Source organism: Kribbella sp. NPDC054772 (assembly GCF_053611945.1).
In genome coordinates this window covers 17,693-71,757 of the sequence record NZ_JBSHBJ010000005.1, presented here as the reverse complement: position 1 = coordinate 71,757, position 54,065 = coordinate 17,693, and the positions used below count along the sequence as shown (strand labels likewise).

Sequence of the window (54,065 nt, the reverse complement as noted above, 5' to 3'; positions counted from 1 at the left end):
GTCAAGCTGCGGTGACGGTCAGGCCTTCGGTGGAGATGCAGGACGTCAGGCAGCGTTCCTTCGCGTCCCCGAGCAGGTCCGCGGTCCAGGTCGTGAAGCCGCCGTCGCCCAGGCCGGCGCCGCCGCGGTCGATGCCGAGTCCCAGGCCCGCGTAGTAGTTCGCGCTCTTGGTCCGCTCCGCGTCCTCCGTGAACGCGACCCCGAGCGCCGGACGGACGGTGTCCTCGATCCGGTCGCGTAGCCCGTTCTCCCGGAAGGCGGTGAAGGTCAGCTCGGCCTTCTCCCCGAGTACGGCGTGCCAGAAGTTCAGGTGGTCGATCAGCAGCTCCGCCTCGGTCCGGAACGATCCGGAGTCCCGAGCGCTCGACACCAGCACGAACAACTCGAAGTGCGCCGTCATCCCGGGCCCGTCGAACGTTTGCGCCCGGACGACGCGCTGACAGGCCGCCAGGTGCACACGGTCCTGCCCAGCACGACGCCGTACGGCGGCCTCGATCGCCAGCTCGTTGGTCGGGTCGCTGGCGACCTCGGTGCCGCGCACCGTGCTGACCACCTGGTTCTGGTTGATCGTCGCGACCGTCGAGCAGGTGCCGAGCGGGGTGATCGGGGAGAGCTGCACGCCGTCGAACTTCTCCGGCAGCAGCTCCCACAGCCGCTGCTGGGTCTTCACCAGTTCCCGCGGATCGATGCCCGACGGCCGCACGAACCGATCCTGCTGCCAGCGCTGCAGGAGTCGCGCCGGCGTCACCTTGGCGGCGCGCTCACGCGTCACGTCCAGCAGGACGGACTGCAGTTCGGACTGGCTCAGCCCGTCGACGAGTGCGTCCCGGCTGCCGTCCGGGAGCTTCGCCCAGAACCGTTCGCTGACTTGTCCCATCGCCCTACTCTGACCGAAATTCCGGCTGATCCGCGCCTCATTTATGCCGTATCGTCGAGGACATGAGACTTCCGAGCCCGCACCTTTGACGCTCTGACCGAGGGCTGTCGGTCCGGCTGATCGCCTTCGAGGCGCTGCAGGACTTCATCCCGCTCTACCCGCTGTACCAGCTGCTCTTCACCGACCACGGGCTGTCGGCTGCCCAGATCTCGACGCTGTTCGTCATCTGGTCGGCGACCGGTTTCGTGCTCGAGGTGCCGTCCGGTGCCTGGGCGGACACGTATTCGCGCCGCAAGCTGCTGACGTTCGGCGCCCTGCTCAGCGGCCTCGGGTACGCCGCCTGGATCACGCTCCCGACGTTCGCCGGATTCGCCCTCGGGTTCGTCCTCTGGGGTACGTCGTCCGCGCTGATCTCTGGCACCTACGAAGCGTTCGCGTACGACGAGCTCGCCGCGCGGAACCGCACCGGCCACTTCGCGACCCTGCTCGGTCGCGCGAGGTCCGCGTCGTTCGTGGCGAACCTGACCGCGACGGCGCTCGCGACCCCGCTCTTCGCCCTCGGCGGTTACACGCTGGCGGGTGTGGTGAGCGTGCTGAGCTGCCTGACGCAGGCGCTGGTCGCGTGGTCGCTGCCCGAACCGCGCCCGGTCGAGGCCGCTCGGGAGTCCGAGGAGCCTGGCGCGCGCGCCGCGTTCGGGAACTATCTCCACATGCTCCGCGCCGGTGTGTCGGAGGTGCTGACAAGTGGCGTCGTACGACGTGCCGTTTTCCTGGTCGCGATCCTCGGTGGCTTCCTCGCCTTCGACGAGTACTTCCCGTTGCTCGCTCGCGAGACCGGTGCCGCGACCGGCGTGATCCCGTTGCTGATCGCGGGCACCGTGGCGGCCCAGGCGATCGGCGGTGCGCTCGCCGGACCGGCGTACAAGTTGCCAGCAGCAACCTTCGGGGTCGGGCTGGCGGCGACCGCGGTACTGATCGCGACCGGCGCGCTGAGCGGCTCGGCCTGGGGCTTCCTGCCGATCGCGATCGGGTACGGTGTCATGCAGCTGGTGATCGTGGTGTCGGAGTCGCGACTGCAGGACGCCATCACCGGTCCGGCCCGAGCGACCGTGACGTCGGTGTCCGGGCTGTTCTCCGAGGTGTCCGCGATCGCGGTGTACGCCGGGTTCGCGGTCGGGTCGGTGTGGTTCACAATGGCGATCCTCGTCGCGGCCCTGACGATCCCGGTGCTGCTGACCGCGTTCGTCGTACCGTTCGCGCTGCCGGCGCCGCGTGATTCGGCGGCGGCCGAAGTGTCCGAGACCTAGCCTCACATCATGAACAGCGAACGCGTTCCATCAGCATGAGGAAACCGGGTATGGCGGCCGCGGGTGCGGCGGCGGTGACTGTGGTGTTGTGGGCGTCGGCGTTCGTCGCGATCCGCCACGTCGGGCAGGACATCTCGGCCGGGGCGTTGTCGCTCGGCAGGTTGCTGGTCGGCAGCGTGCTGCTCGGGGTCTTCGTATTCACCCGGCCGCGGCGCTGGCCGGCGAAGCGGGACTGGAAGTTCCTGCTGCTCTGCGGCCTGCTCTGGTTCGGTGTCTACAACCTCGCGCTGAACGAGGCGGAGCGGCACCTCGACGCCGGGACGACGGCGATGCTGGTCAACATCGGCCCGCTGCTGATCGCGCTGCTCGCGGGCGTGCTGCTGCACGAGGGCTTCCCGCGTCAGTTGGTGCTCGGGAGTGTCGTCGCGTTCGGTGGCGTCGTACTCATCGGACTATCGTCGTCGAACGGCAGCGCCGAGACGTGGGGCGTGGCGCTCTGCCTGATCGCCGCGGCGGCGTACGCGATCGGCGTGGTCTCCCAGAAGCCGTTGCTCGCCCGGCTGCCCGCGCTCGAGGTGACGTGGCTGTCGTGTGTGATCGGAGCGGTCGCGTGTCTGCCGTTCGGTCCGACGCTGGTACGCGAGGCGGGGCAAGCGCGGGCGTCGACGATCTGGTGGGTGGTGTTCCTCGGCGCGTTCCCGACCGCGATCGCGTTCACAACCTGGGCGTACGCGTTGGCCCGGACGACCGCCGGCAGGATGGGCGCCACGACGTACCTCGTCCCGCCGATCGCGATCCTGCTCGGCTGGCTGCTGCTCGGCGAGAGCCCGGCACCCCTCGCGTACGGCGGCGGCGCGCTGTGTCTCGTCGGCGTGGCGATCTCGCGTTATCGCGCGAGGCCGGCGACGAAGGTGCCGAGCCCGGACTCGAAACCGCTGTCGAAGTCGTAGGCGAGACCTTCCGCGCCGAGTTCGTTGACGATGCGGCTCAGGGTCGGCGCCTTGCCCTCCGGCAGCGCGCGCACCCGGGTCAGCAGGTCGGGCGCGAGTTCGAAGGTCTCCGCGCGGACGGACGCCTCGCCGAGGCTGAAGCCGTGGATGAAGTCGATCAGGGTGTTCGCGGCCTCGAAGATCTGCCGCGGAGTGAGCCCGGCGCGATCGAGGGCCCGGTAGAACGGCTCCATCGTCACCACGACCACGTCCGACACGGTGGACGCGTCCGACAGCACCTGGAGCGCCAGATTCGGGTGCTGGCGGAGGCCGTCGCGATAGGCGCGCGCGGCCTGTTTGAGCTGCTCGTCCCACGGCACGGTGTCGCCCGGGTCGGGGAGCTCCAGGCCGGCGAACACCAACTCCGCGAGACCTGCCAGCACGGCCGCCTTGTTCGGCAGGTGGTGGTACAGCGACATCGGGTTGACCTGCAGTGTCGCCGCGAGCCGGCGCATCGTGAGCGCGTCGATGCCCTCGTCGTCGACGATCCGCAGCGCCGTCGCCAGGATCGCCTGCCGGCTCAGTCGTTCCTCCCCGGCGCGGGGCCGTCCGGCCCGCTTGCCGACATTAACCATACGCCGTATGGTACATAATCGTACAACGTATGAATCAGGAGGATGGATGAAACCGTTGGCGGGGAAGGTGGCGCTGGTCGCGGGAGCGACCCGGGCGGCCGGCCGGGGAATCGCGGTCGAGCTCGGCGCGGCCGGCGCGACCGTGTACGTGACCGGGCGGAGCACGCGGGCCCGGCGGTCCGAGATGGGCCGGCCCGAGACGATCGAGGACACGGCCGAGCTGGTCGACAAGGCGGGCGGACACGGCATCGCCGTACCGGTGGATCATCTGGATCCCGAGCAGGTGCGGGATCTGGTCGCGCGGATCGAGCGTGAGCAGGGCGCGCTGCACATCCTGGTGAACGACATCTGGGGGCAGCACGGCGAGCCCGAGTGGGAGAAGACCGTGTGGGAGAGCGATCTCGACGCCGGTCTGCGGTTGCTGCAGTTGGGCGTGAACACGCACATCATCACCGCGCACCACGCGCTGCCGTTGCTGCTGAAGTCGCCGGGTGGTCTGGTGATCGAGATGACCGACGGGACGCGTGAGTACAACGCCGAGACGTACCGCGTCTCGTTCTTCTACGACGTCGCGAAGGGTGCGGTCGGGCGGGTCGCGTTCGCGCTGGCGCACGAGCTGGAGAAGCGCGACGCGACCGCTGTCCTGCTGACGCCGGGGTGGTTGCGGTCCGAGGCGATGCTCGAGGGATTCGGGGTCCGCGAGGAGAACTGGCGGGACGCGACCGAGCAGGTCCCGCACTTCGCGATCTCCGAGAGCCCGTCGTACGTCGGCCGCGCGGTGGCGGCGCTCGCGGCGGATCCCGACGTACGGCGGTGGCACGGCAAGTCGACGTCGAGTGGGGAGCTCGCGCAGGTCTACGGTTTCACCGACGTCGACGGCAGCCGGCCGGACGCGTGGCGGTACATCGCCGAGGTCGAAGGCCCAGGCAAACCCGCCGACACCACTGGCTATCGCTAAAGCCTGTACGGCGGGCAGACCGCGTCGCCGGCGCCCGGGGTCGAAGCGGCCCCGGTGGCGTCGGCTGCCAGTGCGCCGTGGGGATGCGCCGCCGCGATCGGGACTCCCGACGCGGCGGCCATCGCCAGTACCTCGCGTCGCGAAGTCACCGCGATCGCCGGGTCCCGCTCGTATACGTAGGTCAGCTCTGGCCACCGGGCCTGTGCCGGATGCACCAGCACATCGCCACCCAGGACCGCCCGCTCGGTCACCACGGACTGATGCCCAGGCGTGTGCCCCGGAGTGGGCACCAACCGCATTCCGCGCAGCGCCACATCACCCTCGACCACACGCAACTGCCCGGCCTCTTCGATCGGCCGGATCCGCTGCGAGTACGTCGTACCGCCGCGCACATGCTCCAGCTCAGCCCGCTGTACGACGTACTCCGCCCGCGGAAACGCCGGTCGGGAACCGTCGGACGCCCACCCCACATGGTCCAGATGGACATGCGTCAACACGACCGCGTCCACCTCGGACGCGGCCACACCCACCTGGCTCAGCAACTGCGGCAACCGCCCGGCAACGCCCAGCCACTCGGCGGCCTCGCCGCCAGCCGGCCCGACGCCCGCATCCACCAGCACCACGCCGGATTCCGACGTGACCAGATAACTGTGGAAATGCAGCAGCCACCCGTCACCACGCACGTTCCCCGGCATCACCCGTGCGGTCCACGCCGACTGCTCAGAACCCCAACCAGGCAAGGCATCCCCGACCGCCTCCGGAAACACCGCCACGGCATCACACAACACCGTCACGTCCACAGGCTCACCCCCGCATCACACTCCACGGCCAGCATCCGTCCCACTCCGGCGGAAACCCCATCTCCGAAAGACTCCGCCCACACGCCGGCACCTCACCCGCAACCAGCACCCGGAGCTCCGAGGCCCACGGACCCCGACCAACACGCTGCATCAAGAACGCCAGGACACACAGCGTCGAGTAGATCCGGTCGTGCGAGACCATCGGATCGCTCAGGTGCTGCAACTCCGGAATGCTCGCCAACTGTCGCGCCGCGATCTTGTTGACAATGTGTCGGTTCCAGAGCCGGGAGTGGTGTGCGCAGATGTTGCGGACGTAGTTCAGGACTCGGAGCCAGTTGCTCAACGTGTGTCCGTTGCCCTGTCCGTGGTGGTCAACGATGTCGAGTTCCTGCGCGATGACGCTGCGATCGGCGGATTTGAGACCGGCGTACAGGTGCGCGGTGGAACCGAAGTCCAGGATCTCGGTCACGACCCACACCGGCAGCCGGCCGTCGTACGTGGTCTGGAAGTGCACGACGAAGTCCTCGGAGGACCGGCGCTGGGCGTCACGGACCTTGGCGATCCAGCCGTCGTACTTGCTCCGTCGTGTGCCGTCCAGGCGGGTGAACTGTCCGTCGAGGTTCGCCCGGTCGAGGTGTGCGTAGGCACCGCGCTTCCCCAGCGTGAACCCGATCATCACCCGCAACGCGATCTCGACGCGCTCGATCGCGTCGAGGACATGAAGCTTGAGCCGTCGGTCGGCATCGTAGAGCCGAACGACGGTGGTGAAGTCGGTGCCGGCGACGAACTGATCGTCGCGTTGTCTCGGAGCGACTTGGCGCCGGTAGGGATACCAGTAGCCGCTCAGGCGGTAGTAGCCGACCGCACCCAGGAGTTCGGCTGCGGCGGCGGGATCGTCGATGACCATGCCTCTGCTTTGCAGCAGTTCGACTTGGGCATCGAAGGACAGGTGTGGTTTGGCGTAGGAAAGCACGCGAAAGCCCCCAGAAAAGACGACCAGCCCGTGCCCGAGCGGGCAGAGGGGCTGGTCTTGCTACTCACAGTGTATCCGGAAGCGCGGGTCGCGACCAACGGGGAATCAGGCCTGTTGATATCAGGGGAGGAGCATCCAGGTGGCGAGGGTGGTCATCAGGGTGGCGATGGTGGCGTCGAGGATCTGCCAGGCTCGGGGGCGGGCGAAGAGGCGGGCGAGTTTGCCGGAGCAGAAGCCGAGTGCGGAGAACCAGGTGAAGCTGGCGGTGACGGCGCCCAGGCCGTAGAGCCAGCGGCCGTCGGTGCCGCGTTGGTTGGCGAGGGAGCCGAGCAGGACGACCGTGTCCAGGTAGACGTGCGGGTTGAGATAGGTGAAGGCCAGGCAGGTCAGGACGACACTGCGCAGAGCGATGGGTGTGTGGTCGGTGGGAGTGATCCGGCGGCCGGGGCTGAGCGCTCGCTTGGCGGCGAGGAACGCGTACGTGTAGAGGAACGCGGCACCGCCGAGCTTGGCGATGTCCAGGGCGAGTTGGCTGCGGGTGATCAGTGCGCCGAGGCCGAGGATGCCGCTGGAGATCAGCAGGGCGTCGGACAGCGCGCAGGTGAGGACGACCGAGAGGACGTGTTCGCGGCGCAGCCCCTGGCGGAGGACGAACGCGTTCTGGGCGCCGATCGCGACGATCAGGGACATCGACGTGGCGAATCCGGCGAGTAGGGGCATGTCTTCGACGGTAGGGAGTTGACCATCGTCAAACCAGCTAAAGATTCTGAAGCACCCTTAGGATTGCTTCATCATGCAGTTCGACTCCGTGCAGCTCGAGACCTTCGTGGCCGTCGTCGACGAAGGCAGTTTCGACGCGGCCGCACGGCGGTTGCGGGTGACGCCGTCCGCGGTCAGTCAACGGATCAAGGCGCTGGAGAGCCGGCTCGGTCAGGTCGTGGTGATGCGCGGCAAGCCTGCGCGGGCGACCGCCGCGGGTGAGGCGTTGCTCCGGCTGGCCCGTCAGGTGTCGCTGCTCGAGCTCGACGCGATCGCCGCCGTCCGGGGGACGATCGACGCGCAGCGGATCCCGATCGCGGTCAACGCGGACTCGCTGAACAACTGGTTCCTGCCGGCGATGCTCGATCTGTCCCGGACCCACAACGCCCGGTTCCTGGTGCATCAGGAGGACGAGGAGCACTCGGCGGAGTACCTGCGGAACGGGACGGTGCTCGCCGCGGTGACCGCTGATCCGCGACCGGTCCAGGGGTGTCGCGTCGTACCGCTGGGGAAGATGCGGTACCTGCCGCTGGCGACTCCGGAGTACGCCGAGCGGTGGCTGGCCGGGAAGTCGTTGCCGGAGGCACTCGCCGAGGCACCGCTGGTGCTGTTCAACGAGAAGGACGTTCTGCAGCATCGCCTGATCCGCAAGGTCACCAGGCGGAAGCTCGACCCACCGGCGCACGCGATCCCGGCATCCGCGCCGTTCCACGAAGCGGTCCGGATCGGTCTCGGCTGGGGGATGATCGAGGACCAGGTGGCCGGACCCGAGCTGGCCGCCGGCCGTCTCGTGGAAGTTGCTCCAGGCAAATACATCGACGTGCCGTTGTACTGGCAGCACTGGAAGCTCGGGTCCGAGGTCCTCGACGCGCTCACGGCCGCGGTACTGCGGGCCGCCGAGGAAGGTCTGCGTACTCCGGGAGTTCGATCGCGTTCCCGACCTTGAGCGACATGTCGCGGATCATGTTCCGCCACGGCAGGTACGGCATCAGCCGGAAGGTCAGGTTCCGCAGCTTCATGAACCACCTGCTCGCCGGGATGAACCACATCGCCCCGTCGACCGCCTGCTTCTGACACGCCGCCACGAACCCGCGCATCCGGTCGTCGTACGCCGCGAACGCCCGCGCATGGTCGCCGCCGGCCGCGTGCAGCTCGCCCGCGAGGACGTACGCACCGACGATCGCGAGACTGGTCCCCATCCCGGACAGCGGAGAGGCGCAGTACCCGGCGTCTCCGCAGAGCGCGACACGGCCGCAGGAGTAGCTGTCCAGCTTGATCTGGCTGATCGAGTCGAAGTAGAAGTCCGGCGCGGTCCGCATCCCGTCCAGCAGCGTCGGCACCTCCCATCCGAGACCCGCGAACTGCTGCTCGACGATCGCCTGCTGCGCCGGTACGTCGCGGCGGTCGTACGTCAGCGGATCGGACGCGAAGTAGAACAGTGCCTTCGCCTCGGTGTTGCTACGCGCACTGTAGGTCCCGACCGTCTTGCCGGGCACGTTGTAGATCTGCCCGCTGTGATCGAGCCCGAGGTGGTTCTCGACGGTGCACACCGACGCGTAGTACCCGAGGTCGTGCCGGTACGACGACTCCGCGCCGAACGCCAGCCGTCGTACGTTCGAGTGCAACCCGTCCGCGCCGATCACCAGATCGAACCGCCGGGTCACGCCGCACTCGAACGCCACGTCGACCCCTGACTCGTCCTGCGTCAGCGCAGCGATCGAGTCGTCGAAGAGGTACTCCGTCGTACTCGCGGTCCGCTCGTACAGGATGTCGACCAGGTCGCCCCGGAGGATCTCCAGCTCACCGCTGAACGCCTCGGTCGAGGTCTTCGCGGCCACCTTGCCGGACCCCTTCACGTACGTCATTGCGCCCATCTGGGTGGCGCGTTCCTCGACCGCGGACAGGATGCCCATCCGCTCGAGCACCGTCATCGACGCGCCGCGGAAGTCGACCGCGTAGCCACCCGACCGCGACGCGGGGGCACGACCGCGGCCGGGGTCAGCCTGTCCGCGATCGGCTACCACTTCGGCTCGAAGGAGACCCTCCTGAACGAGGCGCTCCGGGAGCTGCTGATCAACGAGTGGGCATCGGCGGTCGGCGGCGCGGAAGCCGCCGACGTGCAGGCTGTGCGGGCGGTCGTACGCCAGCCGCGTGAGCAGTTCGTGGCGACGTGGGAGCAGATCGCCGGGAGTCTGGAGAATCCGCGGCTCCGGGCACTCTGGGCCGCTCAGTTCGAGGTGCTCAGCCTCGGTGCGAGCATGCCTGATCTGGTCGCCGAGCTGGCGAAGATGCAGGGTGAGGCCCGCGAAGGGCTGGCGCACCTGTTCGGTGGCGTCGCCCCCGACGCGGACGCCGACGAGACCCAGGCGATCGGCTCACTCCTGCAGGCGATGCTCCTCGGCGTCGTCGCGCAGCGCATGTCCGACCCCGATGGAGCGCCGACCGGCGAGCAGCTCGCGCAGTCGCTCCGCGCACTCGCGGACCGGATCAGTCCCAGCGCATAGCCATCGGGTTGTCCGCCGGGATCAACTCTTCAGCCATCAGTACGGCGCTCAGCGGCCGCACGAGATCGTGCAACTCGGTGGTGAGTTCGTCACCCAGCGCCTGCCATCCCTGATCTGCGAGCGTGTCCGTCATGTCCTCCACCTGCTGCCGCAGCGCCTGGCCCGCAGGGGTGAGAGCGCCATCCACATCGAGCAGCCCGCGACTCCGGAGGTCGTCGGACGCGGCCGCCCACTCCTCGTCGCTCCACCGCCGGTTGAGCTGGAAGACCTCCTTCGCCGGCCCACCGGCCGCGGAGATCGTCACCAACGCCTGGCACGGACTCAGACCGGCGGCAACGAGCGCCGCGACATGGCCGTCGCCTCGGGACTCGCGCAGGATGGTCGTCGCCTGCCAGAGCACGAGATGCGGCTCGGTCGGCCACTCCAGGGCTGAGTTCGCCGCCGCCAGCGGCCGGCCGGCGACCGGCGCGAGTTCCGCCGCGCGGCGCCCGAGCTCAGCCGCCCGGTCGAACCCGCCACCAGACCATGCGGTGTCGTTCGGCGATGCGTCGCGCACCAAACGGCGTACGGCGTCGTCGACAGCGGTGAGGCGGGCGTCGAGGAGCTGTTCCGGAGTCGCGTAAGTCCAGGCGTCCGGGAGGGATCGAGCAACCATCGCCGGGTGGAAGTTGTAGAACACGGCGGCGACGAGCTCCGGGCCGGCCGCGCCGAGGGACGCCGCGCGGCAGCCGAAGTAGCTCATCCAGCCGCCTTTGAGGCCGAGCACGTCGGTCGCCTGCCTGGTCTCCGGGGCGAAGTAGGTGATCGCGTGGAAGGGTTCGAGAGTTTTCCACAGTTGGCGCGCTCGGCTGTCCCTCATGGCAGCGGACGGTACATGACGTGCAGACCGACGTACCCGAGCGTCGGATGGTCGAAGGCCTCGGGAACAGTGCCGGCGATCCGGAAGCCGAGCGCCTGCCAGAGGTGCACGGCGGGTTCGTTGGTCTCGACCACGGCGTTGAACTGGATCGACCGGAAACCCGTCCGCCGCGCCCAGTCGATCATGTCCTCGCAGAGCGCCCGGCCGACGCCCTTCCCGCGGGCCTTGCCGTCGACCATGAAGCTCGCGCTGGCAACGTGCGCGCCGGGACCGGGGCGGTTCGGGTACATGTTCGCGCTGCCGAGAACGGTGCCGTCGGCATCGACCGCGACTGTGGTCCGCGCCAACGGTGAGCTCGACGGCCGCATCCATCCGGCCCGCGCGTCCTCCTCCGTCACGTTCGGATCGTAGGTGTACGTCTCCCGTGCGACGACGATGTCACGGTAGAACGGCCAGATCGCCGGCCAGTCGGAGTCGGTCGCGTCACGGATCTCAAGAGTCATAGTGGGAGAAGCATCACCCGCGCTTCACGGGAAGCCAAGGGGATTGCCGATAGGCTTGCTGGGGATGAACAGATCCGTGTTCCAAGGGCTGCCGCGCTGGACCCTCGTCGTGCCCGCACTCGCCTTCCTGGACCTCGTGCTGTCCTGGCACCGGCACCTGGGAACGGTGTTGCTGATCCTGGTCTGTGCCGGTCTGGGCGCTGCCGTGTTCGCGGCCGTCCACCACGCCGAGGTCGTCGCGCACAAGGTCGGTGAGCCGTTCGGCACGCTGATCCTCGCGCTGGCGGTGACGATCATCGAGGTCGCACTGATCGTGACGCTGATGTCGTCCGGCGGTGACAAGGCCGCGACATTGGCCCGGGACACAGTGTTCGCCGCGGTGATGATCACCTGCAACGGCATCCTCGGTCTGTCTCTCGTTGTCGGCTCGCTGAGGCATCGCGTGCAGGGTTTCCGCGTGCAGGCGTCGTACTCCGCTCTCTCGGTGATGACTGCTCTGGTCACGCTGAGTTTGGTGCTGCCGACGTTCACGACCAGTGCGCCGGGGCCGCAGTTCAGTTCGGCGCAGCTCGCGTTCGCCGGCGTTACGTCGCTGGTGATGTACGGCGTGTTCGTCTTCATCCAGACGATCCGGCACCGTGACTACTTCCTCCCGCACAGCCCGAGCGGCGACGTGGACGAGGACGAGGAGCACCACGCGGCCGCCCCGCGCACGGCGACCGCGATGATCAGCCTCGGGCTGCTGTTCGTCTGCCTGGTGTCGGTGGTCGGACTCGCCAAGACCGTCTCGCCGAACCTCGAGCACGCCGTGGAGTCGGCCGGCCTGCCGCTGCCCGTCGTCGGCGTCGTGATCGCGCTGCTGGTGCTGCTGCCGGAGACGATTGCCGCAGTCCGCGCGGCACTGCGGAACCGTCTCCAGACCAGCGTCAACCTGGCGCTCGGCTCGGCCCTGGCGAGTATCGGCCTGACCATCCCCGCGATCGCCGTCGCCTCGATCTGGCTGACCGGGCCGCTCGTCCTCGGGCTCGGCGGCAAGGAGATGGTGCTGTTCGCGCTGACCGTCGTGACCGCCACCATCACCTTCGCGACCGGCAAGGCCACCTTGCTGCAGGGCGCCGTCCACCTCGCGGTGTTCAGCGCGTTCCTGTTCCTCGCCGTCAGCCCCTGAGGTAGTCCGCCACGGCCTGTTGGTGATTGTGCTCGGCCCAGCTCAGAGCGTTCCCGTTGTACGACGGATCGCGCAGCTCCGGGTCGGCGCCCAGCTCGATCAGTCTCCGCACCGTGTCTAAGTGACCGTTGATCGCGGCCCGGTGGATCGGCGCCGAGCCGTACATCACGTTGAGGTCGAAGCCGAGGTTTCGTAGGGGTTCCATCGCCTCGGTCCGGCCGATCTCGGCGGCCCGGATCGGCAGGTACGGGTTGCGGGCGACGGTCCGGGCGGCGAGTTCCGGTGTGACGACGGGCGTCTCGCCCCGGAAGGCCGCGGCGAGGACCTCGTGGACGTCGTCAAGAGGAGCGGCACCGTGAGCTCGCAGTAGCTCGGCGATCTCGGTGTGTCCCTGGACGGCCGCGAGTTCGTACGCGCGATGCCCGCCGAAGCCCGGGTGCTTCGTCCCGCGCTCGTCCGGATCGATGCCCTGGGCAAGGACCAGCTCGACGCGGTGCAGCAGCCCGGCCGAGGACGCGAACACGAGTTCGTCCTCGAGGAGCTGGCGTGGTGTCGGGTGCGCGGTCGTCATCCGCTCGTGCCACGGCCCACCGTCACCACGACCCAGTCCGTACTCCAGCAACAGTTCCAGATGCACGTCGTCGTACGGCGGGGGACAGCCGGGACCGCAGTTGTACATGGTCTGGCTGTCGTTCGGATCGGCGCCGGCGGCGAGCAGGAGCCGGGCGAGCTCGACCCGGTTCGGGTGCGGTGGTTGGTCGCCTTCGCCGCGGCCGAAGACGCCGGTGATCGCGGTGAACGGTGACGGCATGCCCTGCCAGAGATAGCCGGCGTTCGGGTCGGCGCCGTTCGCGAGTAGCAGGCGCGCGATCTCCACCTGGTTGGGCGCGGCGAGGCGGTTGTAGGTGAGGTAAAGCAGCGGCTCCCAGCGGTACGGTCCGCCTTCGGCGCTCGCCTGGGCGAGGTTCGCGCGGACGCCGTCGAGGTCGCCGGTCACGACCTGGGTGCAAATGTTGCTCTGGGCAATCTCCGGGAAACGCTCGAGCAGGTCGGCGGCCGACTGCTGCCGGGCCGGATCGTCCTCGCCGTAGTGCAGCGTCGCCAGCCGGAGGAACTCGTCGGCGCGTTGCTCGGGGGTGTCGAGCGGGCCGCCGATCGGCTGCCGGTGCGGCGAGCGGCTGTACCGGTCGACCAGTTCGAGATGCCGCACGAGCCGCGGCCAGCTCGGGAAGCCGTAGCTGCGGGCGATCACCAACTGCGCGTCCGCCAGCGTCGTCACCGGATGGAACTCAGCGGCCAGCGCGAGTGCCTCGCGATTGCCGGCGTGGACGTCCTTGAGCAGGGTCTTGGCCTGCTTGCGCAGGTGGTCCAGGTGCGGGTCGTTCGGAAGGTTCCGGGTCGGCATCGCCGACCTCCTCTCTACGAGCCTGCTGTCCGCATCGTCAGGCGAGAAAGGAGGTGAACTGGTGCCACATCTCAAAGATCCATCAGGTGGGCTGAGCCCTTCCCGCGGACCGGTGGCACCCTGAGCGCCTACCGGCACCGTACCTCAGCTCGGCTTCACCATCCACCACTCGGTGAACTCGTACGCGCGGTCCTTGTCCATCCGGATCACCCAGAGATTGCTGAAGTCGCTCGGCGGATTCGTCAGGTACGTCGTCCAGCCGCGGACGAACGCCACGCCGTCACCGAACCCGAGCACCTCGTACTCGAACGTCGTCTCGCCCGGCGCGTCCTTGACCTCCAGCCAGGCGTCGACGATCGCGTCCTGGCCGACCACCGGGTCTTCGTCCGGCCGCCGGTACCAGGCGGCGTCCGTGGTCCAGAGCGCGGCGATGTCCTCGCGGTCGTTCGACTCCCACGCCTTCCGGTACTGCGCGACCCAGCGGTCCAGGTCCTTCTCCTTCATGCGATCCTCCGGTTGTTCAGGACCACCGCGGCCGGCGTCGCCAGGACCGCGGGGTCCTCGCGCGGATCCGCGTCGTACGTGACCAGGTTGCCCGCGCCGGTCAGACCGAGGAACTCCTGAGCGCCGATCGACGCCGCGGTGAGCGCCTGCTCCACGGAAAGTCCGTGCTGCACCAGCAGGTCGATCTCGCGGGCGACGGTGCCGACGACATCCGATCCGGTCAGCACGCGGACGCCGTACCGCTCGGCGAGCGGGAGGATCGAGGCGAGGTACTCCGACTGCACCTGCCGCCGGGCCGCTCGTTCGGGGGTCTCGTTCGGGCTGGGGGAGATCGAGGCGCAGAGCGTTGGCGTCCAGGCGCCGCCGCGGGCGCCGAGCGCGCGCAGGTCGTCCTCGGTGAGCGCCGTACCGTGCTCGACCGAGTCGATGCCGGCGTGGATCAGGCCGGAGACGTGGTCGGTGTTGACGTGCGCGGCGACCCGGACGTCGCGCGAGTGGGCGAGCTCGACCATCGCCGCGACCAGGTCGAGCTCGTACGTCGGGCTGATCTTGCTGCCCCGGATCGGGCTGTCCGGACCCACCTCGGGGAAGTCGCCGACCAGCTTCAGCCAGGTTGCGCCGTCGGCGATCTCGGCCTCGACCGCGGCCAGCAGATCCTCCGGGGCGACCGGCTCGTACGCCTGCGGGAAGTAGCGGCCGCTCGGGGCGAGGAAGCGGCCGGCGGCGAGGACGTGCGGGCGGCTGTCGTCGGTGGTGCGGGCGAGCTTCAGGGTGACTTCGCGGTTGCCGCCGACGTCCCGGACCGCGCTGACACCGGCGCTCGCCAGTTCGTCGAGGCGGTCTGCCGCGAACTCGGCGCCCTGCGGATCGGGCCCGTTCGGCCCGGCGGCGAGCGTCAGATGACAGTGCGAGTCGACCAGCCCGGGTACGGCGTACCGGCCGGGAAGGTGCTGTCCAGCGTCCCCGCCGAAGGTCAGGCGGGCGGCGTCGCCGGTCGGGAGGACGGTTCCCTCGAAGACCCAGGAAGTCATGGCGCCATCCTGCCTCAGCCGAGACCCAGATCACTCGACCACTGACTTGAACATGTTCAAAAAATCGCCGTACTCTCAGATCGACAAGGATTTGAACGTGTTCAAGAAGGTGGGGACGAGATGGACATGACGGTCACTACGTACCTGGTCTACCTGGCGATCGCGGTGCCGCTGACGATCTGGGTGGCGCGGACGCTGAGCCGCAACGGGCGGATCTTCCTGGTGGACGTGTTCCACGGCAACGAGTTCTTCGCCGACGCCGTGAACCGGCTGTTGGTGGTCGGGTTCTACCTGATCAACCTCGGGTTCGTGACGCTGTTCCTGCGCGGCGACCGCCCGGTGCTGGACGCCAGCGGGGTCTTCGAGCAGCTGAGCGTGAAGCTCGGTGTCGTGATGCTGGTGCTCGGCGTGGTGCACCTGGCGAACGTCTGGATCTTCAACAAGATCCGCACCCGCAGCCGGCTCGACATGATGAGCAACCCGCCGGTGCCGCCGAACGACACCGTCCCGCCGGCGCCGCTCACGGTGACCGAGCAGAACGCCCAGTACGGGTATTGAAGGCCGCCGGGCCGTGCGTGAGTTGACGGTGCTGTACGACGCCGGGTGTGGCCTGTGCCGCCGGTTCAAGGACTGGCTGGCCGCGCAGCGCCCGGCACCGGACGGGCGAGGTGGGGTGGTGCGGTTGCGGTTCGTCGCGGCGGGGTCGGCGGACGCGCGGGCGCTCTACCCCTCGCTGGACCATGCGGCCACGCTCCGGGAGGTGACGGTGGTGGCCGACGACGGCTCCGTGTACGTCGGGGATCGCGCGTGGATCGTGTGCCTGTGGGCCACGGGGGAACACAGACACACCGCCGTACGGCTGGCGAGTCCGGCGATGCGGCCGGTGGCGAGGGCCGTCGTACAGGCGGCGGCCGGGCTGCGGAGCCTGGCTCGGACGGGAGGTGACTACGCTGACGGATGTGACGGACAGTGCGACCGCGAAGGGTGAACAGACCCGCGAGCTGATCCTGTCGACCGCGCTCCGGCTCTTCCGGGAGCAGGGCTACGGCAAGACCACGATGCGCGCGATCGCCACCGAGGCCGGAGTCTCGGTGGGGAACGCGTACTACTACTACGGCTCCAAGGACCACCTGATGCAGGCGTACTACGACCTGCTCCAGGACCAGCACCGCGAGGCCGTCGAGCCGATCCTGACTATCGAGAAGGCGTTCGTACCGCGACTGGCCGGCGTACTGCGGGTGTGGCTCGAGGTGGCCGCGCCGTACCACGAGTTCGCCGGCACGTTCTTCAAGACGGCGGCCGATCCGCAGAGCCCACTGTCGCCGTTCAGCGACGAGTCGCGGCCGGCGCGGGACGCGAGCGTGGAGATCTTCCGGCGGGTGGTCGACGGCTCCGACCTCAAGCTCCCCGCCGACCTGCGAGCCGAACTCCCGGAACTCCTCTGGCTCCTTCAGATGGGCATCGTCCTGTTCTGGGTGCACGACCAGAGCGCCGATGTTCGCCGGACCAAGACCCTGATCGACCGGTCGGTTCCGCTCGTCGACCGGCTGCTCCGGCTCACCCGGATCCCCGGCGTCAAGGGCGTGGTGAACGACCTCGTCGGCCTGATCCGCAGCATCAAGCCGTAGGTCTCACTCGCCGGTGGTGCCGTCCACGCGTTCGCGGAGGAAGTCCGCGTGGCCGTTGTGGCGCGCGTACTCCTCGATCATGTGGATGTAGAGATAGCGGACGGAGTACGGCGCTTCGTGGCCCGGGCGGACGAACGTGGCGTCAAGGGAGTAGTCCGCGGCCAGCTCGTCTGAAGTCTTGACGATCTCGCGGAACTCCTCGACGTCCTGCTCGGCCAGCGCGGGGTCGGCTAGGTCGAAGTCGCCGTCTGGGTGCTTCTCGGTCCAGTACTTCGGCGGCGACGGGTGACCGGCGAGCGCGCGGTGGAACCAGTACTTCTCGACCTCGCTCAGGTGCCGGACCAGCCCGATCAGCGAGAGACTCGACGGTTCGACGGCGCGCTGGACCAGTTGCTCGCCGGTCAGCTCGGAGACCTTCCACAGCAGCGTCTCGCGGTGGAAGTCGAGAAAACTCTGCAGCAATACGCGCTCGTCGGCCGCCGTGGGTGGATCCACCCGAGGGTCTGTCGTCACGAGCCGAACCTACCGGTGTGACGAGGATCCGGTGAATATCCGTCGGCTGGTGGCCTCCGGCACAGTAGAATGCAAGAGACGGCCCGCCCAGTTCTGCCTCGGGCCGGTGTGCGCACTTACGCTGCGCCAGCAGTCGACCACCACGCGCCGCGGCCACACTCGGCCGCGCCGGGCAGGACGACCCCCCGACTTTTGGAGTACTTCTATGGCGGCCCGCCGCCCCACGTCTACAAGCACGAACAACCAGCCTTCCACCCAGACGCGCAAGCCCACCGGCAATCCGCGTCGTCCCGCCGCGAACGCGGCGCCCGCCGAGGGTGACCCCCGCGGCGGATCCACCCGCCCGCGTCGCCGGCGCCGTTCCGGTGCCGGACGCAACCAGCAGGGTCCGGCCAAGACGGCCATCTTCACCGCACCGGAGCCGGGAGTTGCTGTCAGCAACTTCGAGGAGCCGGCCGAGACCGTTGCCCCCGACAACCGCTCGTTCGCGGAGCTCGGCGTACCCGAGCGGCTGGTGACGGCGCTGGCCGCGACCGGCGTGTCGTCGCCGTTCCCGATCCAGGCGGCGACGCTGCCGGATTCCCTGGCCGGCAAGGACGTTCTCGGTCGCGGCCGGACCGGCTCCGGCAAGACGTATGCGTTCGTCCTGCCCGTCCTGGCGCGGCTCGCGACCGGCAACGGTAAGCGCCGGGCGAATCAGCCGCGCGCTCTGATCCTCGCCCCGACCCGCGAGCTCGCGACCCAGATCCAGGCGTCGATCACGCCGCTCGCCGACGCGCTCGGCCTGCGGTCGATGACGATCTTCGGCGGCGTCGGTCACGGCCCGCAGATCAACGGCCTGCGCAAGGGCACCGACATCGTCGTCGCCTGCCCAGGACGGCTCGAGGACCACGTCAAGGCGGGTCACGCGAAGCTCGGCGCGGTGGAGATCACCGTGCTCGACGAGGCCGACCACATGGCCGACCTCGGCTTCCTGCCCGCCGTCCGCCGGCTCCTCGAGGCGACCCCGGCCACCGCGCAGCGGCTGCTGTTCTCCGCCACGCTCGACGCCGGCGTCGACGTCCTGGTCCGGCGCTTCATGAACGACCCGGTGACGCACAGCGTCGACTCGGCCCGCTCGCCGGTCGCCAAGATGACCCACCACGTCCTGCACGTGAAGTCCGACGCCCGGCTCCCGGTGCTCACGGACCTGACCGCGGCGCCCGGACGGACGCTCGTGTTCACCAGGACGAAGTACGGCGCGAAGGCGCTGACGAAGAAGCTGATCGCCCAGGGTGTTCCCGCGGTCGAGTTGCACGGGAACCTGTCCCAAGGCGCCCGTACGCGGAACCTGGAAGCCTTCGCCGACGGTACGGCGCGGACGCTGGTCGCGACCGACATCGCGGCCCGGGGCATTCACGTCGACGGGGTCACGCTGGTGATCCACGCCGACCCGCCGATCGAGCACAAGGCCTACCTGCACCGCTCCGGCAGGACTGCTCGGGCCGGCGCCGAAGGCACCGTCGTCACGCTGATGACCGACGACCAGGTCCGGGACGTCCGCGACCTGACCCGCAAGGCCGGTATCGCGCCGAAGATCACCAAGCTCACCGCCGGCGACCCGCTGCTGTCCGAGCTGGCCCCGGGCGAGCGGACGTACGTCGCCCCGCCGGCCCCGGCGGCCAAGCAGCCGGCGGCACCTCGGTCGACGACGCCGAAGGCCGGCGGTCGCCGGTCCTCGGGTCCGTCCCGCCGCTCGGCCGGTCGCGGCCGGCGCCGCCGGGCGCCGGGCAAGCAGGCGGCCTGAGCCAGATCTCGAGGTTGGGTTACGGTGCCACTGGCGGTGCCGTGACCTGACCTTGGGATGCTGATGCGGATTCGAACGGTCCTGAACGACCTCGCGCCGGAAGCGCTCGGGGTGTGCGATGCGCACGACCACCTGTTCTTCCGTTCCGCGCTCTTACCAGGTCAGGAGCTCGACGACGAGGCGGCCGCGGTCGCCGAGGTGCGGGCGTTCGCGCGGGCCGGCGGCCAGGCGATCGTGCAATGGACCCCGCACGGTCTGCACCAAGGCGCCGAGGCGCTTCCCGGGATCTCCACCGGCACCGGGGTGTCGATCGTCGCGGCGACCGGACTGCACCGGCGCGAGCACTACCCCGAGGGGTACGTCGACGAGATCCGTGACCAGCTGGCCGAGATCTTCGTCCGTGAGTTGACGACCGGTATCGGCGAGACGCCGGTCCGGGCCGGGCTGATCAAGGTCGCGGGCGGATTCCACGTGCTCGACGCGCACGCGGAGCTCGTGATGCGCGCCGCGGCCGAGGCGCACCACGCGACGAACGCGCCGATCGCTGTCCATCACGAGCTCGGATCCGCGGCGGACGCCGTACTCGATCTGCTCGTCGACGAGCTCGAGGTGCATCCGGCGGCGGTCATCCTCGGGCACCTCAACCGGTTCCCGGATCATCGGGTGCATCTCGAACTGGCGCAGCGTGGCGCGTGGCTGGCGTTCGACGGGCCGTCGCGGGCGAACAACGCGACCGATCCGCGACTGACCGACTGCCTGGCCGCGCTCATCGACGCCGGGTACACCGACCGGCTGCTGCTCGGCGGCGACACCACGAGCGCCCGCGCCCGGGCGTCGACCGGGGAAGGGCCCGGGATGCCGTACCTGCTCACCCACCTCCGACCACGGATCACGCGGTACTTCGGTGCGGACGTCGCGGACGCGGTGTTCCGGGACAACCCAGCGCGTGCCTTCGCCACGGATTGGCGGGCTTGACGGTACGTTCCCGCCATGAATGAGCGAAGCGAATTCATCATCAAGCACAGTGCGTCTCGTGCCTCAGCCGCGCCCGCAGCGAAGCGAGGACGCGGATGAGTTTGATCGCACAGATCTTCGTGGCAGTGGCCGGGCTGTTCCATGTCGTGGTGTTCGCGCTGGAGAGCCTGCTGTTCCGCAAGCCGAGCACGTACCGGCGGTTCCTGGTGAAGGACGACACCGAGATGGCGGCCGCGCGGCCGTGGGCGTTCAACCAGGGGTTCTACAACCTGTTCCTCGCGATCGGTGCGCTCGGCGGGCTGATCTGGGGCGGCGACAAGGGCCATGCGATCGCCTTGTTCGCCTGTGCGTGCATGGCCGGCGCGGGCGTCGTACTGCTCGCCTCCGACCGCCGGATGCTGCGCGCCGCGGCCACCCAGGCCGTCCCGCCGATCCTCGCGCTGGTGTTCGCCGCGATTCTCTAGTTGACTTGAAGCGCACTTGAGGTCCGAAGCTTCTCGGCATGACGACCGTTGCCGAGCCCGCGACCGGGCCTGCCGCCGACACCGGTGGCGTTCTCTCCCCGCAGTACCGCGCCTTGACCGTTGGCATGGTCGCGCTGATCACCCTGGTCGCGTTCGAGTCGCTCGCGGTCGCGACGGCGATGCCGACCGTCGCCCAGGCGCTCGACGGCCTCAGTCTGTACGCGCTCGCGTTCGGCGGACCACTCGCCTCCGGTGTCGTCGCGATGGTCATCTCCGGTACCTGGAGCGACCTGAAAGGCCCGACCCGCCCGCTCTGGCACGGTACGGCGTGGTTCCTGGCCGGCCTGCTGATCGCGGGATTCGCGCCGACGATGGAGGTCCTGGTCATCGGCCGGATCATCCAGGGCTTCGGCTCCGGTCTGCTGACGGTCGCCCTGTACGTCGTGGTCGGGCAGCTGTACCCGGCCCGGCTACGGCCGCGGATCTTCGCCGCCTTCGCTACCGGTTGGGTGGTGCCGTCACTCGTCGGTCCCGCGATCGCCGGACTGATCGTCGAGCACGCCAGCTGGCGCATCGTGTTCCTCGCCGTTCCCGCGCTCGCGATCCCGGCCGCGCTGGTGATGCGGCCCGGACTGGCTCGCGGCGACACGCACGAGCCGCGTCCCGGGAAACTCTGGGACAAGCGCGCGCTGTGGGCGGTCGCGGCGGCCGTCGGGGTTGGACTGCTGCATTACGGCGGGCAGCAGCACGGCGTACTCCAGATTGCGCTGCTCGTGATCGGCCTGGCCGGGGTGATCGCGTTCGGGCCGCGGCTGCTGCCGCGCGGGACGTTCACCTTCGGTCGCGGACTGCCTTCGGTGATCGCGCTCCGTGGCCTGGTCGCCGCGGCCGGATTCGGCGCCGAGGTGTTCCTTCCGCTGATGCTGACCCGCGAGCGCGGGCTGTCCCCTTCGTTGGCCGGGCTGGTCCTGACCGTCAGCGCGCTCAGTTGGACCGCGGCGTCGTGGTACCGCGGGCGCCCGAAGCAGCCGTTCTCGCACGAGGTGTTCCTGCAGGCCGGCATGATCCTGATCGTGCTTGGCATCGTCACCGCCACGCTCACGCTGAACCCGCACGTACCGGTCGTCGTCGGCATCCTCGGATGGAGCCTGACCGGGCTCGGGATGGGTACGGTCTTCCCCACGCTTTCCGTGCTGGTGCTGGAGTACTCGGAGCCTGACGAGCAGGGTGTGAACAGTTCCGCGCTGCAGCTGAGCGATTCGTTGTCCACGGCAACGGTGCTGGCGATCGGTGGGTCGTTGTTCGCCGCGATGGAGCCGCATTCCGCGGTCATGGCGTACGTCGTCGCGTTCGGTGTCCCGGCGTTGCTGGCGCTGCTCGGTGTCGCGGCGGGACGACGTACCGCTGCTGTTTGAGCTATTCCTTGGAACCGGTGACGGCGATGCTGGCGCCGAGACCGATGATCATCAGACCACCGGTGCCACCGACCAGCTCGAGCCGGCGCGGCGAGCGGGCGAACCATTCGCGCGCCGTACCGGCCACCACCGCCCAGACGCTGTCCGAGCAGAGCGCGATCAGGATGAAGATCAACCCGAGGACCAGGATCTGCGCCCACGCCGGGCTGCTCGCACCCTTGTCCACGAACTGCGGCAGCGCGGCCGCGAAGAACACCGCGGTCTTCGCGTTCGTCACCCCGACCAGGAACCCCTGCCGCACGGTCTTCCGGCTGCTCCCCGGCTTCACCCCCCTGGCAAGCGCCTCCGCGAGCGACTTCCGCGACCGGAAAGCGTGCACCCCCAGATAGATCAGGTACGCCGCCCCGCCCAGCTTCACGATCGTCAACGCGACCGCACTCGCGGCGATCAACGTCCCGAGCCCGAGCGCGATCAACACCAGCATCGTCGCGGCACCCAACGTGTTCCCCACCATCGTCAACACGGCTTCCCGCCGCCCCACCGCCAACGCCCGCCCCACGATGAACAACACGCTGGGCCCCGGAACCACGATGATGATGAACGCAGTAATCGCAAACGCAACCAAATGATGAGCGGACGGCATCCACCCAGAGTAAACGCTCCCCTCACTCACCGCTCGGCTCGCGGCGCCTTCGAGCTGAGCGTGATGCCCACCCAGCAGAAGCCGATGCTCGGGCCGGCGTCCCGCCTCGGCTCCTACCCGCGGCGATCCCGCCGAGTCGTGGGTCCTGGTTGCAAATCGACAGCCGGAACTCACGACTCGCGTTGGGGGTCACATGCCAATTGCCACGACTCGGCAGTAGTTGAGGACGCCGAGGGTGGTGGTCGCGTGGGGATGGGGGTGCGCGGAGTGGACGTGGTGGGGGAGCGGCGGAGTGCCGTACGTCGGGGTTGGGTTGGGGGGCGTCGTGAGGCGAGCGGCACGACGGTGTACGTCGGAAGTGGGCTGCCGGCGTGGTGGAGCGAGGGGCTGGGCAGGTGGGCGGTCATGCCGCACGCCGGGCGGCTGGTGGGTGGGGGTGGGATTGGTCACCGGCGCGCCGTGGCGCGTTGACCGGGGTTCGGTGTGGGCTCTACCGTTCCAGGGTCAACCTGCGGTGCCATGAGGGAAGCCGGTGAGAGTCCGGCACGGCCGCGCCACTGTGAGCGAGCTTCGGTTCGTGAGTCAGGACGCTCGGGCACAGCAGCCTTTCCAAGGGGACGCGCACTTCCCCAGGAGGTTCAGTTCAATGGCAGCTCCTGCCCGCACGATCGCCGTACCGGCTCTCTCGCCCAAGCTTCTCGCTGCTGCTCTTACCAGCGTCGGCCTGATGTTGCTGCTCGCCTACCTGGTCGGGTTCGACCAGGGCGCGGTCTCCCAGTCGGGGATGTACCTGCACGAGCTGATGCACGACGGTCGCCACCTGCTCGGCGTGCCCTGCCACTAGATCAGATGCGCACCTTCGGATCGCTCCTGGTGCGCGGACTGATCGTCGGACTCTTCGCCGGCCTGCTGGCCGGAACGTTCGCCTACGTGATGGGCGAGCCGCGTGTCGACGCGGCGATCGCGATCGAAGAGGCCGGTGCCGCGCACACTCACGACCACAACCACGCTGACCAGGCGGAGGACGAACAGCCATTGGTCAGCCGCGACGGCCAGCGGGCCGGCCTGTTTCTCGCGACCAGCCTGTACGGCGTCGCGCTCGGCGGCCTGTTCGCGGTCGCGTTCACGCTGCTCCGCCGCAAGCTCCGGACCGGCAACGACGCGTACGCCGCGCTCGGACTCGCCGCCGCGGGTTTCATCGGCATCGTGCTCGTCCCGTTCTTCAAGTACCCACCCAATCCGCCGGCGGTCGGTGACCCCGACACCATCACCCGGCGGACCGTCACCTACCTCTTGACCCTGGTCATCGGCCTGCTCGCGGTGTGGGCAGGGGTCGCCCTGTCCCGCTGGGCCGCGCGGTACGGCGATGTCGCCCGCCTCGCCGGTGGTGTCGTCGGACTGCTCGCGACCGTCGTGGCGGCGTACCTGATCCTGCCGCGGATCAACGAGGTTCCGGAGACGTTCCCCGCTACGCTGCTGTGGCAGTTCCGGTTCGCCTCGCTCGGTACGCAGGCGACGCTGTGGCTCCTGCTCGGGTTCGGGTACGCGGCCGCGGTGGACCGCCGGCCGATCCGATCGAAGGTGGCTGCGGCTTGACCACGCTGACCCTGGTCGCGCACGCCCTGACACCCGCACTGCGCGGACTCGTGCTCGGCGGCGACGCCGAGCCGGACGCGGCGAGTGTCGAGGCGGCGCGCGACCTGAAGCTCTCGGCAGACGCCGTGTACTCCGGACCTGAGCAGGCCGCCGTACGGACAGCCGCTGCGCTCGGGTACGACGCGATCGTCGCGCCCGAGCTGCGGGACCGCGAGTACGGCGACTGGGCCGGCCGCGAGCTGGAGGATCTGCTCACGGCCGACCCGACGCGGGTCTCGGCGTGGCTCGAACGGCCGCACACCGCAACGCCGGGCGGCGAGACCGAGAACGACGTCCTCGCCCGGGTCGCCGACTGGCTCGGGGACGTGGCCGGGCAGCACGACGAACCCAGCGCGATCCTCGCCGTCGTCCACCCGGCGGTGGTCCGCGCGATCGTCCTGTACGTCGTGGACGCGCCCGCCGAGTCGCTGCGGCATGTCGACGTCCGGCCGCTCGCCACGGTCAGCCTGTCCCACCACAGCGGGAACTGGTCTCTGGCCTTCGTGCCCTCCGCCTGACAAACTGCCGGTGGCCCGGTCTCACGCCCAGGTGACCGGCTGTCACGGGGAGTCATCATGGCTGAGGCTGATCAACTGGCCGAACGGTTCCGCGCCAATCTGGCGGTGCTCGAGGCTGCTCGCGAGCGGTTGCAGACGGCGGCCGACGACGGCACCGCGGACGACGAGCAACTCAAGCGCCTGAAGACCGTCGAGGAGCTGCTGGCCCCGGTCACCGTGAGCGAGACGGATGCCGACGGCAACGTCGTTCACGTCCAGCGGCAGCGGCAGTTCCTGAAGGTCGACCCGAAGGGACAAGGGCGGGCGATCGAGGTGCTCGGCGAGCTCCCGAAGGCGAAGCACGTCGCCGTACTGGTTCCCGGGATGGGGAACAGCCTCGACACGTTCTCCGGACAGTCGGACCGCGGCGACCTGATCAAGCAGGAGGCCGGGCCGGAGACCGCGGTGATCGTCTGGCTCGACTACAGCTCGCCGCAGGGCCTGCTCAAGGCCGCGGAGGACGACGCGGCGGCCGAGGGCGGGCCGCGGCTCAAGGTGTTCCTGGACGAGGTCGACGAGCTCAAGGCGGAGAAGGCGGACGTCACGGTCGTCGCGCACTCGTACGGCACGAAAGTGGTCGGGAAAGCGCTCGAGGTCGGCGCCCGTCCGCCGCAGGTGGTGATGACCGGGTCGCCGGGCATCGACAAGCGCGTCGACGAGGCGTCGGACTTCGTGACACCGGCGACGACGCTGTACGTCGAGCGCGCGCCCGGCGACTATGTCGCGCTCTCGGAGTGGCACGGGCCGGACCCCGCGACGTTCGTCGACGCGATCCGGATGGAGACCAACGACCCGCTCGCCCGCGACGAGGCGGTGTCGGTGCGCTGGCACAACGAGTACTACCGCCCGAACAGCGAGGCGCTCCGCAACATCGGCCGGGTGGTCTCGGGCAAGCTGAAGGACATCACCCGCACGAACACCAGCCGGGGCGCCGAGACCAAGCTGCTCCTCGGCGCGTCGTGGGGCGACGCCTTCAACGCGGCCGCGAAGACGGCGTCGCGGGTGTTCGACGGACTTGCAGCACTCACCAAACACTCCCGGCACGCCCGCGATACTTCACCCGCACCGTCCGGACGCGAAGAAGCCCCCGCGAACGCCGCCAAACTGAGTGCCAGCGGTCCGGCTGGCGCTGGTCCGACTGTCGGGGAGCGGGCGCCGGGGTGGAGTTCCGCGGAGCAGGTGGCTGGGGAGCGTGGCGTTGTGGGGCGTGGGGTCACTGGGCGTGGGGCTGGTGGACGGGGCAGTATCGGAGGATCGCGGGCGGCGGGTACAGGGCGGTCGCGGCCGTCGGGAGGTGGACGGGGATGAGCGAGCAGCGGGAGTTCCTGCGGGATGAGTTGCTGGCGGTGGCGGCAGCCGTCGTACCCGGTCAGCGGCCGGTGGTGACGCGTGACCCGGGGCCGGTGAATCCCGGCGTACTGTTCGACGGCCGGGGGACGGCGACCGTGTGCCGGATCTCCGTCGAGACCGGGAACCCGTCGGCGCCGGATCCCGAGGCGGAGGTCGCAGCCGCAGCCGAGGCACTGCGCGCCCGGGGGTGGACCGCGGAGGTCGCGGCCCCGGAGGACGGGCATTTTCGGGTCGCGGCCGTCCGGAATGGGTACGAGATCGCGGTCCACGCGTGGACCACTGACTGGCGGATAACGTTCACCGGCGAGACACCGCTGGTTTCATGAATTCGAAACGCGGCGTGGCCTCGCGAGCCTTGGCCGCACGGTGTATCACGGAAGCGTGACGCTGACCGAAGCTCGTAACTTCCTCCGCTCGGAACTCCTCGCGGTGGCGGCAATCGTCGTACCGGACCAGACCCCGGCGGTGACGCAGGACGTCGGCCCGGTGGACGAGTCCGCGCTCGCCGACCCGCACGGCCCCGAGTCCGTGTGCACCATCACCGTCGAGACCGGAGACCCCACCATCACGCCCGACCCCGAGGCACAGATCAGCTTCGCCGCCGAAACCCTCGAGGCTCGCGACTGGAAAGTCACCATCTCCGAGGTCGTCGACGGTCACCACCAACTCACCGCGCGCCGCCAGGGCTACGACCTCACCGTCGACGCTCTGAACACCGACTGGCGCCTGACCTTCACCGGCCAGACCCCGTACGTCGACGACCTGTAGTCCGCCGCTAGCGCCAGGGGGTGAGGTCCAGGCGCGGGTAGCGCTCGGCGGTGCCGGCGAGGGTTTGCGGGGTCCAGTAGGGATGCCCCGGCGGCGGGAAGCCGAAGAGCGCCAGCTGGCGGGGCGTGGCTCGGTGGACGAAGTCGTACCAGGCGGGCTCGTGGCTGCGGGCGGCCCAGGCGACGCGCTGGCCCCAGTCGGCCTCGGCCGGGCGGTAGACGAGTTGCATCGAGTACCGCGCGCCGTGGGGCCTGCGGAGTCCCGTGCCGCGGTGGAACGTGCGGGTGTTGAACGCGATCACCGTCCCGGCCGGACCGGCGCCTGACTGCTCGGCGTCGTACAGGCGGGTGTTGTCGTCAGGTGACACGAAGTCGCCCTTGCCGCCCGAGCGTGGAAAGAAGTTCGGGTTCATCGGCAGCTCGGCGGTGTGCTCGTACTGCACCAGGTGCGGCGGGCCGAGCTCCTCCGGTACGTCGACCAGGAACACGAACAGCTCCAGATGCTGGAAGCGGTCCTCGGCCGACGGTACGACGATCGTCTGGTTCAGGTAGTCGCGGTGCAACTCCTGGTCGTACGACGTCGCACCCGTGTACTTCGCCCACGCCTCAGCCGACGACAACCGCAGATCGGACTGCCCGAGCAACGTCTCCGCGAGCTCCACGATCCTCGGGTGAACGGCCAGCAAACTGAACTCCGGGCTGCTGAACGGGAACACGTCGATCCCGTCGAACTCGTCCTCGACGTACCGCGATCGCCGCTCATCGGTCCCGTCGTGGAAGCCCTCCGGTGTCGGGAACATCGTCGGCAGCTCGCCGGCCACCGGCGCCAGGTCAGCCGCCGACAGAAACCCCGGCAGCACCACGAACCCGCGCGTTCGCCACTGTTCCGCGGCCTCGGTCGCTGTCATGCGCCGAGGCTATCTGTGGAAGATCAGCCGGTCACCGGGAATTTCCCCGTCGAGGTACGGCGTGAAGCCTGCCTCGACCGCGATCTCGGACAGGGCCGCGGCCGTCCACCGATGGACGTGGATGTTCATCGCGTGACCGCCGTACCCGGAGGTCTTGTGGGTCGACTCGGCACCGACGTGGAAACCCATCAGCAGGACTCCGCCGGGGGCGAGCACCCGGTGGAACTCGGCGAACGCCTGCGGGACGACGTCGCGTGGGAGGTGAATAACCGACCACCAGGACACCACGCCGGACATCGAGCCGTCCGGTAGGTCCAGCGCGGTCATCGAGCCGACGCGGAAGTCGAGGTCCGGGTGGTCCCGGCGGGCGACCTCGATCATCCCGGGGGACAGATCGATCCCGAGAACCCGCAGGTCGCGCGCGGCCAGCAGGCCGGTCGTCCGCCCCGGTCCGCAGCCGACGTCGAGCACCGGCCCGTCCGGGATCAGCCTCGCGAGCAGGTCGAACGCCTCGCCCTCCCAGTCGGCGGCGTCCACCACGAGCTCGGCGTACGAGACCGCGACGTTGTCGTAGGAGCTGCTGATATCGGCGAGGTAGTCCGTCACCCGGCCGACCCTAAGACCGGCCGGGGACAGTTCTTTCAGGCCTTGCCGAGGGTCTGCTTCTGCTTGCCGAGGCCCTCGATCTCCATCTCCATGGTGTCGCCGGGCGACAGGTACGGGAAACGGCCGGACAGGGCGACGCCCTCCGGGGTTCCGGTGTTCACGATGTCACCGGGGCTGAGAACCATGTACTGCGAGAGGTCCCGGATCAGCGCGGCGACGCCGAAGATCATGTCCTGGGTGTTCGAGTCCTGCCGCGGCTCACCGTTCACCCACGAGCGCAGGTTGAGGCTCGTCGGGTCGACCTCGTCGGCCGGGACGAGGGCCGGGCCGAACGGGTTGAAGGTCTCGCAGCACTTGCCCTTGGACCACTGGCCGCCGGACACCTCGATCTGGAAGGCGCGCTCCGAGACGTCGTTCGACACGGCGTACCCGGCGATGCAGGCCAGCGCGTCCTCGTCGGTCTCGACGTAGCGGGCCTGCTTGCCGATGACGACGGCGAGCTCGACCTCCCAGTCGGTCTTGGCCGAGCCGCGCGGGACGAGCACCTCGTCGTACGGGCCGACGACGGTGTTCGGGTGCTTGAAGAAGACGATCGGCTGCTTCGGCGGCTCGGCGCCGGACTCGGCCGCGTGTGCGGCGTAGTTCTGCCCGATACAGACGACCGCGCCGGGGCGGGCGATCGGGGCGCCGACGCGCAGGCCCTCGGTGTCGGCGACCGGCAGTTCGCCGGCGTCGAGCGCGGCGCGGGTACGGGCGATGCCGTCGGCGGCGAGGAAGGCCCCGTCGATGTCGGCGGTCAGCGGGCTCAGGTCGTGAACGGTGCCGTCGGCGGCGCGCACGTACGGGCGCTCCTCGCCGACCGCGCCGAGGCGCAGCAGTTCCACAGAGGACTCCTCAGGACGGATTCAGTCTTGGTCGAAGATCGGCCGCAGGCGGGCGCGTGAGGCTTCGATGTGCGCCCGCATCGCCGCGGCCGCCTCCTCCGGATCACCCTTGCGGACCGCGGTCACCACGGTCTTGTGCTCTCGCAACGCCTTCGTCGCGATGCCGCCACCGTAGTACAGCCGGAACAGGTGCAGGTGGCAGTGTGTCCGCTGGAAGGACAGCCGGGCCGTCTCGTTCCCGGACAGCTCCAGCACCAGGTCGTGGAAGCGCTGGTCGTGCGCGGCCATCGCCCGGTAGCTCTCGTACGCCGGCCGGTCGGGGACGTCGGTGTAGCTCAGCATCTCCGCCTTGAGCCGGGCCAGGTCCTCGGTGCCGGACCGCTCGGCGGCGCGGCCGGCCGCCCACGGCTCGATGTGCAGCCGGTACTCGAACAGGTCCTCGAACTCCGCGCGGGTCAGCCGGGAGGACACGCGGTACCCGCGCAGCGGCTCCTTGATCACCAGGCCGTCGGACTCCAGCCGGGCCAGCGACTCCCGGATCGGGGTCTGCGAGATGCCCAGCTCACGGGTGAGCGCGTCGATGTTCAGGCGGGTGCCGGGCTCGACCACGCTGTCCATGATCAGGCCCTTGACCGTCTCGTAGACGTCGTCGCTCAGCACCTGTCGCTGGGGCAGGCGGCTGAGCTGCCCGGCCAGGCCTACATGTGCATCAGTCACGTGTCGCTCCTCCCGGAAACATTCTGCCCGACGCGCAGTCCGCCTTGACGCGTCCAGTGTGAAGCGGGAGCATCAGGATGCGCAATATCCTATAGGATCGTGGAGGCAATGTGAGTACGGCGATCGTCCGGGCCGAGGCCTACCTGGTCGACCTCGAGGTCGAGACCGTCCGGACCGACGCCGTGCAGGCGTTCCTCAAACAGGAGACGATCTTCGTCTCGCTGGCCACCGCGGACGGGCTGACGGGTCTTGGGTACTCGTACACGATCGGTACCGGCGGCACCGCCGTACTGGCGTTGCTGCGGGACCACCTGTTGCCGCGACTCGTCGGAACGGACGCACGGAACGTCGAGGCGCTCTGGTCGGACCTGTTCTGGTCGACGCACGCCACCACGGTCGGTGCGATCACATCCCTCGCACTGGCCGCAGTGGACACCGCACTCTGGGATCTACGCTGCCTGCGAGCCGGTGAGCCGCTGTGGCGTCTTGCAGGTGGCTATCGCCAGCAGGTGCCGTTGTACGACACCGAGGGCGGTTGGTTGCATCTGACAACCGATGAGCTCGTCGCCGGTGCGCTGGCGTCGCAGAAGGCGGGTTGGCCGGGCGTGAAGCTCAAGGTCGGCAAACCCCGTGTTCACGAGGATGTGGAGCGGCTGCGCGCCGTACGTGACGCGGTCGGTCCTTCGATGGACATCATGGTCGACGCGAACCAGTCGATGACATACGCCGAGGCGAAGCGCCGGGCCGCCGCGTTCGAGTCCGTCGACCTGTCCTGGTTCGAAGAACCGTTGCCCGCTGACGATGTGACGGGTCATGTCCGGTTGGCCGAGTCCACGTCGATCCCGATCGCGGTCGGCGAATCGCTGTACTCCGTCTCGCAGTTCCGGGAGTACCTCGCCGCGGGTGGCGCCGGGATCGTCCAGGTGGACGTGGCGCGCATCGGCGGTATCACCCCGTGGCTGAAGGTCGCGCACCTCGCCGAGACGTTCAACCTCGAGGTGTGTCCACATTTCCTGATGGAGCTCCACGTGAGCCTGACGGCCGCCGTACCGAACGGGCGGTACGTCGAGCACATCCCGCAACTGCGGGCGATCACGTCGACCGAGATGGATATCGTCGACGGGCACGCGGTCGCCCCGGACGCGCCGGGTCTGGGGATCGACTGGAACCAGGACGCGATCGACGACCGTCGGGTCGGCTGAGGAAGGGTTGCGGATGAGCAGAGTCGATGCGCATCACCACGTCTGGGATCTGAGTGTCCGGGAGCAGAGCTGGATGGTGGGTCCGGAGCTGGACCCCATCCGGCGCAGCTTCTCGATCGAGGATCTCGCACCGCTCACCGCTGCCGCCGGCGTGACGTCGACGGTCGTCGTGCAGACCGTCGGGCTGGTCGAGGAGACCTGCGAGTTCCTGGAGATTGCTGCGAGCAACGATCTGGTGGCCGGCGTGGTCGGCTGGGTGGATCTCGCCGCGGACGATGTTCGCGCCACGCTGGAGTCGCTGATCGCGCGGTCGGACGGCTCGTACCTGAAGGCGATCCGGCATCAGGTGCACGACGAACCGGACGTCGACTGGCTCCTCCGGCCCGACGTCCAGCGCGGCCTCGCGGCGGTCGCCGACGCGGGCCTTGCGTACGACCTCCTCACCAAGACGCCGCATCTTCCGGCCGCGATCCAGACCGCTCGTAACCTGCCGCAGTTGACCTTCGTCGTCGACCACATCTCCAAGCCCGTCATCGGCGAGCCGCTGGGGCCCTGGGCGGGGCAGATCCGCGAGCTGGCCGCGCTCCCCAATGTGACGTGCAAACTCTCCGGCATGGTCACCGAGGCTCCGTGGTCGTCGTGGACGGTGGCCGACCTGCAGCCGTACGCCGACGTGGTCCTGGACGCCTTCGGCCCGGACCGAGTCATGTTCGGCTCCGACTGGCCCGTCTGCCTGCTCGCCGCGTCGTACGCCGACGTCGTCGAAACCGCCGACTCCCTGACCTCGAACCTCACGCCCGCGGAACGCGAGTCCGTCTTCGCCACCACGGCCACGCGCACCTACAACCTCTGACATCGCCAGCTGAGCCGCCCGCCCCTCCGCCGCCCGGCTGGTCCCGTTTGAGGGGCCGGCCCCTCAAAGTGCGGGATGCCTGCTGAAATTCTGGCTACGCACCCCACCGTTTGAGGGGCCGGCCCCTCAAACGCCTGCGCCGGGCTTGGACGGGCAGGCGCGCGGCGTGCCCGGCGGGTGTCAGCTCTTGGTCGGTGCGTGGACGTCCAGGTGTTCCTGCAGTTTGTCCGCGAAACCGATCGCGACGTCCAGTTGCTCCCGAAGGGCAACGATCCGGTTGGCCGCTGCCTCGTGGTACATCGTCAGGCGGTCGAGGAGGGCGGCTCGGGACTCCGGAGCGGTGTCCGTGGACAGCTTGTCCAGGAGGTCCAGGACGTCCGCCATTTCCTCGAGGGTGAAGCCCAGCGGCTTCATCCGCCTGATGAGGAGCAGTCGCTCGACGTCGGACTCGGAGTACAGGCGGAAGCCGCCCTTGCTGCGGGCCGACGGCGGGACCAGGCCGACCTCTTCGTAGTGGCGGATCGTGCGCAGGCTGAGCTTGACGCGGTCGGCGACCTCGCCGATCTGCATGTGCTCGCCCATCGTGTGCGCTCTCCTGACGCCTTCGTCCGCCGCCGGCACGGCTCGTGGTCCGGGAAGGATAACGCTCCGGCGTCGTCCGGCCGGCAGGACGAGTTCAACTCTACTCTTACGTTCGGGTAGGGTTGCGGCGTTCTGGTGCTCCTCGCCCGCCTCGCTCCTTCCTCGACCTGGAGTTCGCATGACGTCGCTGACGCCTGAGTCAGCCATGCCCGAAAATCCCGACATCACCTCGGTCCGTGCGGCGTTGCGGTCGCCCGGGCGGCTGCGGACCGAAGTACTCGGCGGCCTCGTCGTCGGGCTCGCGCTGATTCCGGAGGCGATCAGCTTCTCGATCATCGCGGGCGTTGATCCGCGCGTCGGCCTGTTCGCCTCGTTCACGATGGCGGTGTCGATCGCGTTCCTCGGCGGTCGGCCGGCGATGATCTCGGCGGCGACCGGCGCGGTCGCGCTGGTGATCGCACCGGTGATGCGTGATCACGGCTTCGACTACTTCGTCGCAACCGTACTGCTGGCCGGCGTACTCCAGATCGGGCTCGGTCTGCTCGGCGTTGCGCGGCTGATGCGGTTCATCCCGCGGTCGGTGATGGTCGGCTTCGTCAACGCGCTGGCGATCCTGATCTTCCTCGCGCAGCTCCCGCACCTGGTCCACGTGCCGTGGCTGGTGTACCCGCTCGTCGCGGTCGGTGTCGCGATCATCGTGTTGCTCCCGCGCTTCACCAGGGCGGTGCCCGCGCCGCTCGTCGCGATCCTCGCTGTCACGGCGATCGTCGTACTGACGTCGACCTCCGTGCCGACCGTCGGCGACGAGGGCAAGCTCCCCGACAGTCTGCCGTCGCTGTTCTGGCCGAACGTCCCGCTCAATCTCGAGACGCTGCGCATCATCGCGCCGTACGCCGTGGGCATGGCGCTCGTCGGACTGCTCGAGTCCCTGATGACCGCGAAACTCGTCGACGACGTCACCGACACACACTCGGACAAGACCCGTGAGGCCTGGGGCCAGGGCGCCGCGAACGTGATCACCGGCCTCTTCGGCGGTATGGGCGGGTGCGCCATGATCGGCCAGACGATGATCAACGTGAAGGGCTCCGGTTCACGGACGCGGATCTCGACGTTCCTGGCCGGCGTGTTCCTGCTGATCCTGGTGGTCGGGCTCGGCGATCTGGTCGGCGACATCCCGATGGCGGCGCTGGTCGCGGTGATGGTGATGGTCTCGGTCGGTACGTTCGACTGGCACAGCATCCGCCCGAAGACGCTCCGCCGGATGCCGCGCAGCGAGACCCTGGTGATGCTCGCGACCGTCGTGGTCGTCGTCATCACCCACAATCTGGCGATCGGCGTCGTCGTCGGCGTGGTCGTCGCGATGGTGCTGTTCGCCCGCCGGGTCGCACACTTCACCACAGTCACCGGCGTACAGGACGGTGATCGCAAGGTCTACACCGTGACCGGCGAGCTGTTCTTTGCCTCCAGCAACGACCTGGTGTACCAGTTCGACTACCGCAACGACCCGTCCACGGTCGTCCTCGACCTCAGCGACTCCCACATCTGGGACGCCTCAACGGTCGCCACCCTCGACGCCATCACGACCAAGTACGCCCGCTACGGCAAAACCGTCGAGATCACCGGCCTGAACCCCGCCAGCGCCGAACGCCACACCCGCCTGGCCGGCACCCTCAGCACCACCTGAGGAGCCTGCCGCGCTCGTCCAGGTCGGGGTCAGCCGCGGCGGCCGGAGCGGGCTGCGAAATCGTCGAGCGCTGCGATCACATCGCGCGCGATCCAGGCGCGATTCCGCTTTCCGGTGGAGATCTGTCTGAGGACTCCGGTCGCGACGAGCTGGTCGACGGCACGCTGGGCGGCCGGCTGGGAGACCCCTAGGTGCTGCTGGACGTGTTTGACGGTGATGGCCGGCTGACTGAGCAAGTGCGGCAGGAGTCTTCGGGCGGCTGAGCCTTTCCGGGACCGGACCACGTCCTCCCAGACGGCGAAGGTTGCGGTGAGGTCGTCGACCAGTTGCCGACCGCTGCTGACGGCGGCGAACGAGGCGCGGGTGAACTGCCTGACGATCGGTGTGGGGTCGCCTTCGCGGTACGAGCCGAGCGCGTCGAAGTACTCCTCGGTGAAGATCAGCAGACCGGCCGAGACCGGGACCGTGAGACGCCTGGTCACGCCGGACCGGCGCAGCATCGCGTGCACCAGAGTCCGGCCGGTCCGTCCGTTCCCGTCGTTGAACGGGTGAATCGTCTCGAACTGGGCGTGCGCGATGGAGACCTGGGGGAGCACCGGGACATCCGTACGCCGGCAGAAGGAGACGAGATCGTCCAGCAACGCCGGGACCCGTTCGTGCCGGGGTGGGACGAACGTCGCGGTGTGCGGGGTCGGGCCGCCCCCGATCCAGACCTGGCCGTCCCGAGTTCGTCCGGGAAGCGCGTAGGCCTGATCGTGCATCAGCGCGCGGTGAGCGGCGAGGATCGAATCGGTGCTGAGGTCGTCGGCCAGGTCGATCGCCTTCTGCATCGCCTCGACGTTGGCGGCGACCATCCGGGCATTCTGGCCGGCGGACTCGTTCAGGGTCGCGATCGCCAGTGCCTTCGCGCCCGCGGTGACACCTTCGATCTGGGACGAGGAGGCCGACTCGGTGCGGAGCAGGACGACGGCGAGCGGTGCGAGCTCGCCATCTGCTTGCGGGAGAGCGGCGGACAGTTCGGCATCGAAGCGCGAGATCTCGACGAGGGCGTCCTCTGCCTCGGCCGCGACGTCGGGCGGTACGGCGAAGTCCAGGCCCGAGATCGCCGGTGGGATCGACGCCAGGTAGAAGCCCCGGGTGGCGGCGCGTTCGCGACGGGACATCGGCCCGTCGGTGCCCTCCCACGCGCAACGCTCCCAGCCGACTGCCAGCGGGGTCCTTCCGGGTTGGTTCACCTCGACCACTATATAACTTTAGCTGAACAAAGTTATATAAGGCGCTCAGTCGGACTGTTGGGGTGGGAGGAATTCGACGCGGACGCCGAGGAGGCGGATGGGGCGGGTGAAGGTGAATTTGTCGAGGAGGGCGAGGGCCGTGGTGGCGATGATCTCGGGGTCCTGGGTGGGGGACTTGAGTTTGCGGCTCTTGATGGGGGTGTAGAAGCTGATGAACCGGACCTTGACCGCGATGCGTTGAATGGTGCGGCCTTCGGCGACCACTTCCTCGGTGACCTCGACGGCGATGCGGCGGAGTTCGCGTTCGACGGCGGCGCGGTCGGCGAGGTCCTCGGGGAAGGTTTCCTCGTGGCTGCGGGAGACCGGCTCCCGCGGTACGTCGGTGACCTGGGTGTCGCCGAGGCCGCGGCCCAGGGCGGCGTACCAGGCGCCCATCTTCGGGCCGAAGCGTTTCTTCAGACCCTCGACGTCGGCGGTGGCGAGGTCGGCGACCGTGGTGAGGCCGAGTTCGTTGAGGTTGCGTTCCATCCGGCTGCCGATGCCCCACAGGTCGCGGACCGGGCGATGGTCCATCACGGTGCGCCAGTTGGCCGCGGTCAGGCGGTAGACGCCGTCGGCGCTGCTGGCTCCGTCGGCGCTCTCAAAAGGGACGGCGTGCGAGCGTTGGTGTTTCGCGAAGCCGGTCGCCAGCTTCGCGCGGGTCTTGTTGTCGCCGATGCCGACCGAGCACGTGAGCCCGGTGCGCTCCGCCACCGCGGCCCGCAGCTCAGCCGCCAGCGCTTCCGGATCGTCGGTCTCGGCGCCGACGAAGCACTCGTCCCAGCCCCACACCTCGACCACCACCGGGAACGTCCGCAGCGTGTCCATCACCTCGGTCGACGCGGCCTCGTACGCGGCCGGGTCCGACGGGAGGAAGACAGCGTCCGGACATTTCTTGTACGCCGCCCGCACCGGCATCCCCGAGTGCACGCCGTACTCCCGTGCCTCGTACGACGCGGTGGCGACCACCTGCCGTGGTTGGGTCGGGTCGCCCGACCCACCCACCACGACAGGCAGCCCGCGAAGCTCAGGCCGACGCCGGATCTCGACGGCCGCGATGAACTGATCCATGTCCACGTGCAGGACCCACCAGCTCATACGTCACAGGTAACCACATCAGCTGGACGCACTGGAGTACGTCAGCAGCCCGCGCCGCCACAACAACCGGACGAGCAACGTCGCCACCACCGCGAGCGCGATCCCGAGCGCGACGGTTCCCCACCCGAGGTCACCGGCCATCGCCCGCACCGGGTACGTCGTCGCGAACGCCACCGGGAACGCGAACGTCAGGAACGTTCGCACCGCGACCGGGAAGAACACCAGCGGATACCGCCCGGCCTCCGCCAGGCTGAGGAACACCACCCCGATCGGCCCGACCGACTGCAGCCAGAACGCCAGAAACGACATCGCCGACCACACCGCGGTGAGCAGCACCAGCCCACATCCGACGAGTACGACGGCCTGCAGCACCTGCCCGGCACTCGGCCGGATCCCCGACTGCACCAGCCCGATCACGAGCACGACGATGCCACTGGCAACGTTCGTCAGCTCGGCGACGTTGATCCACCGCAGCGTCAGGTAGAACTGACTCGACACCGGCCGCAGCAGCACGCCGTCGAGCTCCCCTTCGGTCAGGTACGTCGTCATGCGGTTCAGGTTCGGCGCGACGAAGGTCGCGAGCAGCCCGGTGACGATCTGGAACACCCCGACCAGCGCGATCACCTCCGCCCGGGACCACCCGTGCACCTCGGACGTGAACCCGAACAGCAGCAACGTCGGCACGATCCCCAGCCCGAGCTGGACCAGCCCGACGAGCAACGTGGTCAGGAAATGCGCCCGGTAGTGCGTCTCACGGACCACGGCCTGCCCGAGAAACCGCCGCCACAACCGCACATGCCGCCACTGCTTGTGCGCCCAGCTACGGTCGAGCGGCTGCCGCTCCTCGGTGTGCATGCTCATGCGCCCACCGCCGAGTACGCGCGGATCCCCGCGGCCCAGACGAGCCGGGCGAGCACCCCGAGTACGACGACGTACCCGAACTGGATCGCCAGGCCGGATGCCAGTTCGCTGCCGGTGAGTTGACCCGCGACGATCTCGACCGGGAACGACACCGTGTACCGGAACGGCTGGTGGTCGACGAACCCGCGCGACCAGTCCGGCATCAGCGCCAGCGGTACGACGGCCCCGGACAGGACGCTCGCGATGATCACCCGGGCCTGTACGAGCGCGCTCACGTCGTCCATCCAGAACGCCAGCGCGGCGATCAGGATGTCGATCGTGAACACCAGCACCGCCCCGAGCAGGATGCTGATCGCGAACAGAACCCAACGACCGGGGCCGGCCGGGATGTTCATCGAGTCGCGGAAGATCCACCAGACGATGCCGATCATCGGCACCAGCGCGAACAGCTTCAGGAACTTCTCCGACAGGTTGTTCGCGACGAACCCGACCAGCAGCGACGCCGGCCGCACCATCCAGCTGGACAGCTTCCCGAGCCGGATGTCGTTCGCGAGGAACCCGGCCATCCACGACGACGTCGCCATCGTGACGAACCCGAGCAGCACGAAGTACGTCGTCACGTACCGCTCGTCGACCGGCAACTGGGCCCCGTTCGCGAGGGCCGTCCGCCAGATCAGCAGCGAGATGATCGGCACGCAGATGTTCGCGAGCATGAAGATCACCCACGCCCCGCGGTACACCGACTGCTGCGCGATCTCGCCCGCCGTCATCCGCCGTACGACGCGGAGGTTCCGTACGACGGTGCTCCTCACAGCGAGCTCCGGCGCTGGAACAGCTCCCGCATGATGTCCTCGACGTCGGCGTCCGCGACATCCAGGTCGACCAGCGGACCGAGCCGCGTCAGCTGCTCCATCACCGCACCGGCCCGCTCCCGGTCGGCCTCGAGCTTCACCGTCTGCCCGGACACGTCGACCGCCGTGACCCCGTCGAACCCGGCGAGCGGCGCACCGTCGACCGGCGTCGCGTACGTCGCTCGCACGAGCTTGCGTGGTCGCGCGGTCCGGACCAGCTCGTCGAGTGCGCCGTCGAACTGCAGTCGCCCGTGGTCGATGATCATCACCCGCGAGCAGAGCGCCTCGATGTCGTCCATGTCGTGGCTGGTGATCAGGACCGTCGTACCGCGGAGCCGGTTCAGCTCCGCCAGGAAGGACCGGACCCGCGCCTTCGCGACGACGTCCAGGCCGATCGTCGGCTCGTCCAGGAACAGGATCTCCGGGCCGTGCACGAGCGCGGCCATCAGCTCGAGCTTCATCCGCTCACCGAGCGAGGTCTTGCGGACCTGGACGTTCAGCAGGTGCTCGACGTCGAGCAGCTCCGCGAGTTCGGCGACGTTGCGGTCGAACTCCGCGGTGGACAGGCCGTACATGTCCTTGTGCAGCAGGAGGCTCTCCATCGCCGGGACGTCCCACCACAGCATCGTCTTCTGGCCCATCACGAGCGCGATCCGGCGCAGGTAGTCGTGCTTGCGGTCGGACGGCGTGTGGCCGAGCACCTCGAGGTCGCCGGAGGTGGTGTACAGCAGGCCGGACAGCATCTTCAGCGTGGTCGTCTTGCCGGCGCCGTTCGGGCCGAGCAGGCCGACGACCTCACCCCGGCCGATCTCGAAGCCGATCCGGTCGACGGCGAGCCGGGTCTCGTACTTGCGTCTGACCAGGCTCTTCAGCGCCCCGCCGAGCCCGGCCTGCTGCTTGTGAAAGGTGTAGGTCTTGGTCAGATCATGCGCCGCGATAACAGGCGGAAGGTCGTGAACAGGCGTCACGGAAGCAACACCGCTTTCGAAAGAGTCGGTTGACTGTCGGACCGGGCAGCGCCACCGCGCAACGCGCAGAGCGCAGGACGACCACCGAATCAGCCGATCTCTCGGCGGGGTGTCGACATCGCTCCCTGTGGGTCCTTTCGAGTGCGGCTGCCACCGCCACGGTAAGCCGACCGGGAAAGCGTCGTCCAGCGAGTTTCAGAGGGACTTGCGCATCTGCTGGGAGGTCACGGCGTAGTCGAGCGAGTCGTACAGCGCGATCGCCGGACCGTTGTCGCCGAAGACGTTCAGGTCCAGTTGGGTGTAGCCCAGGCGGCGGCACTCGTCCTCCGCGGCCAGCATGATCGCGCGTCCGTACCCCTTGCCGCGCTGCCGGCTGTCCACCTCGATGCCGTAGATGAACGGCACCCGCGACCGGGTGCTGATCCACAGGCTGCCGACCGGTTCGTCGCCCGCCCAGGCGATCCAGATCAGCTGCTGGTCGGTGGCCGGCCCTTCCGGGAGCAGCTTCTCGGTCTCCTCGTACGCCAACGCCAGCGCTTCGTCGGCGCTCAGTCCACGGGCCGGGCCGATCCCGGCCGCGAACGACGCCGCGGCGCGCTCCATCCAGCTCGGGTAGTCGGCATCGGTAATCGGGCGCAGCTGCACCGAGGGCGTCGTCACGCTCCTGACCCTAGACCTCGCACACCCGCGACACAGCAACCTCCGCACTGCGTTGCAGCAACTGACATATCGTGCGCGGGTGGCGGACTTGACGTTGGAGATGGCGCAGAAGCTCTTGGCGACGCAGCCGTTCAGCGTGTTGCTGGGCGCGCGGGTGACGGCGTTCGGCGACGGGGGCGCGACGCTGGAGCTCGACATCCGGCCGGATCTCCTGCAGCAGAACGGGTTCCTGCACGGCGGCGTCCTCGGTTATGCCGCCGACAACGCCCTCACGTTCGCGGGCGGTACGGCGCTCGGCCCGGAGGTGCTGACCGGTGGGTTCACGATCAGCTACCTCCGCCCGGCCCGGGGCACGCTGCTCCGGGCCGAGGCGAAGGTGGTGCACGCGGGCCGCCGGCAGGCGACGTGCACGTGTGAGCTCCGCACGGTGGCCGACGACGCCGAGACGCTGTGCGCCGTCGCTCAGGGCACCGTGATCGCCGTACAGCGGTAGCTCAGTCGAAGAGATCCTCCAGGAAGGATTTCTTCTTCTTCCGCGGGTGCTGCTGGTTCGAGTACTGCTGGTTGCTGTACCGGCGGTCGTCGTCGCGACGCTCGTCGTACCGCCGGTCGTCGTGGTGCTTCTCCTCGCGGCGCGGTGGCCCGTTGAACCGAGCCTCCGCGTCCACCAGTCGCTCGAGTTCACCGCGGTCGAGGAAGATGCCGCGGCAGTCACCGCACTGGTCGACGGTGATGCCGCTGCGTTCGTACGTCCGCATCGGCCCATGACACTTGGGACACGTCAGGCTTTCCATCCGGAAACGGTAAGTGACGAAATCCCCGTCATCGCGGGCTTTCAGCCAACTCTCAGGAACTTCCTACTTGAAGCTGGACAGGAACGTCTTCAGGATCGGGCCGGCCGTGTGCGAACCGGACTCGCCACCCTCCACGATGACCGCGAACGCGACATCGCCGCGGTAGCCGGCCATCCAGGCGTTCGTGGTGACCTTGCCGTTCACGACGACCTCCGCGGTACCGGTCTTCGCGGCGACCGCGCCGTTCCCGGCCAGCACCTTCGCGGTACCACCGGTGACCGTCGTCCGCATGAACGTCCGCAGCGCCGCGACAGTTGCTGCGGGCAACGGTGAGGCGGCCGCGCCGGCCGCGTCCTTGCCCGGCACCAGCACCGGCTTCATCGCGGTCCCGTGGTCGACCGTGGCGGCGACCAGCGAGATCGCCAGCGGGCTGGCGGTGACCGTGCCCTGGCCGATCATCGAGGCCGCTTCCTCGACGTCGTCCTTCGGCGCCGGGACCTGACCGCCGTACGCCGAGAGCGACAGGTTCAGGTCGCGCCCGATGCCGAACATCGCCGCGGCCTTGGTCATCCCGTCCTTCGGCAGCCGCGCGTGCTGCGAGATGAACGCGGTGTTGCAGGACTCGTTGAACGCCTTCTGCATCGTGCCCGCGCCGTACGCCGCGAGCGCGTCGTAGTTCTTGAAGGTCTTACCGAACACGTTGATGGTGTCCGTGCACGGGAGCGGGGTCGCCGCGGTCTCACCGTTGCCGAGCAGCGCCGCCGAGGTGACGATCTTGAACGTCGAGCCCGGTGCGTAGCGACCCTGGAAGGCGCGGTTGTAGCTCGCCACCTGCGGGCCGTTCGCGGCCGCCAGGATCTGGCCGGTGGACGCCTGCACCGCGACCAGCGACGCCGGCAGCTTGCTGGTCGCCAGCGCGGCCTCGGCGGTCTTCTGCATGTTCGTGTCCAGCGTGGTCTTCACCGGCTTGCCGGCGGTGCCCTGCTGGCTGAAGACGGTCTTGATCGTCAGCTTCGTCTTGCCGTCCCGCAGCGTGACCGTGCCGCCCGGCGTACCGGCGAGCTGCTGCTGGAACGCGTACTGCAGGCCCGTCGTGCCGACCTGGTCCTGGGTGGACGCGGTCGGGCCGGCGTTCTTCAGCGTGTCCGCGGTCGCGGTCTTCATGGTGCCGATGAGCGACCGGGCGAACGTCGCGTTCGGCGGCAGCGACTGGGTGCCGCCCATGGTGAGCACACCCGGCAGCTTGCTCATCGTCGGCCGGAGCGCCTCCCACTCCTCGGCCCGGATCGTGATCGCGTCCACGAACTGGCCGGCCGGCGCCGCCTTCGCCCGCGCGGCGAGCTTCGTGCCGTCCACATCGAGGTACTTCGTGAACGCCGCGTACGTCGCCGCGGTGGCCTTGGTCCCCGCCGCGACGCCGACGATCACGACCTGCCGGTTCGCGGTCAGGGCGACCCCGTTGCGGTCCAGGATCGAGGCGCGGGCCGGCAGCGCGCGGACCCGCTTCAGGTAGTTGTTGTCGCCGAGGCCGGGGTAGATCGTGTCGCCCGCGGCCTTCACCTTCCAGGCGTCGCCGGTCTTCACCGCGGTCGCCGTACTGGTCCACTTCATCGTGCCGATGCCGCGCAGTTGCGCCTCGACGGCGAGCTCCTGCGTGCAGTTGTTCCCGTCGCTGCACTTCGGGTCACCCTGCGGAGCCACCGTCACGGTGCTCGCGACGAGCGCGCTGTCGACGTCGTCGAGCCGCTTGGCGAACACCGTCGGGTTGTCGGTGAGCGCCCCGGCCGCGTCCGGCTTCCCCTCTGGCGCCCAGGCCTTCACCCAGGCGTCGGCGAACTGCTTGATCACCGCACCCGACGCCTGCTGCTCGTCGCTCCCGGACTTGCCGCCGCCGGATTTGCTGTCCGAACACCCGGCAGTGATCAGCAGACTACTCAGACAGACGATCGCAGTGGTTCGCTTCACTTTCCCAACTCTCGCACGACGACGGATGGACACCGGGGCACAGTCTTCGGCGTGTGGCCGCTTCGCCACCAGGGCGAAACTACTCAATCCACCCAAGTACGACGCCCCTGACCGCTCAGGAGTTGGCGGCAGAGGCGGTGCGAATCGGGGGCGAGAGGCTGCGTGAATCGGCGGCGAAGAGGTCCACCGAGATTTTGGAACCGCGTTCCACGCGTGCCGCGCGCGGCGTATCCTGCACCTTTGTGACCCGCCTTGCGCTGCACAGCCGCCTGATTCCCGGTACCGAAGAGGCCTACGAGATCGAGCACGCCCGCGTCTGGCCGGAGCTGATCACCGCGATGCACGCCGCGGGCATCAGCGACTGGTCGATCTGGCGCAGCGGCCGCGACCTCTTCCACCTGGTCGTGTCCGACGACTTCGAGGCGGCGGTCGCATACCTCCGCAACGATCCGACCGACCAGCGCTGGCAGCAACACATGAGCCAGTTCGTCGAGGGCTTCGCCCAGAACCCCGAGGGCGTCGCCGGCCAGTCGTTGCGGCACGTCTGGACGATGAGCGAACAAGCCGACTAGCCGAAGGTCCCGCGCGACGGGGTCCTTCCGGCGTTGTCGCGGGCCGTTCGCGGGCCGACCGTGGTGGATGGGAGGTCGCCATGGTCGGAGACGTGCAGCACTTCCGGCTACCGACGGCATTGCCGCGACTGGCGAGATGCGCGGCGCGGACCGGCGTACAGCTGGCCCAGGGACGGGTCCGGCAGCCTCGGGAGCGGGTCGGGGTGTGGGTGCGGTTCGCGGACGGCTCGAGCTCGTGGGTCTACCGGGAGACGGTGCTGACCGGGGCTGAGCCGCTGGATCCGTGCGTGTTGATCGTCGGGTTCAGCCTCCGGTTCGTCCGCGGGCAGGGGCATCGGTGGTTCCGGGCCGAGAGCCTGCTGAACACCCCGCTGTTCGTCGGCTTCCCGGGGTTCGTGTCGAAGCTGTGGTTCGCCGCCGACGAGTTCGGGATGTACCGCGGTTGTTATGACTGGGACGGGCCGGCTCAGGCCGAGGCCTACCTGCGTTCCCTGTGGTGGCCGCTCGCGCTTGTCTGCGATACCGCGACGATCCGGTACCAGGTGCTGCCGGGGCTGCGGCGTGACGACGTACTCGCTGATCCGAGCCTCGCGCTGGCAGCGACCGGGCCGGGGCAGTGGTGGCGGCCCGCGCAGGCCTGGTGAGGGGTGCTAGCCGACCATCTCCCAGAGGAGCAGTTCCGCTCCTGCCGGGCCCGCGGTGACGCGCTCCCCGTCCGAGCCGGTGAGGCGTACGGCGTCCGCCGTGCCGAGATCGCCCGCGCCCTCGAGCTGTGCCGTGCCGCTCGCGACGAACAGATGCAGGTACGGCGCCTGCGGCAGCTCGACCGATCCGCCGGGGGCGAGTCGCGCGACCGACAGACCGGCGGACGGCTGGTTGATGCGAATCGCGGTGGACGTCGCGTGCTTGGCGAGCCCGGAGGCGACCGGGATCAGCTCGCCGGTGGTCAGGTCGAGTTCGGCCTGCTCGTACGACGGCGGCAGGTCGAAGCGGTCCGGGCGGACCCACATCTGGATGTAGTGGACGGGCTCGGTGCCGTCGTTCCACTCCGAGTGCTGGATCCCGGAGCCGGCGCTCATCCGCTGCGCCAGGCCGGGGTGGATCGCGCCGCTGTTCCCCTGCGAGTCGCGGTGCGCCAGGGCGCCCCGCAGTACCCAGGTGACGATCTCCAGGTCCTGGTGCGGATGCGTCCCGAACCCGCTCCCCGGCGCCACCGTCTCGTCGTTGTGCGCCATCAGGAACCCGAACCCGACATTCGCCGGATCGTAAAACTCCCCAAACGAAAACGAGTGCCGAGAGTCCAACCACTCACTCGCAGTCCGGAACCGGTCCTCCGCGCGCCGAATCTCCACGACGACTAGTAATACCCCTTCTGCCCGTCGAGCAGCTCCCGCATGGTGTCGAGATGCCCGAGGTGCCGGCCGACCTCCTCGACCATGTGGATGACGATCCACCGCAGCGTCGGCTGGAACTCCGCGTCCTTCGCCACATCGTCCAGGGAGTGCGCCGCGGTGATCTCGTTCGACTCCGCCCACTGCGCGTCGAACTCGTCCAGCAGCTGAGCCAGCGGTACGCCGTCCTCCACCAGCCAGTCGGCGCTCTTCGGCTCCTTCCGGAACTGCGGGTTGGCTGCCTCCGGCTCACCCAGGAAGATCACGTTGAACCAGCAGTGCTCGGTCCAGCGCAGGTGCGACACCAGCCCGACCGGCGTCATCAACGGCGACGTCGGAAACACCGCCCGGCGTTCGTCGGCCTCCGCCAGCCCTTCCAGCTTCCGCCGTACCAGCGCGCGCTGCAGGTCCAGCCAGCCCACCAACTGCGTCCGCTCGTCCGCCACCAACGGCGGCCGCTGCTCATAGCTCATGCCAGGACCGTACCGGTCACAAAGAAGGACTGCGCCGCTCGGTGGGCGGCGCAGTCCGGTATTGGGTTGGACGCTTGGTCAGCCGGTTGGGTTCCCGTTGTCGGAGCCGAGTGTGGCGGTGATGGTCTGGGCCTTGCCACTGCGGGTGAGCGTGAGCTTCACCTGGTCGCCCGGGCGGTGCGAACGGACAGCGGCGACCAGCGCGTCCCCTGACGAGATCGCCTTGCCGTCCACAGCGGTCACCACATCACCTGACTGGAGACCGGCTTTGTCCGCCGCACCGCCGGACGTGACCTCGCCGAGGCGTGCTCCGTTCGTGAGCCCGTCGGAGGACTGCGCGTCGCCGACCGTCACACCGAGCCGCGCATGCGTGGCCTTGCCCTTGGCCACCAGTTCGTCGACGATCGGCTTGGCCTGGTCGATCGGAATCGCGAAGCCCAGGCCGATGTTGCCGCCTTCGGATTGTCCCGATCCGCCGGCGGTCTTGATCGCGCTGTTGATACCGACCACCTGGCCGGCGAGGTCGATCAGGGCGCCGCCGGAGTTCCCCGGATTGATCGCGGCGTCCGTCTGGATTGCTGGAAAGACTGTCGTACTGTCCTGCTGCGAGTCGCCCGAGGTCACCGGCCGGTTCAGGGCCGAGACGATACCGCTGGTCACGGTCGCCTCCAGGCCGAACGGCGAGCCGATCGCGACCACGCCCTGGCCGACCGCCAGCTTGCCGCTCTGCCCCAGCGTGGCCGGCGTCAGATCGGTCGCGTCGGCGTGGATGACGGCGAGGTCGGTGAGCGGGTCGGTGCCCTTGACCGTGGCTGATACCGTCCGGCCGTCGTTCAGCACCACGCTCAGCTTCGCGCCCTGCCCGGCGCCCGAGACCACGTGGTTGTTGGTGACGATCAGGCCGTCCTTGCTGATCACGATGCCGGACCCGGTCGCCTCACCCTGCTGGGTCGCGACCGCGATCTTCACCACGCTCGGCAGTACCTTCGCGGCGGCGCTCTGCACCGAGCCGTCCGGCGTCGACACCGGTGCCGCCTGGTTGCCGTTCAGCGGGGCGGTCACCGACGGGGTGTTCGCGGTGTGGTCGTTGGTGGCCGAGTAGACGGCCGCGCCCCCGACACCGCCCGCCGTACCGACCAGAAGCGCGGTCAGCGCCACCAGCGCCAGTCCGGCGCGCCGCTTCGGCTTGGCCGTGGCCGTGGCCGCCGCGGGCTGCGGTCCGAAGGGCCAGTTCGGCTCCGGAGACGTCCCCCGATGCGTCCCCGGAGCCCCGAACTGCGGGTAGCCACCCCCACCTGCGGGGTACTGGCCCGGCCGCTGCCCTTGCGGCCCCGACTCCGGCCGTGGCTGCCCACCCTGCGGCGCGTACTGCTGTTGCTGATGCTGCCCGTACATCGGCAACTGCTGCGTCCGCTCCGGCCCCTGCGGTCCCTGTGGGTTCTGGCCGGGCTGGTTTGGCTGCTGCGGCTGGTTCTCGGTCATGGCAATTACTGTGTCGGCCGGACCTGAGAGGCCCCTGAAGATCCGCTCGGAGTGGCCGAAGAACTCTGTGAAGATCCCCTGAAGGATCTGTTGGGAACCTGTCAGCGACTCTGCGTCGCCGCGTGCGGCAGCCAGAGCGTGAACTGCGCCCCGGCTCCGGGCACGTTTCGCGCGTAGATCATCCCGCCGTGCTGCTCCGCCGCATGCTTCACGATCGCCAGGCCGAGGCCCGATCCGGGGCGGCTGCGCGCCTCGCTGGAGCGGTAGAACCGCTCGAACACGTGCGGCAGGTCGGCCTCGGCGATGCCCGGCCCGGAGTCGGTCACCGTCAGTACGCCGTCCTGCAGGCGCACCGTCACGTGCCCGACGGACTGCCCGTCGCTGTGCTGCTCCGAGTCCTCAGGAACGCTGTACTTCGCGGCGTTGTCCAGCAGGTTGGTCACGGCACGCCCCAGCAGCCGCTCGTCACCCCACACCGGGAACGGAGACAGCTCGACGTCCCACTCCAGCCCGGGCGCGCGTCGGCGTACCTTCAGCACTGCGTCTTCAACGACGTTGGAGAGCTCGATCAGCTCCGCGTTGCGCACCTGAGGTGTGTCGCGGGCCAGCTCGGTCAGGTCGCCGATCAGCGTCGTCAGCTCGTCCATCTGAGCGCGTACGTCGTCCAGTAGCTGCTGGCGATCCTCGGGACGGAGACCGCCGCGTTTGTCGGCCTGAGCGAGCAGATCCAGGTTCGTCCGCACGCTGGTGAGCGGAGTGCGCAGCTCGTGGCCGGCGTCACCGACAAGGCGGCGCTGGCGGTCGCGGGACTGCGCGAGCGCACCCAGCATCGCGTTGAACGCATTCGCCAGCCGGGAGATCTCGTCCGTCCCCGCCACTGGGATGGGTTTCAGGTCCTCCGTCCGTGCGACGTGCTCGGCCGCACCGGTCAGCCGGGCCAGCGGCCGTAGACCGGACCGGGCGACGGCATTGCCGGCCAGTGCGGCGCCGATGACACCGATCAGGCCGAACGCCCACAGCACGATGCCCAGGTTGTGCAGGGTCTGGTCGATCGACCCCAGCGACTGCGCGACCACGAGCGCACCGGGTTGCAGGAAGTTCGCGTCCTCCTGGCACTCGTTGCTGTACCCGGCCGGACAGTAGCGGGCCGCGACCGCGACAACGCGGTAGTGCGGACCGTTCCGGACGCCCACAGTGCGCAGGCTCGCCTGGTTGCCCTGGTCGCGGGCGATCTGCAGCTCGTCGTCCCCCATGGGCGGCAGCGGGCTGTTCTGGGCGCCGTACTGGACGCCGTCGGCGCTCAGCACGCCGACCCGGATGTCACTCAGGCCGAGCGCGTCCGCGGAGGCACGGCGCAGGTTCTCCAGGTTGGTCAGGACGCCCTTCTGGGACGCCTGGCCGGCGCGCTGGATCAGGCTGTCGTCGAGGTTCTGGTACATCTGCTGACGCACCGTGATGTACGCCGCGACGCTCACGATCGCCACCGCGAGCCCGACCGCGACTGCCGCGAGCAGCGTCACGCGGGCATGCAGACTCAGCTTGTGGAGCGTCTCGTTCCACCAGTTCTGGGTCCGGGCCGCGGTCGCGGCCACACGACTTCCATTGCTACTGGCAACGGGCCGTTCGGGTTGCGGTTGCGCCTGCGGTTGCGACTCCCGATCGGCGTACGACGGGAAGTCGCCAGGGTGCTGCTGACTCACGGTGGGGTGTCTCTCAGTACGTATCCGATGCCGCGGACGGTGTGGATCAGCCGGGGCAGACCGTTCACCTCGGTCTTGCGGCGCAGGTATCCGATGTAGACCTCGAGCGAGTTCGCCGTGGTCGGGAAGTCGTAGCCCCAGACCGCGTCCAGGATGACGGCGCGCTCGAGCACGCGGCGCGGGTTGCGGATCAGCAGCTCCAGCAGCGAGAACTCGGTGCGGGTGAGCTGGATCGGCATGTCACCGCGGTGCACCTCGTGCGCGTCGACGTCGACCACGAGGTCGGCGTACTGCAGCACTTCGCCGCGCTGGCCGCCCTCGCCGGGCGTGGTGCTGCGGCGCAGCAGCGCCCGCAGCCGGGCCAGCAGCTCCTCGAGCGCGAACGGCTTGGTCAGGTAGTCGTCGCCGCCGGCGTCCAGGCCGTCAACCCGGTCCGCGACCGCGTCCCGCGCGGTGAGCACCAGGATCGGCACATTGTTGCCGGCGGCCCGCAAGGCCTTGGTGGTCTCGAGCCCGTCCAGCCGCGGCATCATCACGTCCATCACGACGACGTCCGGCTCGACGTTGCCGATCACCGCGAGCGCCTCGGCGCCGTCGGACGCGGTCACCACCTCGAAGTCGTTGAACTCCAGCGAACGGCGCAGCGAGTCCCGGACCGCCCGGTCGTCGTCCACCACCAGTACCCGCATCGTCTGCCCCGCTCCGCTCGAAGTTCCGCAACCGAGAGTAAGTCGCAACTGTGAGAATCGCCTGAGAACCCGCTGATCGCTCGCCCAATACCTCCTGTACACCTTAAGTTGCCAAGCGTGGACGTTCTGGAATTCACCCCCGAGCCCGCCGACTTCGCCTGGACCTTCGGAGGCGTCCCACCGGTTCGCCGGGTCAATCCCGGTACTGCGCTGCGCCTGTGGACCGAGGACGCGTTCGGCGGGAGCCTGCGCAGTACGTCGGACCTCGCGAGCGCCTCGCTGAACATGCCGTTCGTGAACCCGCAGACGGGCCCGTTCTACGTCGAGGGTGCCGAACCGGGCGACACGCTGGTGCTGCACCTCGTCGAGCTGACGCCCGCACGGAGCTGGGGCGCCTCGGCCACCATCCCGTTCTTCGGCGGGCTGACCAGCACCGACCGGACCGCCACGCTGCAGGACCCGCTACCGGAGCGGACCTGGATCTACGAGGTGGACAGTGCTCGGCAGACCGTCGGGTTCCAGGCGCAGGGCAGCGACCTGGAGGTGGCGCTGCCGCTGGAGCCGATGCTCGGCACGGTCGGAGTGGCACCGGCGGGTGGTGAGGTTCGCTCGGCGCTGGTGCCGGACACGTTCGGCGGCAACATGGACACGCCCGAGATGCGGGCCGGCACAACCTGCTACCTGAGGGTCAACGTCGAGGGTGCCCTGTTCTCCGTCGGTGACGGCCACTACCGCCAGGGTGAGGGCGAGTCCTGCGGTACGGCGGTCGAGGGCGCGATGAACGTCGTACTGATCGTCGACCTGCTGAAGACGCCCGGACCGGTCTGGCCGCGGTTGGAGAGTGACGACTACCTGGCCGTCGTCGGGTCGAGCCGGCCGCTCGAGGACGCCTGGCGGGCTGGTCAGGTCGACATGGTCAACTGGCTCGGCTCGCTCTACGGCCTGGACAAGCTCGACGCGTACCAACTGCTCAGCCAGGTCAGCGAGGTCCCACTGGCCAACGTGGTCGACGCCAACTACAGCGTGGTCACCAAGATCCCGAAGCGGCTGCTCCCGCAGGTGACGGCGTACGACGGCATCCACCAGCACCTGCGTTCGCTCAGCTGAACTGGGGTACGACGTCCTCTGCGAACCGCTGCATTGGTTCGTGGTCGTAGGCGACGCCGGGGATGTACGAGATCACGTAGTCGATGCCGGCCTCGGCGAGGCGTTCCACGTGCTCACTCAGCTGTTTCGTCGTGACCACCTCCGCCAGCACGTGCGACGTCCCGCCGGAGCCGATCTCCAGGAACTCCTCCAGGCTGTACCGCCCGCGTGCCTTGGCCGTCGCGCTGACCGGGTCCGCGCCCGCCTCGACCGGGAAGACGTTCAGACTGGTCGACTTGGTGATCTCGTCGTAGTCGCGGCCGACCTCCTCGCAGTGCTGCCGCAGGATGGCGAGCTTCCGCTCGATGACGTCCACCCGCCCGGTCCCGACGTTGCAGGCGTCGCCGTACTTCGCCACGAGTCGCAGCGTCACCCGCTCGCCGCCCCCACCGATCCACAGCTTCGGTTTGCGCCGCGGGACGACGTACGGCTTGTCGACCGCGTGGTACTGCCCCTGGAACTCCACGTCGTCCTCTGTCCACATGCGGTGGATGAGTTCGACGGCCTCGACGAAGGAACCCATCCGCTCCTTCTGGCTGGTCCAGGGGTACCCGTAGGCCTTCCACTCGTGCTCCGACCAGCCTGCGCCGATACCGGCGTACATGCGGCCGTGGCTGGCGACATCGACCGTGGCGGCCATCTTGGCGAGCAGTGCGGGGTTGCGGTACCCGTTGCAGCCCACAAGCTGGCCCAGGTTCACCCGGGTCGTGTCGCGCGCCAGTGCGGCCGTCGTGGTCCACATCTCGAAGACGGTCTCGCGGACCGGCTCAGGCACGGTGTGGAAGTGATCGAACAGCCAGATCGAGTCCCACGGACCTGCGTCGGCTGCCTTGGCCACAGCGGTCATTGCCTCCCACTGCTCGACCGGGTCCGCCAGCTCGACCAGATCCATCCGCCAGCCCTGCGGAACGAACACACCGAACTTCATGCAGTCCTCCTGGAGATTGCGACCCCGGCGAGGCACAGTGCGCCACCGGCCAAGGCCAAAACGGTTGGAGCCTCACCAAGGAACAGCCACCCGAGCACGATGGCGACAGCCGGTACGGCGTACACGGTGACGCCCATCCGACCGGCGCTGGTACGGCGGAGCGCAAAGGCCCACGTGGTGAAGCCGAGAGCAGTGGGGAACGCTGCGAGGTACACGGCCCACCAGATGGTCGCTGCGTCGGCAGTGCGCAGCTCACTGACCAGAGTGGGCGCGAACGGCAGGCAGATGACCGCACCGATGGTGCAGGCGAGCCACGTGACTTCAGCGGCCGGTAGCCGACTCAGGAGTGGCTTCTGCGTCACCACACCCACGGCGTACGAGATCGCGGCGACGACGCAGAGGACGACGCCCCAGGTCTCGGCGTTGCCGTTGGAGGTCGACGTACCGATGACGACGATGCCGGCGAACGAGACCAGACCGCCGATCACCAGCTGTTTGGGAAAGCCCTCACCGAGACCGATGCCTGCGAGTACGGCGATCAGTAGTGGGGCGATGTGGACGAGCATGGCCGACGTACCGGCGTCGAGGCGGCGCTCGGCCTCGTTCAGGGCCAGGTTGTAGACGCCGAACCAGAGCACGCCACACGCGATCAGCGGCAGCCAGTCGCGGTGCGCGGGCCAACGGCGTACGGAAGGCTCTGGGCGCGGCCGGGTGAGTAGGAGTGCGCCGAGGAAGACGCTGCCCAGTCCGAGCCGGGCCAGGGCCAGGGAGCCCGCGGAGAACTCCGCGCCGGCGTGCCGGATGGCGACGAAGGACGACGCCCACAGGACGACCGTGACCGCGGCGGCGCCCGTCGCGAGACCGGTGCGGGACGGAGCTTCGACGAGTGAAGGCACGGTCACTACAGTAGAAACGGACGTTCGGTGATTCCATGGCAGTTCGGAGCCGAGGAGGCGGTCTTGCTTACCGAAATGAGAAGTCCCGTGCTGGATGAGCTCAATACCCGGATTCTGAACGAGCTGACGGCGGATCCCCGGCTGCGGACCACCGAGCTCGCTCGCCGGCTCGGGGTGTCGACGCCGACGATCCGGGAGCGGGTCGCTCGGCTGGAGGAGTCCGGCGTGATCCGCGGGTACCGCCTCGACGTCGACCCGGCGGCGCTCGGCCGGCCGGTCGCGGCCTGGGTGCGACTCCGGCCCGGGCCGAATCAGATCCCGAAGATCATCGAACTGGCCGGACGGACGCCGGAGGTCGTCGAGTGCCACCGGATCTCCGGCGAGGACTGCTTCCTGATGCGCGTCCAGGTCCCCGAGATCGCCGCCCTCGAGGACGTCCTCGACAAGTTCCTGATCCACGGCCAGACGACGAGTTCCTTCATCGTGTCCACGCCCGTCCCGCCACGGAGCGTCCCGCTGTCCGTTGGGTGAACCCCAACCACCCTCAAGAGTGGTCTGCATCACTAGTCTGGTGGCGATTTCAGCGACACTCCCGGAAGGACCTGGACCATGGCTGCCGACAAGTCTGTCCGCAGAGTTGCCCTGCTCACCGCCGGCGGGCTCGCGCCCTGCCTGTCGTCCGCCGTCGGCGGACTGATCGAGCGCTACACCGAAGTCGCGCCCGACGTGGAGATCATCGCCTACCTGAACGGGTACCACGGCCTGCTCAGCGGCCGGTTCCTCGACGTCACCCCGGAGGTGCGGGAGCAGGCGTCGGTGCTGCACAAGTTCGGCGGCAGCCCGATCGGCAACAGCCGGGTGAAGCTGACCAACACCGCCGACCTGGTCAAGCGCGGCCTGATCCAGGACGGGCAGAACGCCCTCCAGGTCGCCGCCGAGCGGCTGGTCGCGGACGGTGTCGACGTCCTGCACACCATCGGCGGTGACGACACCAACACCACGGCCGCCGACCTCGCGGCGTACCTGCACGAGCACGACTACGACCTGACGGTCGTCGGCCTGCCGAAGACCATCGACAACGACGTGATCCCGATCCGGCAGAGCCTGGGCGCCTGGACCGCGGCCGAGCAGGGCGCGCTGTTCGCCCGCAACATCATCGCCGAGCACAGCTCGAACCCGCGGATGCTGATCGTCCACGAGGTGATGGGCCGGAACTGCGGATGGTTGACCGCGGCAACGGCACAGGCCTACCAGCAGTGGGTCGACGAGCAGGAGTGGAACCCGGGCATCGGCCTGACCAAGGGCGGCTGGTCGGTGCACGCGGTGTACGTGCCGGAGGCAACGATCGACCTGGACGCCGAGGCCGAGCGGCTGCGCAAGGTGATGGACTCCGAGGACTGCGTCAACATCTTCCTGTCCGAGGGCGCCGGCGTACCGTCGATCGTGGCCGAGATGGAGGCGCGCGGCGAGGAGGTCGGGCGGGACCCGTTCGGGCACGTCAAGCTGGACACCATCAACCCAGGTGCGTGGTTCGCGAAGCAGTTCGCGGAGCGGATCGGCGCCGAGAAGACGATGGTGCAGAAGAGCGGGTACTTCAGCCGCTCGGCCGCGGCCAACGACCGCGACCTCGCGCTGATCAAGGAGTGCACCGACTACGCCGTCGACGCGGCGCTGCGCGGTGAGTCCGGCGTGGTCGGCCACGACGAGGAGCGTGGCGACGAGCTGCGCGCGATCGAGTTCCCGCGGATCGCCGGCGGCAAGGAGTTCGACCCGGGCGTGGAGTGGTTCGTCGCTCTGAAGTCGGAGCTCGGTCAGAGCTAGAGCTGACCGCGGAGGGGGGGGGGGGCGCCGGGGCGGGCGGGGCTGCTCGCGGGGGTCCCGGGTACGGGGTTCGGCGTACCGCCGCCCGGATTGGTGCGGCTGCACGACTCTGGTG

At 69.1% G+C, this 54,065-nt stretch carries 61 protein-coding genes and 1 riboswitch; of the genes, 28 read left to right on the top strand and 33 right to left on the bottom strand.

Annotated elements, in window-relative coordinates; genetic code table 11:
• Position 1 precedes the first annotated feature (1 nt).
• Positions 2–877 carry a hypothetical protein gene (locus tag ACWGID_RS10655; RefSeq protein ID WP_452196183.1) on the bottom strand — a complete coding sequence of 292 codons (876 nt, stop codon included), beginning with the start codon at positions 875–877 and terminating at the stop codon, positions 2–4.
• Between the two features lie 104 nt (positions 878–981).
• Between ACWGID_RS10655 and ACWGID_RS10650 the strand changes: the two genes are divergently transcribed.
• Positions 982–2,184, top strand: a complete 1,203-nt coding sequence (locus tag ACWGID_RS10650; RefSeq protein WP_452196463.1) for an MFS transporter — start codon at positions 982–984, stop codon at positions 2,182–2,184.
• 50 nt (positions 2,185–2,234) lie between these two features.
• The gene (locus tag ACWGID_RS10645) at positions 2,235–3,134 is read left to right on the top strand and encodes a DMT family transporter (protein WP_452196182.1); all 900 of its coding nucleotides are present in this window, start codon (positions 2,235–2,237) and stop codon (positions 3,132–3,134) included.
• Here ACWGID_RS10645 and ACWGID_RS10640 read toward each other — a convergent pair.
• Complete coding sequence (locus ACWGID_RS10640; protein WP_452196181.1) at positions 3,071–3,748, bottom strand: TetR/AcrR family transcriptional regulator; 678 nt, start codon at positions 3,746–3,748, stop codon at positions 3,071–3,073. The genes ACWGID_RS10645 and ACWGID_RS10640 overlap by 64 nt on opposite strands.
• A 46-nt stretch (positions 3,749–3,794) precedes the next feature.
• On the opposite strand from ACWGID_RS10640, the gene ACWGID_RS10635 reads away from it, so the two are divergent.
• A complete protein-coding gene (locus ACWGID_RS10635; RefSeq protein WP_452196180.1) occupies positions 3,795–4,706 on the top strand; it encodes an SDR family oxidoreductase in 912 nt (303 codons plus the stop codon).
• Here ACWGID_RS10635 and ACWGID_RS10630 read toward each other — a convergent pair.
• From ACWGID_RS10630 to ACWGID_RS10620, 3 genes are all read right to left on the bottom strand, one after another.
• On the bottom strand, positions 4,703–5,506 hold the full coding sequence (locus ACWGID_RS10630) for an MBL fold metallo-hydrolase (RefSeq protein WP_452196179.1): 804 nt from the start codon (positions 5,504–5,506) through the stop codon (positions 4,703–4,705). The genes ACWGID_RS10635 and ACWGID_RS10630 overlap by 4 nt on opposite strands.
• 4 nt (positions 5,507–5,510) lie before the next feature.
• Positions 5,511–6,413 carry an Abi family protein gene (locus ACWGID_RS10625; protein WP_452196178.1) on the bottom strand — a complete coding sequence of 301 codons (903 nt, stop codon included), beginning with the start codon at positions 6,411–6,413 and terminating at the stop codon, positions 5,511–5,513.
• A gap of 186 nt (positions 6,414–6,599) precedes the next feature.
• Positions 6,600–7,199 carry a LysE/ArgO family amino acid transporter gene (locus ACWGID_RS10620; RefSeq protein WP_452196177.1) on the bottom strand — a complete coding sequence of 200 codons (600 nt, stop codon included), beginning with the start codon at positions 7,197–7,199 and terminating at the stop codon, positions 6,600–6,602.
• Between the two features lie 73 nt (positions 7,200–7,272).
• Here ACWGID_RS10620 and ACWGID_RS10615 point away from each other — a divergent pair, with 73 nt between their 5' ends.
• A complete protein-coding gene (locus ACWGID_RS10615; protein ID WP_452196176.1) occupies positions 7,273–8,184 on the top strand; it encodes a LysR family transcriptional regulator ArgP in 912 nt (303 codons plus the stop codon).
• On the opposite strand, the gene ACWGID_RS10610 is transcribed toward ACWGID_RS10615, so the two are convergent.
• Positions 8,111–9,262, bottom strand: coding sequence for an FAD-dependent monooxygenase (locus ACWGID_RS10610; RefSeq protein WP_452196175.1), 1,152 nt, complete (start codon positions 9,260–9,262; stop codon positions 8,111–8,113). The genes ACWGID_RS10615 and ACWGID_RS10610 overlap by 74 nt on opposite strands.
• A gap of 93 nt (positions 9,263–9,355) precedes the next feature.
• Here ACWGID_RS10610 and ACWGID_RS10605 point away from each other — a divergent pair, with 93 nt between their 5' ends.
• Positions 9,356–9,742 carry a hypothetical protein gene (locus tag ACWGID_RS10605; protein ID WP_452196174.1) on the top strand — a complete coding sequence of 129 codons (387 nt, stop codon included), beginning with the start codon at positions 9,356–9,358 and terminating at the stop codon, positions 9,740–9,742.
• Here the strand turns inward: ACWGID_RS10605 and ACWGID_RS10600 are convergent.
• Both ACWGID_RS10600 and ACWGID_RS10595 read right to left on the bottom strand, forming a co-directional pair.
• Positions 9,726–10,601 carry an SCO6745 family protein gene (locus tag ACWGID_RS10600; RefSeq protein WP_452196173.1) on the bottom strand — a complete coding sequence of 292 codons (876 nt, stop codon included), beginning with the start codon at positions 10,599–10,601 and terminating at the stop codon, positions 9,726–9,728. The genes ACWGID_RS10605 and ACWGID_RS10600 overlap by 17 nt on opposite strands.
• Positions 10,598–11,104, bottom strand: a complete 507-nt coding sequence (locus tag ACWGID_RS10595; RefSeq protein ID WP_452196172.1) for an N-acetyltransferase family protein — start codon at positions 11,102–11,104, stop codon at positions 10,598–10,600. The genes ACWGID_RS10600 and ACWGID_RS10595 overlap by 4 nt, the downstream gene beginning before the upstream one ends.
• 64 nt (positions 11,105–11,168) lie before the next feature.
• Between ACWGID_RS10595 and ACWGID_RS10590 the strand changes: the two genes are divergently transcribed.
• Positions 11,169–12,272, top strand: coding sequence for a calcium:proton antiporter (locus ACWGID_RS10590; RefSeq protein WP_452196171.1), 1,104 nt, complete (start codon positions 11,169–11,171; stop codon positions 12,270–12,272).
• On the opposite strand, the gene ACWGID_RS10585 is transcribed toward ACWGID_RS10590, so the two are convergent.
• The 3 genes from ACWGID_RS10585 to ACWGID_RS10575 form a co-directional block, all read right to left on the bottom strand.
• Positions 12,262–13,677: an ankyrin repeat domain-containing protein gene (locus ACWGID_RS10585; protein ID WP_452196170.1), complete on the bottom strand. Its 1,416-nt coding sequence runs from the start codon at positions 13,675–13,677 to the stop codon at positions 12,262–12,264. The genes ACWGID_RS10590 and ACWGID_RS10585 overlap by 11 nt on opposite strands.
• A 144-nt stretch (positions 13,678–13,821) precedes the next feature.
• On the bottom strand, positions 13,822–14,181 hold the full coding sequence (locus tag ACWGID_RS10580) for a YybH family protein (protein WP_452196169.1): 360 nt from the start codon (positions 14,179–14,181) through the stop codon (positions 13,822–13,824).
• On the bottom strand, positions 14,178–15,212 hold the full coding sequence (locus tag ACWGID_RS10575; protein WP_452196168.1) for an amidohydrolase family protein: 1,035 nt from the start codon (positions 15,210–15,212) through the stop codon (positions 14,178–14,180). Before ACWGID_RS10575 ends, ACWGID_RS10580 begins: the two co-directional genes overlap by 4 nt.
• Positions 15,213–15,338: 126 nt before the next feature.
• On the opposite strand from ACWGID_RS10575, the gene ACWGID_RS10570 reads away from it, so the two are divergent.
• From ACWGID_RS10570 to ACWGID_RS10560, 3 genes are read left to right on the top strand one after another with little or no spacing between them, the layout of a single operon-like run.
• Positions 15,339–15,770, top strand: coding sequence for a hypothetical protein (locus tag ACWGID_RS10570; protein ID WP_452196167.1), 432 nt, complete (start codon positions 15,339–15,341; stop codon positions 15,768–15,770).
• Between the two features lie 13 nt (positions 15,771–15,783).
• Complete coding sequence (locus ACWGID_RS10565) at positions 15,784–16,200, top strand: thiol-disulfide oxidoreductase DCC family protein (RefSeq protein WP_452196166.1); 417 nt, start codon at positions 15,784–15,786, stop codon at positions 16,198–16,200.
• Positions 16,172–16,840, top strand: coding sequence for a TetR family transcriptional regulator (locus tag ACWGID_RS10560; RefSeq protein ID WP_452196165.1), 669 nt, complete (start codon positions 16,172–16,174; stop codon positions 16,838–16,840). The genes ACWGID_RS10565 and ACWGID_RS10560 overlap by 29 nt, the downstream gene beginning before the upstream one ends.
• Before the next feature lie 3 nt (positions 16,841–16,843).
• Here ACWGID_RS10560 and ACWGID_RS10555 read toward each other — a convergent pair whose 3' ends face one another.
• Positions 16,844–17,353 carry a DinB family protein gene (locus ACWGID_RS10555; RefSeq protein WP_452196164.1) on the bottom strand — a complete coding sequence of 170 codons (510 nt, stop codon included), beginning with the start codon at positions 17,351–17,353 and terminating at the stop codon, positions 16,844–16,846.
• A 205-nt stretch (positions 17,354–17,558) separates the two neighbouring features.
• Between ACWGID_RS10555 and ACWGID_RS10550 the strand changes: the two genes are divergently transcribed.
• The 4 genes from ACWGID_RS10550 (at position 17,559) to ACWGID_RS10535 (ending at position 21,993) form a co-directional block, all read left to right on the top strand.
• On the top strand, positions 17,559–19,139 hold the full coding sequence (locus ACWGID_RS10550) for a DEAD/DEAH box helicase (protein ID WP_452196163.1): 1,581 nt from the start codon (positions 17,559–17,561) through the stop codon (positions 19,137–19,139).
• Between the two features lie 63 nt (positions 19,140–19,202).
• On the top strand, positions 19,203–20,114 hold the full coding sequence (locus ACWGID_RS10545; protein WP_452196162.1) for a phosphotriesterase family protein: 912 nt from the start codon (positions 19,203–19,205) through the stop codon (positions 20,112–20,114).
• A gap of 95 nt (positions 20,115–20,209) precedes the next feature.
• Complete coding sequence (locus ACWGID_RS10540; protein ID WP_452196161.1) at positions 20,210–20,578, top strand: DUF1304 domain-containing protein; 369 nt, start codon at positions 20,210–20,212, stop codon at positions 20,576–20,578.
• A 38-nt stretch (positions 20,579–20,616) separates the two neighbouring features.
• Complete coding sequence (locus ACWGID_RS10535; RefSeq protein WP_452196160.1) at positions 20,617–21,993, top strand: MFS transporter; 1,377 nt, start codon at positions 20,617–20,619, stop codon at positions 21,991–21,993.
• Position 21,994: 1 nt separating this feature from the next.
• Here ACWGID_RS10535 and ACWGID_RS10530 read toward each other — a convergent pair whose 3' ends face one another.
• On the bottom strand, positions 21,995–22,636 hold the full coding sequence (locus tag ACWGID_RS10530; RefSeq protein WP_452196159.1) for a LysE family translocator: 642 nt from the start codon (positions 22,634–22,636) through the stop codon (positions 21,995–21,997).
• 484 nt (positions 22,637–23,120) lie between these two features.
• Positions 23,121–23,245: riboswitch (cobalamin riboswitch) on the top strand.
• Between the two features lie 37 nt (positions 23,246–23,282).
• Between ACWGID_RS10530 and ACWGID_RS10525 the strand changes: the two genes are divergently transcribed.
• The 6 genes from ACWGID_RS10525 to ACWGID_RS10500 are packed head-to-tail and all read left to right on the top strand — an operon-like array spanning position 23,283 to position 26,946.
• Positions 23,283–23,480, top strand: coding sequence for a CbtB domain-containing protein (locus tag ACWGID_RS10525; protein WP_452196158.1), 198 nt, complete (start codon positions 23,283–23,285; stop codon positions 23,478–23,480).
• Positions 23,481–23,485: 5 nt separating this feature from the next.
• Positions 23,486–24,232: a CbtA family protein gene (locus ACWGID_RS10520; RefSeq protein ID WP_452196157.1), complete on the top strand. Its 747-nt coding sequence runs from the start codon at positions 23,486–23,488 to the stop codon at positions 24,230–24,232.
• Positions 24,229–24,789: a histidine phosphatase family protein gene (locus ACWGID_RS10515; RefSeq protein WP_452196156.1), complete on the top strand. Its 561-nt coding sequence runs from the start codon at positions 24,229–24,231 to the stop codon at positions 24,787–24,789. Before ACWGID_RS10520 ends, ACWGID_RS10515 begins: the two co-directional genes overlap by 4 nt.
• Positions 24,790–24,846: 57 nt before the next feature.
• Entirely contained in the window at positions 24,847–26,136 is a 1,290-nt protein-coding gene (locus tag ACWGID_RS10510; protein ID WP_452196155.1) for an alpha/beta hydrolase, read from the top strand.
• Positions 26,133–26,504 (top strand): hypothetical protein, encoded by a 372-nt coding sequence (locus ACWGID_RS10505; RefSeq protein ID WP_452196154.1) that lies wholly within the window; start codon positions 26,133–26,135, stop codon positions 26,502–26,504. The genes ACWGID_RS10510 and ACWGID_RS10505 overlap by 4 nt, the downstream gene beginning before the upstream one ends.
• 55 nt (positions 26,505–26,559) lie before the next feature.
• Positions 26,560–26,946, top strand: coding sequence for a hypothetical protein (locus tag ACWGID_RS10500; RefSeq protein ID WP_452196153.1), 387 nt, complete (start codon positions 26,560–26,562; stop codon positions 26,944–26,946).
• A gap of 7 nt (positions 26,947–26,953) precedes the next feature.
• Here ACWGID_RS10500 and ACWGID_RS10495 read toward each other — a convergent pair whose 3' ends face one another.
• From ACWGID_RS10495 to ACWGID_RS10480, 4 genes are read right to left on the bottom strand one after another with little or no spacing between them, the layout of a single operon-like run.
• Positions 26,954–27,853 carry a phytanoyl-CoA dioxygenase family protein gene (locus ACWGID_RS10495; protein WP_452196152.1) on the bottom strand — a complete coding sequence of 300 codons (900 nt, stop codon included), beginning with the start codon at positions 27,851–27,853 and terminating at the stop codon, positions 26,954–26,956.
• Positions 27,854–27,862: 9 nt separating this feature from the next.
• Positions 27,863–28,459 carry a class I SAM-dependent methyltransferase gene (locus ACWGID_RS10490; protein ID WP_452196151.1) on the bottom strand — a complete coding sequence of 199 codons (597 nt, stop codon included), beginning with the start codon at positions 28,457–28,459 and terminating at the stop codon, positions 27,863–27,865.
• A gap of 35 nt (positions 28,460–28,494) precedes the next feature.
• Positions 28,495–29,343 carry a fumarylacetoacetate hydrolase family protein gene (locus ACWGID_RS10485; protein WP_452196150.1) on the bottom strand — a complete coding sequence of 283 codons (849 nt, stop codon included), beginning with the start codon at positions 29,341–29,343 and terminating at the stop codon, positions 28,495–28,497.
• Positions 29,344–29,364: 21 nt separating this feature from the next.
• Positions 29,365–30,060: a GntR family transcriptional regulator gene (locus tag ACWGID_RS10480; RefSeq protein WP_452196149.1), complete on the bottom strand. Its 696-nt coding sequence runs from the start codon at positions 30,058–30,060 to the stop codon at positions 29,365–29,367.
• Positions 30,061–30,170: 110 nt separating this feature from the next.
• On the opposite strand from ACWGID_RS10480, the gene ACWGID_RS10475 reads away from it, so the two are divergent.
• A complete protein-coding gene (locus ACWGID_RS10475) occupies positions 30,171–31,262 on the top strand; it encodes a mandelate racemase/muconate lactonizing enzyme family protein (RefSeq protein WP_452196148.1) in 1,092 nt (363 codons plus the stop codon).
• Between the two features lie 13 nt (positions 31,263–31,275).
• Positions 31,276–32,115, top strand: a complete 840-nt coding sequence (locus tag ACWGID_RS10470; RefSeq protein WP_452196147.1) for an amidohydrolase family protein — start codon at positions 31,276–31,278, stop codon at positions 32,113–32,115.
• A 180-nt stretch (positions 32,116–32,295) separates the two neighbouring features.
• Here ACWGID_RS10470 and ACWGID_RS10465 read toward each other — a convergent pair whose 3' ends face one another.
• The gene (locus ACWGID_RS10465; protein ID WP_452196146.1) at positions 32,296–32,697 is read right to left on the bottom strand and encodes a MerR family transcriptional regulator; all 402 of its coding nucleotides are present in this window, start codon (positions 32,695–32,697) and stop codon (positions 32,296–32,298) included.
• Positions 32,698–32,875: 178 nt separating this feature from the next.
• Between ACWGID_RS10465 and ACWGID_RS10460 the strand changes: the two genes are divergently transcribed.
• On the top strand, positions 32,876–34,381 hold the full coding sequence (locus ACWGID_RS10460) for a SulP family inorganic anion transporter (protein WP_452196145.1): 1,506 nt from the start codon (positions 32,876–32,878) through the stop codon (positions 34,379–34,381).
• A 29-nt stretch (positions 34,382–34,410) separates the two neighbouring features.
• Here the strand turns inward: ACWGID_RS10460 and ACWGID_RS10455 are convergent, their stop codons facing one another.
• The 6 genes from ACWGID_RS10455 to ACWGID_RS10430 form a co-directional block, all read right to left on the bottom strand.
• Positions 34,411–35,616 carry a Fic family protein gene (locus ACWGID_RS10455; RefSeq protein WP_452196144.1) on the bottom strand — a complete coding sequence of 402 codons (1,206 nt, stop codon included), beginning with the start codon at positions 35,614–35,616 and terminating at the stop codon, positions 34,411–34,413.
• 45 nt (positions 35,617–35,661) lie between these two features.
• Positions 35,662–36,753 (bottom strand): DNA polymerase IV, encoded by a 1,092-nt coding sequence (locus ACWGID_RS10450; RefSeq protein ID WP_452196143.1) that lies wholly within the window; start codon positions 36,751–36,753, stop codon positions 35,662–35,664.
• Positions 36,754–36,771: 18 nt separating this feature from the next.
• Positions 36,772–37,614, bottom strand: a complete 843-nt coding sequence (locus ACWGID_RS10445) for an ABC transporter permease (RefSeq protein WP_452196142.1) — start codon at positions 37,612–37,614, stop codon at positions 36,772–36,774.
• Positions 37,611–38,426 (bottom strand): ABC transporter permease, encoded by an 816-nt coding sequence (locus ACWGID_RS10440; RefSeq protein WP_452196141.1) that lies wholly within the window; start codon positions 38,424–38,426, stop codon positions 37,611–37,613. The genes ACWGID_RS10445 and ACWGID_RS10440 overlap by 4 nt, the downstream gene beginning before the upstream one ends.
• Complete coding sequence (locus ACWGID_RS10435) at positions 38,423–39,433, bottom strand: ABC transporter ATP-binding protein (RefSeq protein WP_452196140.1); 1,011 nt, start codon at positions 39,431–39,433, stop codon at positions 38,423–38,425. The genes ACWGID_RS10440 and ACWGID_RS10435 overlap by 4 nt, the downstream gene beginning before the upstream one ends.
• A gap of 195 nt (positions 39,434–39,628) precedes the next feature.
• On the bottom strand, positions 39,629–40,093 hold the full coding sequence (locus ACWGID_RS10430) for an N-acetyltransferase family protein (RefSeq protein ID WP_452196139.1): 465 nt from the start codon (positions 40,091–40,093) through the stop codon (positions 39,629–39,631).
• Between the two features lie 79 nt (positions 40,094–40,172).
• Here ACWGID_RS10430 and ACWGID_RS10425 point away from each other — a divergent pair, with 79 nt between their 5' ends.
• A complete protein-coding gene (locus tag ACWGID_RS10425; RefSeq protein WP_452196138.1) occupies positions 40,173–40,586 on the top strand; it encodes a PaaI family thioesterase in 414 nt (137 codons plus the stop codon).
• 1 nt (position 40,587) lies between these two features.
• Here ACWGID_RS10425 and ACWGID_RS10420 read toward each other — a convergent pair whose 3' ends face one another.
• Entirely contained in the window at positions 40,588–40,887 is a 300-nt protein-coding gene (locus tag ACWGID_RS10420; RefSeq protein WP_452196137.1) for a TFIIB-type zinc ribbon-containing protein, read from the bottom strand.
• 63 nt (positions 40,888–40,950) lie between these two features.
• The gene (locus tag ACWGID_RS10415) at positions 40,951–42,852 is read right to left on the bottom strand and encodes a penicillin-binding transpeptidase domain-containing protein (protein WP_452196136.1); all 1,902 of its coding nucleotides are present in this window, start codon (positions 42,850–42,852) and stop codon (positions 40,951–40,953) included.
• A 242-nt stretch (positions 42,853–43,094) separates the two neighbouring features.
• Here ACWGID_RS10415 and ACWGID_RS10410 point away from each other — a divergent pair, with 242 nt between their 5' ends.
• Positions 43,095–43,424: an L-rhamnose mutarotase gene (locus ACWGID_RS10410; RefSeq protein ID WP_452196135.1), complete on the top strand. Its 330-nt coding sequence runs from the start codon at positions 43,095–43,097 to the stop codon at positions 43,422–43,424.
• 80 nt (positions 43,425–43,504) lie between these two features.
• Positions 43,505–44,068 carry a hypothetical protein gene (locus ACWGID_RS10405; protein WP_452196134.1) on the top strand — a complete coding sequence of 188 codons (564 nt, stop codon included), beginning with the start codon at positions 43,505–43,507 and terminating at the stop codon, positions 44,066–44,068.
• A gap of 6 nt (positions 44,069–44,074) precedes the next feature.
• On the opposite strand, the gene ACWGID_RS10400 is transcribed toward ACWGID_RS10405, so the two are convergent.
• From ACWGID_RS10400 to ACWGID_RS10380, 5 genes are all read right to left on the bottom strand, one after another.
• The gene (locus ACWGID_RS10400) at positions 44,075–44,776 is read right to left on the bottom strand and encodes a pirin family protein (protein ID WP_452196133.1); all 702 of its coding nucleotides are present in this window, start codon (positions 44,774–44,776) and stop codon (positions 44,075–44,077) included.
• Positions 44,777–44,781: 5 nt separating this feature from the next.
• Entirely contained in the window at positions 44,782–45,288 is a 507-nt protein-coding gene (locus ACWGID_RS10395; protein WP_452196132.1) for a DinB family protein, read from the bottom strand.
• Positions 45,289–45,366: 78 nt separating this feature from the next.
• Positions 45,367–46,770 carry a S1C family serine protease gene (locus tag ACWGID_RS10390; RefSeq protein WP_452196131.1) on the bottom strand — a complete coding sequence of 468 codons (1,404 nt, stop codon included), beginning with the start codon at positions 46,768–46,770 and terminating at the stop codon, positions 45,367–45,369.
• A 101-nt stretch (positions 46,771–46,871) separates the two neighbouring features.
• Positions 46,872–48,362 carry a sensor histidine kinase gene (locus ACWGID_RS10385; protein WP_452196130.1) on the bottom strand — a complete coding sequence of 497 codons (1,491 nt, stop codon included), beginning with the start codon at positions 48,360–48,362 and terminating at the stop codon, positions 46,872–46,874.
• 104 nt (positions 48,363–48,466) lie between these two features.
• Positions 48,467–49,159, bottom strand: a complete 693-nt coding sequence (locus ACWGID_RS10380; RefSeq protein ID WP_387769088.1) for a response regulator transcription factor — start codon at positions 49,157–49,159, stop codon at positions 48,467–48,469.
• A 117-nt stretch (positions 49,160–49,276) separates the two neighbouring features.
• Here ACWGID_RS10380 and ACWGID_RS10375 point away from each other — a divergent pair, with 117 nt between their 5' ends.
• Positions 49,277–50,266: an acetamidase/formamidase family protein gene (locus tag ACWGID_RS10375; protein WP_452196129.1), complete on the top strand. Its 990-nt coding sequence runs from the start codon at positions 49,277–49,279 to the stop codon at positions 50,264–50,266.
• Here ACWGID_RS10375 and ACWGID_RS10370 read toward each other — a convergent pair.
• Together ACWGID_RS10370 and ACWGID_RS10365 are read right to left on the bottom strand one after the other, a co-directional pair.
• Entirely contained in the window at positions 50,259–51,233 is a 975-nt protein-coding gene (locus ACWGID_RS10370) for a TIGR03560 family F420-dependent LLM class oxidoreductase (protein ID WP_452196128.1), read from the bottom strand. The genes ACWGID_RS10375 and ACWGID_RS10370 overlap by 8 nt on opposite strands.
• Complete coding sequence (locus tag ACWGID_RS10365; RefSeq protein WP_452196127.1) at positions 51,230–52,129, bottom strand: DMT family transporter; 900 nt, start codon at positions 52,127–52,129, stop codon at positions 51,230–51,232. The genes ACWGID_RS10370 and ACWGID_RS10365 overlap by 4 nt, the downstream gene beginning before the upstream one ends.
• Before the next feature lie 75 nt (positions 52,130–52,204).
• Between ACWGID_RS10365 and ACWGID_RS10360 the strand changes: the two genes are divergently transcribed.
• Both ACWGID_RS10360 and ACWGID_RS10355 read left to right on the top strand, forming a co-directional pair.
• Positions 52,205–52,660 (top strand): Lrp/AsnC family transcriptional regulator, encoded by a 456-nt coding sequence (locus ACWGID_RS10360; protein WP_452196126.1) that lies wholly within the window; start codon positions 52,205–52,207, stop codon positions 52,658–52,660.
• Between the two features lie 78 nt (positions 52,661–52,738).
• The gene (locus ACWGID_RS10355) at positions 52,739–53,950 is read left to right on the top strand and encodes a pyrophosphate--fructose-6-phosphate 1-phosphotransferase (protein WP_452196125.1); all 1,212 of its coding nucleotides are present in this window, start codon (positions 52,739–52,741) and stop codon (positions 53,948–53,950) included.
• Positions 53,951–54,065: the final 115 nt, after the last annotated feature.

Excerpts from the sequence above, each read along its gene's own strand:
- ACWGID_RS10655 (WP_452196183.1), bottom strand. The coding sequence starts at position 877 with ATGGGACAAGTCAGCGAACGGTTCTGGGCGAAGCTCCCGGACGGCAGC.
- ACWGID_RS10645 (WP_452196182.1), top strand. The coding sequence starts at position 2,235 with ATGGCGGCCGCGGGTGCGGCGGCGGTGACTGTGGTGTTGTGGGCGTCG.
- ACWGID_RS10640 (WP_452196181.1), bottom strand. The coding sequence starts at position 3,748 with ATGGTTAATGTCGGCAAGCGGGCCGGACGGCCCCGCGCCGGGGAGGAA.
- ACWGID_RS10635 (WP_452196180.1), top strand. The coding sequence starts at position 3,795 with ATGAAACCGTTGGCGGGGAAGGTGGCGCTGGTCGCGGGAGCGACCCGG.
- ACWGID_RS10625 (WP_452196178.1), bottom strand. The coding sequence starts at position 6,413 with ATGGTCATCGACGATCCCGCCGCCGCAGCCGAACTCCTGGGTGCGGTC.
- ACWGID_RS10620 (WP_452196177.1), bottom strand. The coding sequence starts at position 7,199 with ATGCCCCTACTCGCCGGATTCGCCACGTCGATGTCCCTGATCGTCGCG.
- ACWGID_RS10615 (WP_452196176.1), top strand. The coding sequence starts at position 7,273 with ATGCAGTTCGACTCCGTGCAGCTCGAGACCTTCGTGGCCGTCGTCGAC.
- ACWGID_RS10600 (WP_452196173.1), bottom strand. The coding sequence starts at position 10,601 with ATGAGGGACAGCCGAGCGCGCCAACTGTGGAAAACTCTCGAACCCTTC.
- ACWGID_RS10595 (WP_452196172.1), bottom strand. The coding sequence starts at position 11,104 with ATGACTCTTGAGATCCGTGACGCGACCGACTCCGACTGGCCGGCGATC.
- ACWGID_RS10590 (WP_452196171.1), top strand. The coding sequence starts at position 11,169 with ATGAACAGATCCGTGTTCCAAGGGCTGCCGCGCTGGACCCTCGTCGTG.
- ACWGID_RS10585 (WP_452196170.1), bottom strand. The coding sequence starts at position 13,677 with ATGCCGACCCGGAACCTTCCGAACGACCCGCACCTGGACCACCTGCGC.
- ACWGID_RS10580 (WP_452196169.1), bottom strand. The coding sequence starts at position 14,181 with ATGAAGGAGAAGGACCTGGACCGCTGGGTCGCGCAGTACCGGAAGGCG.
- ACWGID_RS10575 (WP_452196168.1), bottom strand. The coding sequence starts at position 15,212 with ATGACTTCCTGGGTCTTCGAGGGAACCGTCCTCCCGACCGGCGACGCC.
- ACWGID_RS10570 (WP_452196167.1), top strand. The coding sequence starts at position 15,339 with ATGACGGTCACTACGTACCTGGTCTACCTGGCGATCGCGGTGCCGCTG.
- ACWGID_RS10550 (WP_452196163.1), top strand. The coding sequence starts at position 17,559 with ATGGCGGCCCGCCGCCCCACGTCTACAAGCACGAACAACCAGCCTTCC.
- ACWGID_RS10545 (WP_452196162.1), top strand. The coding sequence starts at position 19,203 with ATGCGGATTCGAACGGTCCTGAACGACCTCGCGCCGGAAGCGCTCGGG.
- ACWGID_RS10540 (WP_452196161.1), top strand. The coding sequence starts at position 20,210 with ATGAGTTTGATCGCACAGATCTTCGTGGCAGTGGCCGGGCTGTTCCAT.
- ACWGID_RS10535 (WP_452196160.1), top strand. The coding sequence starts at position 20,617 with ATGACGACCGTTGCCGAGCCCGCGACCGGGCCTGCCGCCGACACCGGT.
- ACWGID_RS10530 (WP_452196159.1), bottom strand. The coding sequence starts at position 22,636 with ATGCCGTCCGCTCATCATTTGGTTGCGTTTGCGATTACTGCGTTCATC.
- ACWGID_RS10525 (WP_452196158.1), top strand. The coding sequence starts at position 23,283 with ATGGCAGCTCCTGCCCGCACGATCGCCGTACCGGCTCTCTCGCCCAAG.
- ACWGID_RS10520 (WP_452196157.1), top strand. The coding sequence starts at position 23,486 with ATGCGCACCTTCGGATCGCTCCTGGTGCGCGGACTGATCGTCGGACTC.
- ACWGID_RS10510 (WP_452196155.1), top strand. The coding sequence starts at position 24,847 with ATGGCTGAGGCTGATCAACTGGCCGAACGGTTCCGCGCCAATCTGGCG.
- ACWGID_RS10505 (WP_452196154.1), top strand. The coding sequence starts at position 26,133 with ATGAGCGAGCAGCGGGAGTTCCTGCGGGATGAGTTGCTGGCGGTGGCG.
- ACWGID_RS10495 (WP_452196152.1), bottom strand. The coding sequence starts at position 27,853 with ATGACAGCGACCGAGGCCGCGGAACAGTGGCGAACGCGCGGGTTCGTG.
- ACWGID_RS10470 (WP_452196147.1), top strand. The coding sequence starts at position 31,276 with ATGAGCAGAGTCGATGCGCATCACCACGTCTGGGATCTGAGTGTCCGG.
- ACWGID_RS10465 (WP_452196146.1), bottom strand. The coding sequence starts at position 32,697 with ATGGGCGAGCACATGCAGATCGGCGAGGTCGCCGACCGCGTCAAGCTC.
- ACWGID_RS10460 (WP_452196145.1), top strand. The coding sequence starts at position 32,876 with ATGACGTCGCTGACGCCTGAGTCAGCCATGCCCGAAAATCCCGACATC.
- ACWGID_RS10450 (WP_452196143.1), bottom strand. The coding sequence starts at position 36,753 with ATGAGCTGGTGGGTCCTGCACGTGGACATGGATCAGTTCATCGCGGCC.
- ACWGID_RS10445 (WP_452196142.1), bottom strand. The coding sequence starts at position 37,614 with ATGAGCATGCACACCGAGGAGCGGCAGCCGCTCGACCGTAGCTGGGCG.
- ACWGID_RS10420 (WP_452196137.1), bottom strand. The coding sequence starts at position 40,887 with ATGGAAAGCCTGACGTGTCCCAAGTGTCATGGGCCGATGCGGACGTAC.
- ACWGID_RS10405 (WP_452196134.1), top strand. The coding sequence starts at position 43,505 with ATGGTCGGAGACGTGCAGCACTTCCGGCTACCGACGGCATTGCCGCGA.
- ACWGID_RS10395 (WP_452196132.1), bottom strand. The coding sequence starts at position 45,288 with ATGAGCTATGAGCAGCGGCCGCCGTTGGTGGCGGACGAGCGGACGCAG.
- ACWGID_RS10390 (WP_452196131.1), bottom strand. The coding sequence starts at position 46,770 with ATGACCGAGAACCAGCCGCAGCAGCCAAACCAGCCCGGCCAGAACCCA.
- ACWGID_RS10380 (WP_387769088.1), bottom strand. The coding sequence starts at position 49,159 with ATGCGGGTACTGGTGGTGGACGACGACCGGGCGGTCCGGGACTCGCTG.
- ACWGID_RS10370 (WP_452196128.1), bottom strand. The coding sequence starts at position 51,233 with ATGAAGTTCGGTGTGTTCGTTCCGCAGGGCTGGCGGATGGATCTGGTC.
- ACWGID_RS10360 (WP_452196126.1), top strand. The coding sequence starts at position 52,205 with ATGAGAAGTCCCGTGCTGGATGAGCTCAATACCCGGATTCTGAACGAG.
- ACWGID_RS10355 (WP_452196125.1), top strand. The coding sequence starts at position 52,739 with ATGGCTGCCGACAAGTCTGTCCGCAGAGTTGCCCTGCTCACCGCCGGC.